General features: G+C 72.5%; 47 protein-coding genes and 1 rRNA gene (1 of these 48 running past the window's edge). 32 read left to right on the forward strand and 16 right to left on the reverse strand.

Translation table 11 applies throughout. The annotated features are described in order from the left end of the window. A 5S ribosomal RNA gene (gene rrf, locus AB0946_RS15425) occupies window positions 1-105 on the forward strand; the annotation flags it as partial. Between the two features lie 30 nt (window positions 106-135). Here rrf and AB0946_RS15430 read toward each other — a convergent pair. Beyond that, a complete protein-coding gene (locus AB0946_RS15430; protein ID WP_366761472.1) occupies window positions 136-1,023 on the reverse strand; it encodes a hypothetical protein in 888 nt (295 codons plus the stop codon). 294 nt (window positions 1,024-1,317) lie between these two features. Between AB0946_RS15430 and AB0946_RS15435 the strand changes: the two genes are divergently transcribed. Next, window positions 1,318-2,079, forward strand: coding sequence for a hypothetical protein (locus AB0946_RS15435; protein WP_366761457.1), 762 nt, complete (start codon window positions 1,318-1,320; stop codon window positions 2,077-2,079). Window positions 2,080-2,167: 88 nt separating this feature from the next. Here AB0946_RS15435 and AB0946_RS15440 read toward each other — a convergent pair whose 3' ends face one another. Further along, window positions 2,168-3,451: a DUF1015 domain-containing protein gene (locus AB0946_RS15440; RefSeq protein ID WP_366761106.1), complete on the reverse strand. Its 1,284-nt coding sequence runs from the start codon at window positions 3,449-3,451 to the stop codon at window positions 2,168-2,170. Window positions 3,452-3,525: 74 nt separating this feature from the next. Between AB0946_RS15440 and AB0946_RS15445 the strand changes: the two genes are divergently transcribed. From AB0946_RS15445 to AB0946_RS15460, 4 genes are all read left to right on the forward strand, one after another. Next, window positions 3,526-4,554, forward strand: a complete 1,029-nt coding sequence (locus AB0946_RS15445) for an HAD hydrolase-like protein (RefSeq protein ID WP_366761107.1) — start codon at window positions 3,526-3,528, stop codon at window positions 4,552-4,554. A gap of 126 nt (window positions 4,555-4,680) precedes the next feature. Continuing rightward, window positions 4,681-5,724 carry an iron chelate uptake ABC transporter family permease subunit gene (locus AB0946_RS15450; RefSeq protein ID WP_366761108.1) on the forward strand — a complete coding sequence of 348 codons (1,044 nt, stop codon included), beginning with the start codon at window positions 4,681-4,683 and terminating at the stop codon, window positions 5,722-5,724. Then, complete coding sequence (locus tag AB0946_RS15455; protein WP_366761109.1) at window positions 5,721-6,767, forward strand: iron chelate uptake ABC transporter family permease subunit; 1,047 nt, start codon at window positions 5,721-5,723, stop codon at window positions 6,765-6,767. The genes AB0946_RS15450 and AB0946_RS15455 overlap by 4 nt, the downstream gene beginning before the upstream one ends. Next, window positions 6,764-7,636: an ABC transporter ATP-binding protein gene (locus tag AB0946_RS15460; protein WP_366761110.1), complete on the forward strand. Its 873-nt coding sequence runs from the start codon at window positions 6,764-6,766 to the stop codon at window positions 7,634-7,636. Before AB0946_RS15455 ends, AB0946_RS15460 begins: the two co-directional genes overlap by 4 nt. A 50-nt stretch (window positions 7,637-7,686) precedes the next feature. Here the strand turns inward: AB0946_RS15460 and AB0946_RS15465 are convergent, their stop codons facing one another. Beyond that, window positions 7,687-8,034 (reverse strand): SCP2 sterol-binding domain-containing protein, encoded by a 348-nt coding sequence (locus tag AB0946_RS15465; protein ID WP_366761112.1) that lies wholly within the window; start codon window positions 8,032-8,034, stop codon window positions 7,687-7,689. Window positions 8,035-8,076: 42 nt separating this feature from the next. Between AB0946_RS15465 and AB0946_RS15470 the strand changes: the two genes are divergently transcribed. The 5 genes from AB0946_RS15470 to AB0946_RS15490 all read left to right on the forward strand — a co-directional run bounded on the left by AB0946_RS15470 (window position 8,077) and on the right by AB0946_RS15490 (window position 13,666). Continuing rightward, on the forward strand, window positions 8,077-8,355 hold the full coding sequence (locus tag AB0946_RS15470; RefSeq protein ID WP_366761113.1) for a hypothetical protein: 279 nt from the start codon (window positions 8,077-8,079) through the stop codon (window positions 8,353-8,355). Between the two features lie 7 nt (window positions 8,356-8,362). Next, window positions 8,363-9,178 carry a TlyA family RNA methyltransferase gene (locus AB0946_RS15475; RefSeq protein ID WP_366761114.1) on the forward strand — a complete coding sequence of 272 codons (816 nt, stop codon included), beginning with the start codon at window positions 8,363-8,365 and terminating at the stop codon, window positions 9,176-9,178. Continuing rightward, on the forward strand, window positions 9,175-10,092 hold the full coding sequence (locus AB0946_RS15480) for an NAD kinase (RefSeq protein ID WP_014671839.1): 918 nt from the start codon (window positions 9,175-9,177) through the stop codon (window positions 10,090-10,092). The genes AB0946_RS15475 and AB0946_RS15480 overlap by 4 nt, the downstream gene beginning before the upstream one ends. Before the next feature lie 39 nt (window positions 10,093-10,131). Next, window positions 10,132-11,874, forward strand: a complete 1,743-nt coding sequence (gene recN, locus AB0946_RS15485; protein ID WP_366761115.1) for a DNA repair protein RecN — start codon at window positions 10,132-10,134, stop codon at window positions 11,872-11,874. Window positions 11,875-12,472: 598 nt separating this feature from the next. Then, entirely contained in the window at window positions 12,473-13,666 is a 1,194-nt protein-coding gene (locus AB0946_RS15490) for a glycosyltransferase family 4 protein (RefSeq protein ID WP_366761116.1), read from the forward strand. Between the two features lie 6 nt (window positions 13,667-13,672). Here the strand turns inward: AB0946_RS15490 and AB0946_RS15495 are convergent, their stop codons facing one another. The 3 genes from AB0946_RS15495 to AB0946_RS15505 form a co-directional block, all read right to left on the reverse strand. Next, window positions 13,673-15,319, reverse strand: a complete 1,647-nt coding sequence (locus AB0946_RS15495; RefSeq protein WP_366761117.1) for a PucR family transcriptional regulator — start codon at window positions 15,317-15,319, stop codon at window positions 13,673-13,675. Between the two features lie 74 nt (window positions 15,320-15,393). Further along, window positions 15,394-16,776 carry an FAD-binding oxidoreductase gene (locus tag AB0946_RS15500; RefSeq protein WP_366761118.1) on the reverse strand — a complete coding sequence of 461 codons (1,383 nt, stop codon included), beginning with the start codon at window positions 16,774-16,776 and terminating at the stop codon, window positions 15,394-15,396. A 144-nt stretch (window positions 16,777-16,920) separates the two neighbouring features. After that, window positions 16,921-18,723, reverse strand: coding sequence for a glycoside hydrolase family 15 protein (locus AB0946_RS15505; RefSeq protein WP_366761458.1), 1,803 nt, complete (start codon window positions 18,721-18,723; stop codon window positions 16,921-16,923). A 541-nt stretch (window positions 18,724-19,264) separates the two neighbouring features. On the opposite strand from AB0946_RS15505, the gene AB0946_RS15510 reads away from it, so the two are divergent. From AB0946_RS15510 to AB0946_RS15560, 11 genes are all read left to right on the forward strand, one after another. Beyond that, window positions 19,265-20,914 carry a CTP synthase gene (locus tag AB0946_RS15510; protein WP_366761119.1) on the forward strand — a complete coding sequence of 550 codons (1,650 nt, stop codon included), beginning with the start codon at window positions 19,265-19,267 and terminating at the stop codon, window positions 20,912-20,914. 101 nt (window positions 20,915-21,015) lie between these two features. Then, the gene (locus AB0946_RS15515; RefSeq protein ID WP_366761120.1) at window positions 21,016-21,642 is read left to right on the forward strand and encodes an NUDIX hydrolase; all 627 of its coding nucleotides are present in this window, start codon (window positions 21,016-21,018) and stop codon (window positions 21,640-21,642) included. A gap of 1,002 nt (window positions 21,643-22,644) precedes the next feature. Continuing rightward, a complete protein-coding gene (locus AB0946_RS15520) occupies window positions 22,645-24,702 on the forward strand; it encodes a tetratricopeptide repeat protein (RefSeq protein ID WP_366761121.1) in 2,058 nt (685 codons plus the stop codon). Between the two features lie 137 nt (window positions 24,703-24,839). Continuing rightward, a complete protein-coding gene (gene ald, locus AB0946_RS15525; RefSeq protein WP_366761122.1) occupies window positions 24,840-25,964 on the forward strand; it encodes an alanine dehydrogenase in 1,125 nt (374 codons plus the stop codon). Between the two features lie 379 nt (window positions 25,965-26,343). After that, window positions 26,344-27,477 carry a ParA family protein gene (locus tag AB0946_RS15530; RefSeq protein WP_366761123.1) on the forward strand — a complete coding sequence of 378 codons (1,134 nt, stop codon included), beginning with the start codon at window positions 26,344-26,346 and terminating at the stop codon, window positions 27,475-27,477. Next, window positions 27,462-27,998 carry a hypothetical protein gene (locus tag AB0946_RS15535; RefSeq protein ID WP_366761124.1) on the forward strand — a complete coding sequence of 179 codons (537 nt, stop codon included), beginning with the start codon at window positions 27,462-27,464 and terminating at the stop codon, window positions 27,996-27,998. The genes AB0946_RS15530 and AB0946_RS15535 overlap by 16 nt, the downstream gene beginning before the upstream one ends. A gap of 18 nt (window positions 27,999-28,016) precedes the next feature. Further along, window positions 28,017-29,351 (forward strand): ScpA family protein, encoded by a 1,335-nt coding sequence (locus tag AB0946_RS15540; RefSeq protein ID WP_366761125.1) that lies wholly within the window; start codon window positions 28,017-28,019, stop codon window positions 29,349-29,351. Next, entirely contained in the window at window positions 29,348-29,998 is a 651-nt protein-coding gene (gene scpB, locus AB0946_RS15545; protein ID WP_366761126.1) for an SMC-Scp complex subunit ScpB, read from the forward strand. Before AB0946_RS15540 ends, scpB begins: the two co-directional genes overlap by 4 nt. Window positions 29,999-30,011: 13 nt before the next feature. Continuing rightward, window positions 30,012-31,073: a pseudouridine synthase gene (locus AB0946_RS15550; protein ID WP_366761127.1), complete on the forward strand. Its 1,062-nt coding sequence runs from the start codon at window positions 30,012-30,014 to the stop codon at window positions 31,071-31,073. A gap of 63 nt (window positions 31,074-31,136) precedes the next feature. After that, complete coding sequence (locus AB0946_RS15555; protein ID WP_366761128.1) at window positions 31,137-32,144, forward strand: ADP-ribosylglycohydrolase family protein; 1,008 nt, start codon at window positions 31,137-31,139, stop codon at window positions 32,142-32,144. Between the two features lie 4 nt (window positions 32,145-32,148). Further along, the gene (locus AB0946_RS15560) at window positions 32,149-32,898 is read left to right on the forward strand and encodes a nucleotidyltransferase domain-containing protein (RefSeq protein WP_366761129.1); all 750 of its coding nucleotides are present in this window, start codon (window positions 32,149-32,151) and stop codon (window positions 32,896-32,898) included. Here the strand turns inward: AB0946_RS15560 and AB0946_RS15565 are convergent. Continuing rightward, the gene (locus AB0946_RS15565; protein ID WP_366761130.1) at window positions 32,824-33,567 is read right to left on the reverse strand and encodes a nucleotidyltransferase domain-containing protein; all 744 of its coding nucleotides are present in this window, start codon (window positions 33,565-33,567) and stop codon (window positions 32,824-32,826) included. The two genes, AB0946_RS15560 and AB0946_RS15565, sit on opposite strands and share 75 nt — an antisense overlap. 23 nt (window positions 33,568-33,590) lie before the next feature. Further along, window positions 33,591-34,049, reverse strand: a complete 459-nt coding sequence (locus AB0946_RS15570) for a Rieske (2Fe-2S) protein (RefSeq protein WP_366761131.1) — start codon at window positions 34,047-34,049, stop codon at window positions 33,591-33,593. Window positions 34,050-34,196: 147 nt separating this feature from the next. Between AB0946_RS15570 and aroH the strand changes: the two genes are divergently transcribed. The 5 genes from aroH to der all read left to right on the forward strand — a co-directional run bounded on the left by aroH (window position 34,197) and on the right by der (window position 38,654). After that, the gene (gene aroH, locus AB0946_RS15575; RefSeq protein WP_366761133.1) at window positions 34,197-34,559 is read left to right on the forward strand and encodes a chorismate mutase; all 363 of its coding nucleotides are present in this window, start codon (window positions 34,197-34,199) and stop codon (window positions 34,557-34,559) included. After that, window positions 34,556-35,641 carry a prephenate dehydrogenase gene (locus tag AB0946_RS15580; protein ID WP_366761134.1) on the forward strand — a complete coding sequence of 362 codons (1,086 nt, stop codon included), beginning with the start codon at window positions 34,556-34,558 and terminating at the stop codon, window positions 35,639-35,641. The genes aroH and AB0946_RS15580 overlap by 4 nt, the downstream gene beginning before the upstream one ends. Window positions 35,642-35,740: 99 nt before the next feature. Beyond that, window positions 35,741-36,436, forward strand: a complete 696-nt coding sequence (gene cmk, locus AB0946_RS15585) for a (d)CMP kinase (protein ID WP_366761135.1) — start codon at window positions 35,741-35,743, stop codon at window positions 36,434-36,436. Continuing rightward, window positions 36,433-37,101 (forward strand): lysophospholipid acyltransferase family protein, encoded by a 669-nt coding sequence (locus tag AB0946_RS15590; protein WP_366761136.1) that lies wholly within the window; start codon window positions 36,433-36,435, stop codon window positions 37,099-37,101. The genes cmk and AB0946_RS15590 overlap by 4 nt, the downstream gene beginning before the upstream one ends. A 59-nt stretch (window positions 37,102-37,160) precedes the next feature. Continuing rightward, window positions 37,161-38,654: a ribosome biogenesis GTPase Der gene (der, locus tag AB0946_RS15595; RefSeq protein ID WP_366761137.1), complete on the forward strand. Its 1,494-nt coding sequence runs from the start codon at window positions 37,161-37,163 to the stop codon at window positions 38,652-38,654. A gap of 63 nt (window positions 38,655-38,717) precedes the next feature. Here der and AB0946_RS15600 read toward each other — a convergent pair whose 3' ends face one another. Both AB0946_RS15600 and AB0946_RS15605 read right to left on the reverse strand, forming a co-directional pair. Continuing rightward, window positions 38,718-39,134, reverse strand: coding sequence for a hypothetical protein (locus AB0946_RS15600; RefSeq protein WP_366761138.1), 417 nt, complete (start codon window positions 39,132-39,134; stop codon window positions 38,718-38,720). Window positions 39,135-39,189: 55 nt separating this feature from the next. After that, window positions 39,190-39,981 (reverse strand): hypothetical protein, encoded by a 792-nt coding sequence (locus AB0946_RS15605; protein ID WP_366761140.1) that lies wholly within the window; start codon window positions 39,979-39,981, stop codon window positions 39,190-39,192. 543 nt (window positions 39,982-40,524) lie between these two features. Between AB0946_RS15605 and AB0946_RS15610 the strand changes: the two genes are divergently transcribed. Further along, window positions 40,525-41,220 (forward strand): transglycosylase family protein, encoded by a 696-nt coding sequence (locus AB0946_RS15610; protein WP_366761141.1) that lies wholly within the window; start codon window positions 40,525-40,527, stop codon window positions 41,218-41,220. 178 nt (window positions 41,221-41,398) lie between these two features. On the opposite strand, the gene ctaD is transcribed toward AB0946_RS15610, so the two are convergent. Then, a complete protein-coding gene (gene ctaD / locus AB0946_RS15615; RefSeq protein ID WP_366761142.1) occupies window positions 41,399-43,090 on the reverse strand; it encodes a cytochrome c oxidase subunit I in 1,692 nt (563 codons plus the stop codon). A gap of 455 nt (window positions 43,091-43,545) precedes the next feature. Between ctaD and AB0946_RS15620 the strand changes: the two genes are divergently transcribed. Continuing rightward, on the forward strand, window positions 43,546-43,761 hold the full coding sequence (locus AB0946_RS15620) for an I78 family peptidase inhibitor (protein ID WP_366750651.1): 216 nt from the start codon (window positions 43,546-43,548) through the stop codon (window positions 43,759-43,761). Between the two features lie 112 nt (window positions 43,762-43,873). On the opposite strand, the gene AB0946_RS15625 is transcribed toward AB0946_RS15620, so the two are convergent. Then, window positions 43,874-44,899: a phosphatase PAP2 family protein gene (locus AB0946_RS15625; protein WP_366761143.1), complete on the reverse strand. Its 1,026-nt coding sequence runs from the start codon at window positions 44,897-44,899 to the stop codon at window positions 43,874-43,876. Between the two features lie 237 nt (window positions 44,900-45,136). Beyond that, window positions 45,137-46,390 (reverse strand): glycosyltransferase family 39 protein, encoded by a 1,254-nt coding sequence (locus tag AB0946_RS15630; protein WP_366761144.1) that lies wholly within the window; start codon window positions 46,388-46,390, stop codon window positions 45,137-45,139. A gap of 260 nt (window positions 46,391-46,650) precedes the next feature. Here AB0946_RS15630 and AB0946_RS15635 point away from each other — a divergent pair, with 260 nt between their 5' ends. Beyond that, window positions 46,651-48,291, forward strand: a complete 1,641-nt coding sequence (locus tag AB0946_RS15635) for an MFS transporter (RefSeq protein WP_366761145.1) — start codon at window positions 46,651-46,653, stop codon at window positions 48,289-48,291. Between the two features lie 112 nt (window positions 48,292-48,403). Next, on the forward strand, window positions 48,404-49,594 hold the full coding sequence (locus AB0946_RS15640) for an acyl-CoA dehydrogenase family protein (RefSeq protein ID WP_366761146.1): 1,191 nt from the start codon (window positions 48,404-48,406) through the stop codon (window positions 49,592-49,594). Between the two features lie 39 nt (window positions 49,595-49,633). Here the strand turns inward: AB0946_RS15640 and AB0946_RS15645 are convergent, their stop codons facing one another. After that, window positions 49,634-50,071 (reverse strand): cell division protein SepF, encoded by a 438-nt coding sequence (locus tag AB0946_RS15645; protein WP_103812297.1) that lies wholly within the window; start codon window positions 50,069-50,071, stop codon window positions 49,634-49,636. Between the two features lie 266 nt (window positions 50,072-50,337). On the opposite strand from AB0946_RS15645, the gene AB0946_RS15650 reads away from it, so the two are divergent. Then, window positions 50,338-51,498 (forward strand): DUF5685 family protein, encoded by a 1,161-nt coding sequence (locus tag AB0946_RS15650; RefSeq protein WP_366761148.1) that lies wholly within the window; start codon window positions 50,338-50,340, stop codon window positions 51,496-51,498. Between the two features lie 138 nt (window positions 51,499-51,636). Here AB0946_RS15650 and AB0946_RS15655 read toward each other — a convergent pair whose 3' ends face one another. Then, on the reverse strand, window positions 51,637-52,050 hold the full coding sequence (locus AB0946_RS15655; RefSeq protein WP_366761149.1) for a hypothetical protein: 414 nt from the start codon (window positions 52,048-52,050) through the stop codon (window positions 51,637-51,639). A gap of 5 nt (window positions 52,051-52,055) precedes the next feature. Beyond that, a protein-coding gene (locus tag AB0946_RS15660) for an RHS repeat-associated core domain-containing protein (RefSeq protein ID WP_366761151.1) crosses the window boundary here: on the reverse strand, window positions 52,056-57,671 show its 3' portion. 1,236 nt of this gene lie beyond the right edge of the window; 5,616 of the gene's 6,852 nt are visible here — the last part of the coding sequence; its start codon lies off the right edge, out of view; it ends in the stop codon at window positions 52,056-52,058.

Raw genomic sequence — 57,671 nt, forward strand, 5'->3', positions numbered from 1 at the left:
AGCGTGAGGGAAACGCCCGGTTACATTCCGAACCCGGAAGCTAAGCCTCACAGCGCCGATGGTACTGCAGGGGGGACCCTGTGGGAGAGTAGGACGCCGCCGAACAATCTTTGGAGGACCCCTGGTCACCAGCGTTCAGCTGGGACCAGGGGTCCTTTTGTTTTTACAATGCTTGTGGTACCGAAGACAGGAGTCACCATGTCCACCAACTCTCCCGACGATCGACCGGAGCGCGACCAGCGGCGACGGGACAGTGGTGACCGGGGTGACCGTGGCGGTTTCCGGCGCGACAATGACCGGCGCGACAACGACCGGCGTGGTGGCGACCGTGGTGGCTACGGCCGCCGTGACGATCGCCGTGATGACCGCCGCGACGACCGGCGTGACGACCGCCGGGGTGGCGGTTTCCGCCGCGAGGGCGAGCGGGGCACGCGTCCGGGATTCCAGCGCGATGACCGAGACCGGGGTGACCGCGGCGGGTTCCGTCGCGACGACCGCCGTGACGACCGCCGTGACGATCGGCGTGACGACCGCAGGGACGACAGCCGTGGCGGCGGTTTCCGCCGTGACGACCGCGGTGACCGGGGGGACCGCCCGTCCTTCCGCCGCGACGACGACCGCGGCGGCTACGGCCGGCGCGACGACAACCGTGGTGGCTACGGCCGCCGTGACGACCGTCGTGATGACCGCCGTGACGACCGCGACCGGGGGGAGCGTGGCGGCTTCCGTCGCGACGACCGCCGTGACGATCGGCGTGACGACCGCAGGGACGACAGCCGTGGCGGCGGTTTCCGCCGTGACGACCGCGGCGACCGGGGTGCGCGCCCGGCCTTCCGGCGTGACGACCGCCGGGACGACCGTCGCGATGACCGCCGGGACGACCGTGGGGACCGCGGCTTCCGCCGTGACGACCGCGGTGACCGGGGGGACCGTCCGTCCTTCCGCCGCGACGACGACCGCGGTGGCTTCCGGCGCGACGACCGGCGTGACGACGACCGCGGCGGCTTCCGGCGTGACGACCACCGAGGTGGCTTCCGGCGTGACGACCGCCGCGACGACCGCGACCGTGGCGACCGCGACCGTGGGGAGCGCGGTGGTTTCCGCCGGGACGACAGCCGGGGTGAGCGTGGCGGCTTCCGTCGCGATGACCGGCGCGACGACCGTGGGGGCCGTGGGCCCCGCAGGGACGACCGTGGTGACCGCGGTGGCCGCCCCGGTGGGTTCCGGGGCCGTGACGGCCGTGACGGCCGGGACGACCGTCGAGGCGGGGGCCGGTTCCGTGACGACCGGGACCGCGACCGGGAGCCGATCAAGCGGCTGCCGATCCCGGAGGACGTCACCGGCGACGAGATCGACAAGGATGTCCGGCAGGAACTGCAGAGCCTGCCCAAGACGCTCGCGGAGGACGTCGCCAAGAACCTGGTGATGGTCGCCCGGCTCATCGACGAGGACCCCGAGGGCGCCTACGGCTACTCCAAGGTGGCACTGCGCCTGGCGTCCCGGGTGGCCGCCGTGCGCGAGGCCGCGGGCTTCGCCGCGTACGCGAACCAGAAGTACGGCGAGGCGCTCGCCGAGTTCCGGGCCGCCCGGCGGATGACCGGCACCGTGGACCTGTGGCCGGTGATGGCCGACTGCGAGCGCGGGCTCGGCCGGCCGGAGAAGGCGCTGGACATGGCCGGCGCCCCGGAGGTGCACAAGCTGGACAAGGCCGGTCAGGTCGAGATGCGGCTCGTCGCCGCCGGCGCCCGGCGCGACATGGGCCAGCTGGACGCGGCCATCGTGACCCTGCAGAGCCCGGAGCTGGCCTCCAACTCGGTGCAGCCGTGGACCGCTCGCCTGCGCTACGCGTACGCGGACGCCCTGCTGGCCGCCGGCCGGGAGCGCGAGGCGCGGGAGTGGTTCGCGAAGGCCGTCGAGGCCGACCGGGACGGCAGCACGGACGCCTCCGACCGGCTCGCCGAGCTGGACGGCGTGGAGTTCGTCGACGCCCTGTCCGAGGCGGACGAGGACGTCGAGGACGGCCAGGACGCCACCGGCGAGTCCGCCGACGCCTCCCCGGAGGACGGCGGCAAGGACTGACGTCGGTCACCGGGAAGAGGGCAGGCTCCTGACGGAGCCTGCCCTCTTCCGTGTTCCGGCGGGCCGTGCTTCGACGGCCGCCGTCGGCTCAGATCTCCAGTGCCCGCAGGACCAGTCCCGAGGCCGGCTTCGGGCCGAACGACGTCGACTTGCGGGGCATGGTGACGCCCTGCCGGGCCAGGTCGCGTACGACCTCCTCGCGCACCGGATGCATCAGGACCGCCGTACTGCCGTCGCGTTCCGCCTTCTCCACGGTCGCGGCCGTGTCGTGGATGTAGGCGATGTGGGCCGGGGAGTCCTCGGGGATGTGCCAGACGTGGTCCAGCAGCGTGGCGTGCAGGACGGTGGCGTCCAGCGCGCGCCAGGCGGGCGGGCGGTCCGCGGGGACGGTCCGGGCCAGCAGGTCGGGGTCCGGGCGGTCGAGCAGGTGGAAGGCGCCGTCGCCGGCGAGCAGGAAGGCGTTGCCGGCGCAGGCCGCGTCCGCCAGCGTCTCCAGGGCCTGGGCGAGGGGCTTGTCCAGGTGCCGTACCCGGAACAGGCCGTCGACCGCGGCCAGCGCGTCCGCGACGGGCAGGCCGTGCAGCAGCCGGTGGATGGCGCGCACGCGCAGCGGGTAGCGCACGGTGTCGACCAGGAGGACCAGACCGTAGTCCCAGGGGCTGGGGGAGGGGTGTTCCAGGCGCAGCCGGCGGTAGGTGGCCCAGCGGTGGTGGCCGTCGGCGATGAGGGCCTGGCGGCCGGCGAGGTCGCTCTGGACGCGGGCCAGTTCGCCCGGGTCGGTGACGGACCACAGGCGGTGCCGGAAGCCGTCCTCGGTGGTCGTGGCCAGCAGGGGCGGGCGGTGGGCCGTGCGGTCGACGACCTCGGCCGCGGTGCCGTCGCCCCGGTAGGTCAGCAGCAGCGGTTCCAGGTTCGCGCGTGTCGCCCGCATCAGGGCCGCGCGGTCGGCGACCACCGGCGGCATGACGTCCTCGTGCGGCAGCACCACGCCCTCCGCGGGTTCGGTGACCCGCAGGGTGCCGATGATGCCGCGCTGGAGCATGCCGTCGTCGTGCCGCTGCTCGTACACGTAGAGGCCCGGCTCGGGGTCGGCGGTGAGGACGCCCTCGTCCAGCCAGCGGCGCAGTGTGTCGGCGGCCTGCTCGGTGCGGGCGCTGGGGGTGCCGGCCTGGGGAAGGATCAGCCGGACGATGTTGTAGGGGTCGGCCGACTGGAGGTGGTGCAGGCCGTCGGGGCGCACGACGACGTCGTAGGGCGGGGAGGTGACGGAGGCGAGGCTGCCGACCCGGTCGGGGTCGTAGCGAAGGCCCCGGAACGGGGTGAGTTCCAGGCCTCGACGCGGTGTCGCCTCCCAGTGACCTGCTGTGTTCATCCCGGCATCGTACGTGTGTCGGCGGCATGCGGGATGATCGGGGGAAAGGCGAGTGAACGAGGAGCGATGTGGACATGAGCCAGGGCGTCAGGACGAGGCCCGAGGGCAGTGGGCAGCCCCTGAGCGAGGCGTACGACACGGCGCTGCTCGATCTGGACGGGGTGGTGTACGCGGGCGGGAGCGCGATCGCGCACGCGGTCGACTCGCTGGCGGTGGCCCGGTCGGGCGGGATGCGTCTCGCGTACGTCACCAACAACGCCCTGCGGACCCCGGACGCGGTGGCCGGGCATCTGACGGAGCTGGGCATACCGACGGGCGCGGACGAGGTCATCACCTCCGCGCAGGCCGTCGCGCGGCTGATCAGCGAGCAGGTTCCGGCCGGGGCGCGGGTGCTGGTGATCGGTGGCGAGGGGCTGCGGGTGGCGCTGCGCGAGCGGGGTCTGACGCCGGTGGAGTCGGCGGACGACGACCCGGCGGCGGTCGTGCAGGGCTACGGCGGGCCGGAGCTGCCCTGGGGGCGGTTCGCGGAGGCCTCGTACGCCGTCCGGCGGGGTGTGCCGTGGTTCGCGTCCAACACGGATCTGACGATTCCGAGCGGACGGGGCATCGCGCCGGGCAACGGGGCGGCCGTGGAGGTCGTGCGGATCGCGACGGGCGCCGAGCCGCAGGTCGCGGGCAAGCCGCTGCCCCCGATGCACCGGGAGACGATCATCCGGACCGGTGCCGAGCGGCCGCTGGTGGTCGGGGACCGGCTGGACACGGACATCGAGGGGGCCATCAACGGCGGGGTGGACTCGCTGCTGGTGCTGACGGGGGTGACCGACGGGGCGCAGTTGCTCGCCGCGCCGCCGCAGCACCGTCCGACGTATGTGGACGCCGATCTGCGCGGGCTGCTCACCGGGCAGCCGGACATCACCCGGGAAGGTGACGGTTTCCGTTGCGGCGGGTGGACGGCGGCGGCCGGGACGGACCGGTTGGAGCTGACGGGCGACGGCGAGCCGCTGGACGGGCTGCGGGCGCTGTGCGCGGCGGCCTGGACGGCGGCGGGGGAGGGGACCTGCGCGCTGGACGGGGAGAAGGCGCTGACCCGGCTGGGTCTCTGACGGTTCTTCAGGAGGAGCCCGGCGGGCCTCGGGGCGACGGGAGGACGCCGGACCTCCGGGGCCTCGGCGGAGCTTCACGGCGACCAGGGATCGAGATCGTATGCGAGGGTAGGCTAACCTAACCTCGTGTTGGTCGACAGTCCTCCGGAACAGCGCGCGGAGACCGCCCCCGCGCCCCCAACCCGCCGGGCGGCGCGGGCCCTTGGGCTCCTGCTCTCGGTCGTGCTCCTGGTGTGCGTCGCGCTGGCGAGCATCGCGATCGGGGCGAAGGCACTGTCGCTGGAACAGGTCTGGCACGGCCTGTTCCACGGCACGGGGACGTACGGCGACGTGGTCGTCGACGAGCGGCTCTCACGTACCGCCCTCGGTCTGCTGGCCGGTGCCGCGCTCGGCCTGTCCGGCGCGGTGCTCCAGGCGCTGACCCGCAACCCGCTGGCCGAGCCCGGGCTGCTCGGCATGAACGCGGGCGCCTCCGCCGCCGTCGTCACGGCCATGACCTACTTCGGCGTCACCAGCCTCAGCGGCTATGTGTGGTTCGCGTTCCTCGGTGCGGCCGCCGTCGGCGCGCTGGTGTGGTTCCTCGGCGGCAGCCGGGGCGCCACCCCGGTACGGCTCGCGCTCGCCGGCACGGCGATCAGCGCGGCCCTGTACGGCTACCTCCAGGCCGTGATGATCACGGACGGCGCGGCCCTGGGCAAGATGCGTTTCTGGACGGTGGGTTCGCTGGTCTCCGCCACGAACGCGACCATCGTGCAGGTCCTGCCGTTCCTCGCGGTCGGCACGGTCCTCGCGCTCGCCCTGGCCCGGCCGCTGAACGCCGTGGAGATGGGCGACGACACCGCGCGCGCCCTCGGCGCGAACCTCAACCGCACCCGGGCGCTGGCCATGCTGGCCGCCGTGGTGCTGTGCGGTGCCGCGACCGCCGCGTGCGGCCCGATCGTCTTCGTCGGCCTGATGGTCCCGCACGTGGTGCGCTCCTTCACCGGTCCCGACCTGCGCTGGATCCTGCCGTACGCCACGGTCCTGGCGCCCGTGCTGCTGCTCGGCGCCGATGTCGTCGGCCGGGTCGTGGCCCGCCCCGCCGAGCTCCAGGTCGGCATCGTCACCGCGATCGTCGGCGGCCCGCTCTTCATCTTTCTCGTACGACGGCGGAGGACGGCCCAGCTGTGAAGACACACTCCAGGAGCCGTGCCGTGCGCACCCCCGGCGGGCTCTCGCTGCGCCTGGACCCGCGTGCGCTGATCGTCGTCGCGCTGCTGCTCGGCGCTGCCTGCGCCGCCGGTGTGGCGTTGATCGGCACCGGCGAGGCGAGGATCCCGGCGGCCGACGTGCTGCGGACGCTCGCCGGCGACGGCACCGCCTACCAGGACTTCATCGTCAACGAGCTGCGGCTGCCGCGGGTCCTGGTCGGCCTGCTGGTCGGCGCCTCGCTCGGCCTGGGCGGAGCACTGTTCCAGTCGGTCTCCCGCAACCCGCTGGGCAGCCCGGACGTGCTCGGCCTGTCGCAGGGCTCGACGGCCGGCGCGCTCGTCGTGATCGTGCTGATGTCCGGCAGCGCCTCCCAGGTGACCCTGGGCGCGCTGGCCGGGGGCCTGGCGACCGGTGTCGCCGTCTACGCGCTCGCCTGGAAGCGGGGCGTGCACGGATACCGGCTGGTGCTCGTGGGCATCGGCGTCAACGCGATCATGACGGCGGTGAACGGCTATCTGCTGACCAAGGCCGACCTGGTCGACGCGACCCGCGCGGTGGTGTGGATGACCGGCTCCCTGAACGGCCGGGACTGGGACCAGGTGTGGCCGCTGCTCGGGCTGTGCGCCGTCCTCGTCCCGCTGGTCCTGGCGAACGCGCGCGGCCTGCGGATGATGGAGATGGGCGACGACGTCTCGAACGCCCTCGGCGTGCGCGTGCAGCGCGTCCGGCTCGTGCTCATGGTCTGCGCCGTCCTGCTCGTCGCCGCCGCCACGGCCGCCGCCGGCCCCGTCAGCTTCGTCGCGCTGACCGCGCCGCAGCTCGCCCGCCGCCTCACCCGCTCGCCGGGACCGAACCTGGTGCCCTCCCTGTGCATGGGGGCGACCCTGCTCGTCGCCGCCGACTGGGCCTCGCAGCGCGCCTTCGGCGCCGACCAGCTGCCCGTCGGCGTGGTCACCGGCGTCCTGGGTGGCGCCTACCTGCTGTGGCTGCTGGTCACCGAGCGCCGGGCGGGCCGGATATGAAGCGCGCGCAGGGCCCGGACACAAGCGCCGCCCACCCGAACACCCCGAGGAGCACCGTGAACCGCCTGTCCGCCGACAACGTCACCCTCGCCTACGACCAGCGGGTCATCGCCGAGCAGCTGTCGGTGGAGATCCCCGACAACTCCTTCACGGTGATCGTCGGGCCGAACGCGTGCGGCAAGTCGACGCTGCTGCGGGCGCTGTCCCGGATGCTCAGGCCCAGCGAGGGCCGGGTGCTGCTGGACGGGCAGGCCATCCAGTCGATGCCCGCCAAGAAGGTCGCGCGGACCCTCGGCCTGCTGCCGCAGTCGTCCGTCGCGCCCGACGGCATCACCGTCGCCGACCTCGTCGGCCGCGGCCGCTACCCGCACCAGGGTCTGCTGCGCCAGTGGTCGGCGCAGGACGAGCGGGTCGTGCGGGAGTCGATGCGGCAGACCGGGGTGGCGGAGCTGGCCGAGCGGTACGTGGACGAGCTGTCCGGCGGGCAGCGGCAGCGGGTGTGGATCGCCATGGCGCTCGCCCAGCAGACCCCGCTGCTGCTCCTGGACGAGCCGACCACCTACCTGGACATCCAGCACCAGATCGACGTCCTCGACCTGTGCGCCGAGCTGCACGAGGAGCAGGGCCGGACGCTGGTGGCGGTGCTGCACGACCTCAACCACGCGGCCCGTTACGCCACCCACCTGATCGCCCTGCGCGGCGGCACGGTGATCGCCGAGGGCGCCCCGAACGACATCGTCACGGCCGAGCTGGTCGAGGAGGTCTTCGGGCTGCGCTGCCAGGTCATCGACGACCCGGAGACGGGCACCCCGCTGGTGGTGCCGGCGGCCCGGAAGGCGCGCGCGGAGAAGGCCGCGGCGGCGTCCTGAGGGCGCGCGTCGGAGACGGCCACGGTGGCCGTGCCGACGACGTGAACGCCTTACAGCAGCTTCCGGAGCCGGAACAGGTCCAGCAGGCTCGCCTCCAGTTTCACCCGGCCCGAGCCCCAGGCGGTCGCGAAGTTCAGCTCGCCGCCCACCAGGGCCACCAGGTCGTCCCCGGCCATGGCGAGCCTGATCTGCGCCTTCTCGCGCGGCGGGCCCGGATGCGTCTCGTCGACCTCGATCCGGCCGTCGGTCATCCGGCCCGCGAAGGTGACGTCGAGATCGGTGATGTGGCAGCTCACCGAGCGGTCGAGCGCGGCGGCCGCGCGGGCGTCGCCCTCGGCCCCCTGCATGTTGTCCGAAAGCTTCCCCAGTGCGGCGCGGCACTCCTCGATCGTGGCCATCGCCCACGACGGTACCGCAGCGGTTCGGGGTAGCGTCTGGGCATGAGCGAGTCCGTGTCCGAGGCCCACATCGACACCGAGGCGGCGCCCGCGTACGACCCCGCGGCGCCCGCCCCCCTGAACGTCCCGCGCACCCCCACCGGCAACGCCGAGGTCGACGCCCGGCTCGACCGGCTGGCCGACGCGGACCACCTCGCCACCGACGGGCATGTCGAGGTGTACGAGGATGTGCACCGGGGGCTGCGCGACGCGCTGACCGCGCTCGACGCCCGTCCGGGACCCGCGGCCCCCGCACCGTCACACCACCAGAGCAGGAGCTGAACCGAACGTGGCAGGAGTCGCACGCCGCCGTCTCGACGCGGAGCTGGTCCGCCGGAAGCTCGCCCGTTCACGCGAGCACGCCAGCCAGCTGATCGCCGCCGGGCGGGTCACCGTCGGCAAGACCGTGGCGACCAAGCCGGCCACCCAGGTGGAGACCGCGGCGGCGATCGTGGTCCAGGCCGACGACAGCGATCCCGACTACGTCTCCCGGGGCGGGCACAAGCTCGCCGGCGCGCTGGCGGCCTTCGTGCCGCAGGGGCTCGTCGTCGAGGGCCGGCGGGCGCTGGACGCCGGCGCGTCCACCGGCGGCTTCACCGACGTCCTGCTGCGCGCGGGCGCCGCCCACGTCGTCGCGGTGGACGTCGGCTACGGCCAACTCGCCTGGTCGCTCCAGAAGGATGAACGCGTCACCGTCAAGGACCGTACGAACGTACGCGAGTTGACGCTTGAGGCGATCGATGGGAAACCTGTGGATCTTGTCGTGGGCGATCTGTCCTTCATCCCGCTCGGGCTGGTGCTGCCCGCCCTGAAGCGGTGCGTGACGCCGGACGCCGACCTGGTGATGATGGTCAAGCCGCAGTTCGAGGTGGGGAAGGAGCGGCTCGGCAGCGGGGGTGTCGTACGGAGTCCGCAGCTGCGGACGGAGGCCGTGCGCGCCGTGGCCGAGAAGGCGTGGGAGCTGGGGCTCGGGGTGCGCGGGGTCATCGCGAGCCCGCTGCCCGGGCCCTCGGGGAACGTGGAGTACTTTCTCTGGCTGCGGGCGGGCGCACCTCAGGTGGACCCGGCCGACGTCGACCGTGCAGTGGCGGAGGGGCCGCGGTGACACAGAACCTGGCGCGTACTGTTTTCCTGCTCGCCCACACCGGGCGGCCCGCGGCGATCCGCAGCGCGGAACTCGTCGTCAAGGGCCTGCTGCGGCATGGCATCGGGGTGCGGGTGCTGGAGGAGGAGGCGCGCGACCTGCCGCTCCCGGACGAGGTGGCCCTCGTCAAGGAGGCCACCCCGCAGTGCCTGGACGGCTGCGAGCTGCTGATCGTTCTGGGCGGCGACGGCACGCTGCTGCGCGGCGCCGAGTTCGCGCGGGCCTCCGGGGTGCCGATGCTCGGCGTCAACCTCGGACGCGTCGGATTCCTCGCGGAGGCCGAGCGGGACGACCTGGACCGGGTCGTGGACCGGGTGGTGGCGCGGTCGTACGAGGTCGAGGAGCGGATGACCGTCGACGTCGTGGTGCACCGCAACGGTGACATCGTGCACACCGACTGGGCGCTGAACGAGGCCGCCGTGCAGAAGGCCGGCGCCGAGAAGCTGCTGGAAGTCGTCCTGGAGATCGACGGGCGGCCGGTGACGGGCTTCGGGTGCGACGGCGTCGTGCTGTCCACGCCGACCGGGTCCACGGCGTACGCCTTCTCCGCCGGGGGGCCGGTGGTGTGGCCGGAGGTGGAGGCCCTGCTGATGGTGCCGATCAGCGCGCACGCGCTGTTCGCCAAGCCGCTGGTCACCTCGCCGGACTCCGTGCTGGCGGTGGAGGTGCTGCCGCACATCCCGCCGGGGGTCCTGTGGTGTGACGGCCGGCGGACCGTGGAGCTGCCGCCGGGGGCGCGGGTCGAGGTGCGGCGGGGCGCCGTGCCGGTACGGCTGGCCCGGCTGCACCACTCGTCCTTCACCGACCGGCTCGTGGCGAAGTTCGCGCTGCCCACCACGGGATGGCGGGGCGCGCCCCACCACCCCTCGGAGTGACACGGGCGGGCCATGTGCGTTCCCGGCCCCGGACCTCGTATGGTCTGTTCCGTGTTGGAGGAGATGCGGATACGGTCGCTCGGGGTCATCGACGATGCCGTCGTCGAGCTGTCGCCGGGGTTCACCGCCGTCACCGGTGAGACGGGTGCGGGCAAGACCATGGTGGTCACGAGCCTGGGGCTGCTGCTCGGCGGACGGGCTGACCCGGCGCTCGTGCGGATCGGGGCCGAGAAGGCGGTGGTGGAGGGGCGGGTCGCCGTGCCACCCGGCGCCGCCGCCGTCGTGCGTGCCGAGGAGGCCGGGGCCGAGCTGGACGACGGTGCCCTGCTGATCAGCCGTACCGTTTCCGCCGAGGGCCGCTCCCGGGCGCACCTGGGCGGGCGCAGCGTGCCCGTCGGGCTGCTCGCCGAGCTGGCCGACGACCTGGTGGCCGTGCACGGGCAGACCGACCAGCAGGGGCTGCTGAAGCTGTCCCGGCAGCGGCAGGCGCTCGACCGGTACGCGGGCGACGCCGTGGCCGTGCCGCTCGCCAAGTACGGCGAGGCGTACAAGCGGCTGCGGGCCGTCTCCGCCGAGCTGGAGGAGATCACCACGCGCGCGCGTGAGCGGGCGCAGGAAGCCGACATGCTGCGGTACGGGCTCGACGAGATCGCCGCCGTGGAACCCCGGCCCGGCGAGGACGTGGAGCTGGCCGAGGAGGCCGAGCGGCTGGGGCACGCCGAGGCGCTGTCGTCCGCCGCGACGGCCGCCCACGCCGCTCTCGCGGGCAATCCGGAGGACCCCGAGGGGATCGACGCCTCGACCCTCGTCGCGGGCGCGCACCGGGCGCTGGAGGCCGTGCGGTCGCACGATCCGGCACTGTCCGCGCTCGCCGACCGGATCGGGGAGATCGGCATCCTGCTGGCTGACGTGGCGGGCGAGCTGGCGGGGTACGCCGACGACCTCGACGCCGACCCGCTGCGGCTGGCGGCGGTGGAGGAGCGCCGGGCCGCCCTGAACGCCCTGACCCGCAAGTACGGTGACGACGTCGCCGGCGTCCTGGCCTGGGCCGAGCGGAGCGCCGCGCGGCTCACCGAGCTGGACGGCGACGACGAGCGGATCGAGGAGCTGACGGCCGAGCGGGACGCGCTGCGCACCGAGCTGGGCGGGCTCGCGCAGGCCCTGACGGACGCGCGGACGGAGGCCGCCGAGCGGTTCGCCGCCGCCGTGACCGCCGAGCTGGCCTCGCTGGCGATGCCCCACGCGCGCGTGTCCTTCGACATCCGCCAGAACGAGGACGCGGACGGCGTCGAGGTCGGCGGGCGGACGGTCGCCTACGGCCCCTCGGGCGTGGACGAGGTCGAACTGCTGCTCGCCCCGCACCCGGGCGCCCCGCCGCGGCCCATCGCCAAGGGCGCGTCCGGCGGTGAGCTGTCCCGCGTGATGCTCGCGGTGGAGGTGGTGTTCGCGGGCACCGACCCGGTGCCGACGTACCTCTTCGACGAGGTCGACGCCGGTGTCGGCGGCAAGGCGGCGGTCGAGATCGGGCGGCGCCTGGCCAAGCTCGCCAGGACCGCGCAGGTCGTCGTGGTCACCCACCTGCCCCAGGTCGCCGCGTTCGCCGACCGCCAGCTGCTGGTGGAGAAGACCAACGACGGCTCCGTGACCCGCTCCGGTGTGAAGGTGCTGGAGGGCGAGGAGCGCGTCCGCGAGCTGTCCCGCATGCTGGCGGGCCAGGAGGACTCCGAAACGGCCCGCGCCCACGCGGAGGAGCTCCTGGCGACGGCCAGGGCGGACCTTTAGGGCCGGCACCGCCCGGGTGTCCCCCTGCGGGGTGCCGGGGCTCGTGGGGAGGGGCCCCCGGGCCCGGCCGGTCGCCGGGGCGACAGGTGCCGTCGTGGCCGTGCCGCCCGACGGCCTCGGTGAGTGCGCGACGCCCGGGGACACGGGGCGCTCGCCCCCGAGGCCGCACCGGGGGGCGGCCGTGGTGGTGGGAAACCGGCGCGCGGAGGTGCTCGCGCGCGCCGTCGCTCCGGTGGCCGCCGCCCGGCACGGGGACCCGGTCGATGTCCGGGAGCGGGTCTGTGCGGGGCTGACCTCGCCGTATGCCCTCGTGCACCGTTCGGACGCGGCAGGCGTCCCCTCACCCGTGTGGGTGATGTGCTCCGGCGCATTGCCCCGGCCCGCCGCACGGTGCGCCCTCCCGGCTGTCCCTGAACGGCCGTACGTCCTGGCATGCTTGACGGGGAACGCGGGGCGGGCAGCGGGTACGGACGGTCCGCCGGGGAGGCGCGCGGGGTGCGTCCTTCCGCCCCCCTGGGCCCGCTACCTTCTGTACGTTTCCTCGTGACCACCCCACGCCGACCCCGTGCCCGTCCCCGTGAACCAGGAGCCCGGCCCCGTGAGCCCCCTGAGCAGCAACGCACCGCACGGCCAGTCGCCGCTGCGCACCGTGCAGGTGCTCGGCGGAGGGAACGCCGGCAGCAGCGCGCACGTGCGCTCCCTGGCCGAGGGACTGGTGGCGAGGGGCGTGCGGGTCACCGTGTGCGCCCCCGCCGAGGCCGATCACGCCTACGACTTCGCCGGGGTCGGCGCCGACCACGTGCACGTGCCGCGCAGCAGCGACCCCGTCGCCGTGGCCGCGCTCCGCACGGCCTGCGCGAACGCGGACCTGGTGCACGCGCACGGCCTGCACGCCTCCTTCCGTACCGTGCTCGCGCTCAGCGGGCGCACCACCCCGCTCGTGGTCACCTGGCACAACCGGGCCCACGCGGAGGGCCCGCGGGCCCATCTGCTGCGGCTGCTGGAGCGGCGCGTGATGCGGACCGCGGCCGTGGTCCTCGGCACCAGCCCCGACCTGGTCGACCGGGCCCGGCGCACCGGCGCGCGCGACGCCCGGCTCGCGGCCGTCGGCCTGCCGGGCCGGCACCGCACCGGCGGCCTCCTCGACGCCGACGCCCTCGGCCCCGAAGGCTCCGACCCCTTCGACGGCCACGACCGCGACGACCCCGACCGGCTGCGGCCCAAGACGCGGGCCGAACTCGGCGCCACCGGACGCCCGTTGCTTATCGCAGTCGGCTCCCTGGAGCGGCACCGCGGCTACGACGTCCTGCTCGACGCCGCCCGCGCCTGGCGCGACCTCGAACCGGCGCCGCTGGTGGTCGTCGCGGGGGAGGGGCCCCTGCGGCCGGTGCTGCAACGGCGGATCGAGGACGAGGAACTGCCGGTGCGCCTCATCGGGCACCGCGAAGACGTGCCCGAGCTGCTCGCCGCCGCCGACCTGGCCCTGCTGACCAGCAGTCGGGAGTCGCGGTCCGTCCTCGCCCAGGAGGCGCTGCACGCCCGCGTGCCGCTCGTCGCCACCCGCGTCGGCGGCATCCCGGACCTCGTCGGCGACGCCGCCGAACTCGTCCCGTACGGCGACCCGGGAGCCCTCGCCGGCACCGTCGTACGGCTCCTCGCGGACCCGGAACGCCGCGCGGTGCTGCGCGAGCGCGGGACGCGGCAGGCCGCCACCTGGCCGACCGAGGACGAGACCGTCGCCCAAGTGCTCAGCGTGTACGACGAGTTGACGCAGCCGCGGCCGCTGCCCTGAGCGGTCTCAGGGCACGTGCCGGCGCGCCCGCAGGGCCAGGCTCAACGCCAGTACCGTCTGCGGGTCGTCCAGGTCGGTGCCCAGCAACTCCCCGATCCGGGCGAGCCGGTTGTACAGCGTCTGCCGGTTGAGGTGCAGTTCGCGGGCCGTCTCCGCCTTGCGGCCGGCGTGCGCCAGATAGGTCTCCAGGGTCGGCAGCAGCGGCGGCCTGGAGCGCTGGTCGTGGTCGCGCAGCGGGCCGATCGCCCGGTCCACGAAGGACGCCAGGTCCGGGTGGTCGCGCAGCCGCCACAGCAGCAGGTCGATGTCCAGGCGCCGGGCGTCGTACCAGGGCCGGTCGGTCAGGCCCTGGGCCGCCGTCGCGGTCTCCGCCGCGTGCCGCAGCCCCGCCGAGGCAGCCGCCCAGCCGCCCGCCACCCCGACCACCACCACCGGCGGCGGCGAGCCCGGCCGGCGCATCCCGGCCCGCTCCACCCCCGCCCGCAGCGCCGCCGCCACCCGGTCCGCGACCGTGACCCGCTCCGACTCCGGGCGCAGCCCCAGCAGCACCAGCACCCGGCCCTCCACCGGCCGCACCCCCAGCAGCACCGGCACCCCCACCGCGGCCAGCTCCTCGGAGACCGCGCGGGCCAGCACCGCCCAGCCGCCGCCGGGGGAGAGGCTGTCGCCGATCCGCATCACCACGGGCAGCAGCGGGCTGTCGCCGGGCTTGAAGCCGAGCACCCGGGCCTGCGCGGGAGCGTCCTCCGCCGCGATCCGGCCCTCGGCGAGATCGGTGAGGAAGTCACCACGCCCGCGCGCCGCCAGCTCCTCCTCCTGCCGCGCCTGCATCAGCACCACGGCCAGGATTCCCGCGGCCCGCTCGGCGGCGATCCGGTGCACCGGGTCCAGCGGTGAGCGGACCGGCAGCAGCACCAGCCGGGCGCGCACGGCACCGGCCGTCCCGGGCCCGCCGCCGGGCACGTCCACCAGCACCGACCCGGCGGGCGGCGGGGCCTGCTTGTGCGGGCCGCGCAGCCCCTCCCACACCTGGAGCGGGTCCGCGCCCGCCGGCCCGGCGCCGGCGGCGTACAGCAGCCGGCCGTCGGCGGTCTCCAGGAACACCGGGTTGCCGCCGAAGCCGGCCAGGATGTCCAGCACCTGCGGCACCCCGCCCCCGCCCAGCAGGGCCTCGGTGCAGCGCCGGTGCACCTCCTCCGCGCGCTGGAGCAGCGCGTAGTGGCCGTTGACGATCTCCGTGTGGATCTCCTCGGTCACCGCCACGAACGGCACCTCGCGGTGCAGCTGGACCAGCGGCAGCCCGGCCGCCCGCGCCGTGTCCACCAAGGCGGCGGGCAGCCGGGTGAAGCGCGGGCCCAGCTCCACCACGAGGGCGGCGATCCCGCGCTCGGCGAGGGTGCGCACGAACGCCCGCTGCTCGGCCGGCCGGGTGCCCAGGCCGTAGCCGGTGGTCAGCAGCAGCTCGCCGCCCTTGAGCAGCGAGGCGATGTTCGGGACCTCGCCCGCGTGCACCCAGCGCACCGTGCGGCCGAGCCGGTCGGCGCCCGCCAGCACCTCCGGCAGCCCGCTGCGCAGTCCGGGCAGCTCCAGCGCCCGCTGCACGGTGATCCCGGCGCCCTGGTTGTCGGATCGGTGGTCCGTACGGCTGTGCATGCGGCGACGCTACCTGCGACAACGCCCTCAGGACAGCTCCCGCCCGGAGCGAACGCCCTCAGGACAGCTCCCGCCTAGACCGGACGGATGTTGTGGTTGAAGCGGAAGACGTTGTCGGGGTCGTAGCGCCGCTTCACCTTCGCCAGACGCAGGGTGTTCCCGGCGCCCAGGCCCGCGCGGACCCGCTCGGGGCCCTCGTCGCCGATGAAGTTGAGGTGCACCGCCCCCGTGCTCCACCGCCGCAGGCCGGCGCGCACGTCCCGCACCCAGCTGATCGCCCGCTCGTCGTCGGCCGGGTCCGGCCAGATCGCGAGCGGGTGCGCCGCCCAGGGCGCGTCCCGGTAAGGCACCGGGTACTCGTGCGGACCGGCGGCGACGGCCCCGCCCTGCGGGAAGAGCAGGTGCTGGGTGGGGGTCGGCGCCGGCATGCCGTCCGCGCGGGCGCAGAAGGCGTCCACGGCCTCGTCCGGCAGCCCGGCCAGACACTCCGCCGACCAGTGGTTGCGCAACCCCGCCGGCCGGTCGAGCAGGGACTGCGCGTCGGCGTACGGCATGTCACCGGCCAGCTCCACCTCGTGCGGCAGCGCGAGCAGCGGCTCGGCGAGCTTGCGCAGCTCGTCCTCACCGCCGGCGTAGGTCAGCAGGGCCGCGCACAGCGGCACGCCCACCAGCTCCGGCGGTGTGAACCGCGCGGGCGGGCCGGTGAGGTACAGCGCCGCGCCGCCCACCTCGTCCGGCCCGGTGCGGAAGATCTCGCGGAAGGTGCGGAGCACGTCCGGTCCGGCGTCCGGCAGGAACATCAGCAGGACGACCGAGAACTCCGGCAGCTCGTGCAGCCGCAGGGTGAGCGCGGTGGCGACGCCGAAGTTGCCGCCCCCGCCGTGCAGCGCCCAGAACAGCTCGGGGTTCTCGTCGGCGCTCGCGTGCACCCGCTCGGCGTCGGCGGTCACCAGCTCCACGGCGATGAGGTTGTCCACGGCGAGGCCGAAGGCGCGGTCGAGCCAGCCGGTGCCCCCGCCGAGGACGTAACCGCCGACGCCGGTGGTGGAGTCCCGCCCGCCGGTGGTCGCGAGGCCGTACGGCTGGGTGGCGCGGTCCAGCCGGCCCGTCGTGGCGCCGCCCTCGACCCGGACCGCCTCGGCCGCCGGGTCGACGGTCACCCGGTGCATCCGGCGCAGGTCCACCACGAGCGCGCCGTCGCCCAGCGCCGTACCGGCCACGCCGTGGCCGCCGCCGTGCACCGCGATGTGCAGGTCGAGGTCCCTGCCGAAGCGCACGGCCCGCACCACGTCGGTCGCGTCCGCGCACTGTGCGATCACCGCGGGCCGCCGGTCGACCATCGCGTTGAAGACCGCACGGGCCTCCTCGTAGCCCGGGTCCGCGGGGACGAGCACATCGCCGACCAGATCCTCGCGGAGCGCGGCGAGCGCCGCGCCCGCCTTCGAGAGGGAAGCCATGGCCGCCCCCTTCCGGAAGGGGCATCTGTCCGGTTCCAGCGTAGGCGGAGCGCACCCCGGAGCGGGCGCGGGGAACCGCGCGACCAGCCACGACGGGACCGCGGACGCGGGCGGGGAGCCCGCGCCGCGTCCCCCGAGGAACGGCTAGCCCCCGTAGGCGCCCGACGCCGTCAGCCGCAGGGCCGTGTCGATCAGCGGGACGTGGCTGAACGCCTGCGGGAAGTTGCCCACCTGGCGCTTCAGACGCGGGTCCCACTCCTCGGCGAGCAGACCGAGGTCGTTGCGCAGCGCGAGGAGCTTCTCGAAGAGCTTGCGGGCCTCGTCCACCCGGCCGATCATCGCCAGGTCGTCCGCCATCCAGAACGAGCAGGCCAGGAACGCGCCCTCGTCACCCGGCAGGCCGTCGACGCCCTCGCGGTCGCCCTCCGTCGGATAGCGCAGGATGAACCCGTCCGTGGTGGACAGCTCGCGCTGGATCGCCTCGATGGTGCCGATCACCCGCTTGTCGTCCGGCGGCAGGAAACCCATCTGCGGGATGAGCAGCAGCGAGGCGTCCAGCTCCTGGGAGCCGTAGGACTGGGTGAAGGTGTTGCGCTCCTTGTCGTAGCCCTTCTCGCACACGTCCCGGTGGATGTCGTCGCGCAGTTCCTTCCAGCGCTCCAGCGGGCCGTCCGCGTCACCGGACTCGATCAGCTTGATCGTGCGGTCGACGGCGACCCAGGCCATCACCTTGGAGTGCACGAAGTGCCGGCGCGGGCCGCGCACCTCCCAGATGCCCTCGTCCGGCTCCTGCCAGTGGTCCTCCAGGTAGCGGATGAGCTTCAGCTGGAGCAGGGACGCGTAGTCGTTGCGGGCGAGCCCGGTCATGTGACCCAGGTGCAGGGCCTCGGTGACCTCGCCGTACACGTCCAGCTGGAGCTGGTGCGCGGCGCCGTTGCCGACCCGGACCGGGGCGGACTTCTCGTAGCCCGGCAGCCAGTCCAGCTCCGCCTCGCCCAGCTCGCGCTCACCGGCGATGCCGTACATGATCTGCAGGTTCTCCGGGTCGCCGGCGACCGCGCGCAGCAGCCACTCGCGCCAGGCGCGGGCCTCCTCGCGGTAGCCGGTGCGCAGCAGCGAGGACAGGGTGATCGCCGCGTCCCGCAGCCAGGTGTAGCGGTAGTCCCAGTTGCGCACACCGCCGATGTCCTCGGGCAGGGAGGTCGTCGGGGCGGCGACGATGCCGCCCGTGGGGGCGTAGGTCAGCGCCTTGAGGGTGATCAGCGAGCGGATCACCGCCTCGCGGTACGGCCCGTGGTACGTACAGTGCTCGACCCACTCGCGCCAGAAGTCCTCCGTCGCCGACAGCGAGGCCTCCGGCTCCGGCAGCGGCGGCGGCTGCTTGTGCGAGGGCTGCCAGGAGATGGTGAACGCGATCCGGTCACCGGGGGCGACCGTGAAGTCGGCGTACGTCGTGAGCGCCTTGCCGTAGGTCTCGGTCTCGGTGTCGAACCACACCGAGTCCGGTCCGGCGACGGCCACCGTGCGCCCCTCGTGCTTGTGCACCCACGGCACCACCCGGCCGTAGGAGAACCGCATCCGCAGGGCCGAGCGCATCGGGACCCGGCCGGTGACGCCCTCCACGATCCGGATCAGCTGCGGGGCGCCGTCACGCGGAGGCATGAAATCGGTCACACGGACCGTGCCGCGCGGGGTGTCCCACTCGGATTCCAGGATCAGCGAGTCGCCGCGGTAGCTGCGCCGGGCGGCCGTGGGCGGCTTGGCGTCGGCGGCGTGCGCCGGTCCGAGCCGCCAGAAACCGTGCTCCTCGGTGCCCAGCAGGCCGGCGAAGATGGCATGCGAGTCGAAGCGGGGCAGGCACAGCCAGTCCACCGTGCCATCCCGGCAGACCAGCGCCGCTGTCTGCATGTCTCCGATGAGTGCGTAGTCTTCGATGCGCCCGGCCACGTGCAACTCCAGTCGAACGGCCACGTCACACCCCCGCGCAGGGGGCTGTCGCTAGTGCGGTCAAGGGATCGTTGTTAAGCGTCGTTGAGCGGTGAAGCAAAGCAGCCCGCCGAGCCCTGAGGCAACACGACAGTCTTTGCTCAACGAACTGCCGCGCTCTCGTTGTTCCGGGTGATGTTGGCGGGGGTGTGCCGTCGTTCCGGCCGGGCTCGGCAGCCAATGTCCGAGCAGGATACGACGCACGTAGATGATCTGCGTGCCGCTCCGGGCAACCTGTGTGGGCCGAACGAGTGAGCACCGGGTGAGGACGGTGTGTCCGCAGTCCGTCCAGAGTGACACAGGTGACCTGTGCTGCGGCCCCTTGTGCCCGGGCGGGTGCGAAGAGTGGTCGGGAGCCATCCCGCCCAGGCGCTGATACGCTGGTAGCCCGTGGACCGGTGGGAGAAAACCCCCGAACCGCAGCGACGGCACCCCCGGAGACACCCGGGAGGGTCGCCGTATCGCACCCCCAGACCGCGACCACGGGAGCCCCCTCTTGGCCATGCCGCCCAACACCACGACGACCAAGCACATCTTCGTGACCGGGGGTGTCGCCTCCTCGCTCGGCAAGGGTCTGACCGCCTCCAGCCTGGGCATGCTGCTCAAGGCGCGGGGTCTGCGTGTCGTGATGCAGAAGCTCGACCCGTACCTGAACGTCGACCCGGGCACGATGAACCCGTTCCAGCACGGTGAGGTGTTCGTCACCAACGACGGCGCCGAGACCGACCTGGACATCGGCCACTACGAGCGGTTCCTCGACCGGGACCTGGACGGCAGCGCCAACGTCACCACCGGCCAGGTCTACTCCACGGTGATCGCCAAGGAGCGCCGCGGCGAGTACCTGGGCGACACGGTGCAGGTCATCCCGCACATCACCAACGAGATCAAGCACCGCATCCGGCGCATGGCCACTGACCAGGTCGACGTCGTGATCACCGAGGTCGGCGGCACGGTCGGCGACATCGAGTCGCTGCCGTTCCTGGAGACCGTCCGCCAGGTCCGCCACGAGGTCGGCCGGGACAACGTCTTCGTGGTGCACATCTCGCTGCTGCCCTACATCGGCCCGTCCGGTGAGCTGAAGACCAAGCCGACCCAGCACTCGGTGGCCGCGCTCAGGAACATCGGCCTCCAGCCGGACGCGATCGTGCTGCGCTGCGACCGGGAGGTGCCGACCGCGATCAAGCGGAAGATCTCCCTCATGTGCGACGTCGACGAGGCCGCCGTCGTCGCCTGCCCCGACGCCCGCTCGATCTACGACATCCCGAAGGTCGTGCACTCCGAGGGCCTGGACGCCTACGTCGTCCGCAAGCTCGACCTGCCCTTCCGGGACGTGGACTGGACGACCTGGGACGACCTGCTCGACCGTGTCCACAACCCCGACCACGAGGTCACGCTGGCGCTGGTCGGCAAGTACATCGACCTGCCGGACGCCTACCTGTCGGTCACCGAGGCGCTGCGCGCGGGCGGCTTCGCCAACAAGGCCCGCGTGAAGATCAAGTGGGTCACCTCGGACGACTGCAAGACCCCGGCCGGCGCCAAGGCCCAGCTGGAGGACGTGGACGGCGTCTGCATCCCCGGCGGCTTCGGCGACCGCGGTGTGCTCGGCAAGGTCGGCGCGATCCGCTACGCCCGGGAGAACAAGATCCCGCTGCTCGGCCTCTGCCTGGGTCTGCAGTGCATCGTGATCGAGGCCGCCCGCAACCTGGCCGACATCCCGGACGCCAACTCCACCGAGTTCGACCCGGCCACCGCCCACCCGGTCATCTCCACCATGGCCGAGCAGCTCGACATCGTCGCCGGTGAGGGCGACATGGGCGGCACGATGCGGCTGGGCATGTACCCCGCCAAGCTGGCCGAGGGCTCGATCGTGCGTGAGGTCTACGACGGCAAGGAGTACGTCGAGGAGCGCCACCGGCACCGCTACGAGGTCAACAACGCCTACCGCGCGGAACTGGAGAAGAAGGCCGGACTCGTCTTCTCCGGCACCTCCCCCGACGGCAAGCTCGTGGAGTACGTGGAGTACCCGCGTGACGTCCACCCGTACCTGGTCGCCACGCAGGCGCACCCCGAGCTGCGCTCGCGGCCGACCCGCGCGAACCCGCTCTTCGCCGGCCTGGTGAAGGCCGCGGTCGAGCGGAAGAATTCGAAGTAACACACCAGTTGTACGGTGGCCGGGGTGCGAACCTTCAAAGGTGAGCGCCCCGGCTTTCTTTGTCGGCCGGTCGTCTCGCACAGCACGTGGAAGGACAGGGCATGACGATCAAGGACACCCCCGAGGAATGGGAGATCCGGGCCACGGACACCCCCTTCGTGGGCAACAAGACCTCCGTCCGCACGGACGACGTGGTCATGCCCGACGGGTCGGTGGCCCGCCGTGACTACCAGGTCCACCCCGGCTCCGTGGCCGTCCTCGCCCTGGACGAGGACGACCGGGTGCTGCTGATCAACCAGTACCGGCACCCGGTGCGGCACAAGCTGTGGGAAATCCCGGCGGGGCTGCTGGACGTGCCCGGCGAGAACCCGCTGCACGCCGCGCAGCGGGAGCTGTACGAGGAGGCGCACGTCAAGGCCGAGGACTGGCGGGTGCTGACCGACGTGTACACCACCCCGGGCGGCTGCGACGAGGCCGTACGGATCTTCCTGGCCCGCGGCCTGTCCGACGCCGAGGGCGAGCGCTTCGCGGCGGAGCACGAGGAGACCGACATGCAGCACGCGCGCGTGCCGGTCGAGGAACTGGTGCGCCGCGTCCTGGCCGGGGACCTGCACAACAACTGCCTCGTGGTCGGCGTGCTCGCCCTGGTCGCCGCCCGCGGCGGGGACGGCCTGGACGCGCTGCGCCCCGCCGACGCGCCCTGGCCGGCACGCCCCTTCGAGAACTGACCCGCCGGGGGCCTGGCCGGCCTGTCCGGGGTGCGGCTCGGCCCGGTCGTGCGGGGCCCGGCCCGGCCTGTTCGGTACGGCGAGCGGCCGTCTCCTCTGGGGCCTGGCCCGGCCTGTCCGGGATGCGGCTCGGCTCGGCTCGGCTGGGGCCTGGCCTGGCACAGGCACGCGAGCGCCGTCTCGTGGGGGGCTCGGCTTGGCCCGCCTTGGGAGGCTCCCCGGCCCGCCTGGGACGTGACCGGCGCGACTGGGACCCGACCCGCCCCGCCGCGAGCCTGGCCGGCCTGTCCGGGGCCGGACCCGTCCGGACCCGACCGGGCTCGTCTGGAAGGTGACCGGCGCGTCTGGGACGAACCGATCCCGCGCGGGGTCTGGCCCGGCCTGTCTGGGACGTGGTCGGCGCGCCGGGGACGCGACCTGACTCCGTCCGGGGCTTGGCCCGGCCCGTCTGGGATGCGAACCGGCGCCTCCGGGACCCGGCCTGACCCCGTTCGGGACCTGACCCGGCCCCTTTGGGAGCCGACCCTGCCTGGGTGGGCCCGGCCCGCCCGAGACCTGGTCCTGCCTGTTTGGGGCTCGGTCCGGCCTGTCGGGGACGCGACCTGGCCCGTTCGGGACCTGACCCGTCCGCTTCGGGACCTGACCCGTCCCGTCCGGGAACTGACCCGTCGCCTGCCGGACCTGACCCGGCCCGTCCAGGGCCCCCCTCCCGCCCCCTCCGGGGTCCAGGACGTGACCCGCTCCTCCGGGATCCGGCCCGCCCCCTCCCGGATCCGGCCGGGCTCGTTCGGGGGCGGGACCCGTCCCTGCCCCGCCCCGGGGACCCGGGCCGCCCCCGGCCGGGCCCGTTCGGGCTGTCGGTGTGACGATCGCCTGATCCGATCGGGCGATCCCGCCGCCGCGCTCTTCCGGGAACGTCGCAGAGCGTGAACTAGGCTCTTCAACGCCCGCATCGGAAGACACCGGCGGGCTTGCGCGTGCGGTGGGACGGGAGTGTGGCCCGTGACGGATCAGGCGGTGGACCCAGACGGTGCGGAGCGGACCGCGCACCCGGCCAGGGAGGACCGATTCCTGGGCCGGACGCGGGAGTTGAAGGAGCTGCGCGCCGACATCGAGCGCGCCGGACTGGACACCCTCTCCGGCCGCAAGGCCCCCCGCGCGCGCGTGCTCCTGATCGCCGGACGCCCCGGTTCCGGCCGGACCAGCCTCGCCGAGCAGCTCGTCCGGCAGGTCGCCGGCCGCTACCCCGACGGGGTGCTGCGGGCCCGGCTCAGCGAGCCCGGCGGCACCCCGGTACCCGTCGAGCAGGCCGCCCGCGACCTGCTCGCCGCACTGGAGCTGCCCGCCCCCGCCGGAGCCGCCGAGGACGACCTGACCGCGGCCCTGCGCACCGCCCTGGCCGGCCGGCGGATGCTGCTCCTGCTGGACGACGCGGCCGGCGCCGAGCAGGTCGACGCGCTGCTCCCGGACGCCCCGGACTGCCTGGTGGTGGCGGTCTCCGGGGGCCCGCTCACCGGCATCGCGGACGTCCGCCCCTGCACGATCGGCGGCCTGGACACCAAATCCGCGGTGGAACTGCTCACCGGCTACGCCGGCTCCGTCCGCGTCACCGTCGACCCGCGCTCGGCGGAGAGCCTGGTCGAGGCCTGCCAGGGCCACCCGGCCGCGCTGGTGCTGGCCGGCGGCTGGCTCGCCGCCCGCCCCCAGACCGCCGTCTCCGACCTCACCAAACGGCTGCACACCGACGCCGGCGACGGCACCCCGCTGTCCCGGGTCTTCCGGCTCGTGTACGACCAGTTGCCCGGACCGGCCGCCCGCATACTGCGACTGCTCTGCCTCGCCCCGGCCGGCCTGGCCGACCCGCACACCGCCTCCGCGCTCGCCGGCTGCTCGGTCGACGCCGCCCGCACCACCCTGGACGACCTCGTCGCCCTCGGCCTGCTGCGCGCGCTGGACACTCCGCTGCCCCAGTACGAGGTCCCCGGCTGTCTGCATCCGCTGCTGCGCGCCCTGGCCGAGACCCAGGAGCGGCCCGCCGAGTTGCAGCTGGCCCGGGCCCGGATGCTGGAGCGGACGGTACGGCTGCTGCAGTCCTGCCGGGCGATCACCGAGACCGACAGCCCGCAGGCGCGGGAGAAGCTGAGCGGCCTGCCCCCCGCGCTGCGCTTCCCGACCCCGCGGGCCGCCGCCGACTGGCTGCGCACCCGGCGGTCCGCCCTGCTGGCGTCCGCGCGCCTGGCGGTGGCCGACGGCGAGCTGGACACCCTCGCCAGGCGACTGATGTCCCAGCTGGTCAGGGCCCTGGCCGCGCACGTCGGCACGCAGGCCGCCGCCCCCGACCTGTACGGCCTGCACGGCCTCGTCCTGGACGTCGCCGAGCGGCGCGGGCTGCCCCGGGAGAAGGCCGCGGCCCTGCTGAACCTGGGGGACCTGGACGCGCAGACCGGCCGGACCCGGGAGGCGCTGGTCCGCTACCGGGCCGCCCTGGACGCCGGACGCGAGGCGAACGACCCGTACGCGACCGGCCGCGCGATGGAATCCGTAGGCGGCGCGTACCAGGAGCTGGGGGACCACGACCGGGCCGCCGACTGGTTCGGCCGGGCGCTGGCCGAACGGCTGGCCCGGGGGGAGCACCCGGAGGCGGCCCGGCTGTACGGCCGCATCGGCACCGCCCACACCTACGCCGGCCGGTACGGGGAGGCGCTGCGGAACTGGCGGGCCGCCCTCGCCGGCTACCGCAGGAGCGGCGATGTCGCCGCCAGCGCGCGGGCGTTGAGCGAGATCGCCCGGGTGCAGGAGTACGCGGGGCGGCCCGAGGAGTCGCTGCGCACCTGCCAGGAGGCCGTGGAGTGGGCGCGGCGCGCCGAGGACGCCCGGTTGCAGGCCGCACTCCAGCTGCGGCTCGCCGACACCCTGGACCGGCTGGGCGACCCCGCGTCCGCCCGCCTGCACCGCGCAGCGGCCGAGCGCATGCTGGGTGAGGAGGCACCGGAAGAGGACGCAGGGCCGGAACACGGCGCTAACGCCTGCGAAATCCGTAGTGTGTCCAGCGAAGATTGATGCAATGGAAGGCTAGACAGCCGGAACACCTTCATTAAACTGGCTCTGCCGCTCGTTCTCCTGCGGTGTCTCCCGGTATGCCCCCGCATGTCTGGGTACGTCTGTAATGCACCCCCCTACCCTCTGAGCCAAGGACCGTGATCGACGTGAAGGTCGGCATCCCCCGCGAGGTCAAGAACAACGAGTTCCGGGTGGCCATCACCCCCGCCGGTGTGCACGAGCTGGTGCGCAACGGCCACCAGGTCGTCGTCGAGCGGGGCGCCGGCCTCGGCTCCTCCATCACGGACGAGGAGTACGCCTCCGCCGGTGCCGCCATCCTCGACACGGCCGACGAGGTGTGGGCCGCCGCCGACCTGCTGCTGAAGGTCAAGGAGCCCATCGCCGAGGAGTACCACCGGCTGCGCAAGGACCAGATCCTCTTCACCTACCTGCACCTGGCCGCCTCCAAGGAGTGCACGGACGCGCTGATCGAGTCCGGCACCACCGCCATCGCCTACGAGACCGTCGAGCTGCCGAACCGCGCCCTGCCGCTGCTCGCCCCGATGTCCGAGGTCGCGGGCCGGCTGGCCCCGCAGGTCGGCGCCTACCACCTGATGCGCGCGGCCGGCGGCCGCGGCGTGCTGCCGGGCGGCGTCCCGGGCGTGACCCCGGCCAAGGCCGTGGTCATCGGCGGCGGTGTCTCCGGCTGGAACGCCACCCAGGTGGCCATCGGCATGGGCTTCGAGGTGACCCTGCTCGACCGCGACATCAACAAGCTGCGCGAGGCCGACCGGATCTTCGGCACGAAGGTCAAGGCGATCATGTCCAACGCCTTCGAGCTGGAGAAGGCCGTCCTCGACGCCGACCTCGTCATCGGCGCGGTCCTCATCCCGGGCGCCAAGGCCCCGAAGCTGGTGACCAACGAGATGGTGTCCCGGATGAAGCCGGGAAGTGTCCTTGTCGACATCGCGATCGACCAGGGCGGCTGCTTCGAGGACTCCCGCCCCACCACGCACGCCGAGCCGACCTTCCGGGTCCACAACTCGGTCTTCTACTGCGTCGCCAACATGCCGGGCGCGGTGCCCAACACCTCCACCAACGCCCTCACCAACGCGACGCTGCCGTACATCGTCTCCGTGGCCAACAACGGCTGGGTGGAGGCGCTGCGCCGCGACCCCGCGCTCGCCAAGGGCCTCAACACCCATGACGGCAAGGTGGTTTACAAGGAGGTCGCCGAGGCTCACGGCCTGGACCACGTCGAGCTGGAGAGCCTTCTCGGCTGAGCCAAAAGGCGATTCGTCAACACGGCTCGTCAACAGCGCGCACCCGGCCGGACCTTGCCCGACAAGGTCCGGCCGGGTGTGTGTATGGTCACTTTGCGGCTCTCGGTCAACTCGCCTCGAACGTAACCCTTCGACCGATTCGCACACCGGTGAAACCTGCTGTGCGACGGCCGTACGCCCTTGACAGAGGGATGTTTCATTGCCGACACATCCTGCCGGGTCCGGCGGATTGTGTTGCTGCGGACGCCCGACACGCCATAGAGTCGCCAACCGTCGGCATGGTGCCACGCTGACCTTGTCTAGAAGTTTCCTGGTCACCAAGGAGGTAAGACGACTTGTGAATGAGTCGACATTTTCTCCCGGGGGTGGTCGACCAGGAATGCCCGCAGGGGGCCAGGGCCCCGCGGGATTCGAGGCTGTCGGCTCCGTAGCTGTGCGCACCTTCGCAGCCCACCAGAGTTCCGGTCCGCAGGCGGCCGGGACAGCACACCAGAGCATGGATGGCCATCACGTGAACGCCATGGCCGGCGACGGAAGTGGCGCGCCCCACAACCACTTCGCCGACTACGACGAACTGCCCGAGGGGCACTTCTACGACCCCGACGCCGAGTACGAGCCCGATCCCGAGTACGCGGCCACGCTCGCGCCCGACGCGGCCCGCCAGCGCCGTGAGCGCATCGGCCCGACCGGACGCCCGCTGCCGTACTTCCCGATCCCGGGCCCGCTGACCGACCACGGCCCCGCGACGATCATCGCGATGTGCAACCAGAAGGGCGGCGTCGGCAAGACGACGTCGACCATCAACCTGGGTGCCGCGCTCGCGGAGTACGGCCGGCGCGTGCTGCTCGTGGACTTCGACCCGCAGGGCGCGCTGTCGGTCGGTCTCGGCGTCAACCCGATGGAGCTGGACCTCACCGTCTACAACCTGCTCATGGAGCGGGGCATGTCCGCGGACGAGGTCCTGCTGAAGACGGCGGTCCCCAACATGGACCTGCTGCCGTCCAACATCGACCTGTCGGCCGCCGAGGTCCAGCTGGTCTCCGAGGTCGCGCGCGAGTCGACGCTCCAGCGCGCCCTGAAGCCGCTGCTGCCCGACTACGACTACATCGTCATCGACTGCCAGCCCTCGCTCGGCCTGCTCACCGTCAACGCGCTGACAGCCGCGCACAAGGTGATCGTGCCGCTGGAGTGCGAGTTCTTCGCCCTGCGCGGTGTGGCCCTGCTGACCGAGACCATCGAGAAGGTCCAGGAGCGGCTCAACCCGGAGCTGGAGCTCGACGGCATCCTCGCCACGATGTACGACTCGCGCACCGTGCACAGCCGTGAGGTGCTCGCGCGTGTCGTCGAGGCGTTCGACGACCACGTCTACCACACGGTCATCGGCCGCACGGTCCGCTTCCCGGAGACCACGGTCGCCGGTGAGCCGATCACCACGTACGCCTCCAACTCCGTCGGTGCCGCCGCCTACCGCCAGCTCGCCAGGGAGGTGCTCGCCCGGTGTCACGCCGAGTGAGTCTGCCCGGGGCCGACGAACTGTTCCGCACGACCGGGGGGATGGCGCTCCAGCCGTCCACGCCCCGCCGCGCGGCCAACGGCGAGGCCCGGGTGCCGGCTCCCGCGGGGGAGAGCGACGAGGCGGCCGCCGCCGAGGACGTACCGCAGTCGGTACCCGTCCAGAGCGGTGACGGAGAGGGCGCGGAGCACGTGGCGGCGGAGGCCGAGTCCGGCGAGTCCCGCACCCGCCCGGCACGCCGGCAGGCGGCGCAGGAAGGTTCTGCCGCGCAACCGCGCAAGCGCGGACGGGCGGCGGCCCGGCGGCCCAGCGGGCGCGAGCGGCACGACGAGAAGATCACCGTCTACGTCTCCGCCGAGGAGCTGATGGACCTGGAGCACGCGCGGCTGGTGCTCCGCGGCGAGCACGGGCTCGCGGTGGACCGCGGCCGGATCGTCCGCGAGGCGGTGGCCGTGGTCCTGGCTGACCTGGAGTCCCGTGGGGACGCGAGCATCCTCGTGCGCCGGCTGCGCGGGCGGTAGCGGTAGCCTGCGGGGGCTATGACCTCGTATGGAGCCCCTGCCCCCGGCGCATCCGCCGGTCGTCGGCGTGCGCTGGGGCGAGGGCCGGGAACCGTGCCGGACGAGGCTCCCGGACGGGGGCTGCCCGAGCCGGAGCCGAAGCCCGCACCGGAACCCGCCGAGCCGGAGCTGCCCGAGCCGGAGTCGCCGGAGCCCGCACCGGAGCTGCCGGAGCCGAAGCCGAAGCCCGCACCGGAGCTGCCGGAGCCGGAGCCGGAGCCCGCACCGGAACCCGCCGAGCCGGAGTCGCCGGAGCCCGCACCGGAGCTGCCGGAGCCGAAGCCGAAGCCCGCATCGGAACCCGCCGAGCCGGAGCTGCCCGAGCCGGAGTCGCCGGAGCCGGAGCCGGAGCCCGTACCGGAACCCGCCGAGCCGGAGCTGCCCGAGCCGGAGTCGCCGGAGCCCGCACCGGAGCTGCCGGAGCCGGAGCCGAAGCCCGCACCGGAACCCGCCGAGCCCGAGCCGGAGCCCGTACCCGAGTCCGCCGAGTCCGAGCCCGTTTCCGACGGCGTCTTCACCGTCCGCCTCGCGAACTTCGAGGGCCCCTTCGACCTGCTCCTCCAGCTGATCTCCAAGCACAAGCTGGACGTCACCGAGGTCGCCCTGTCCAAGGTCACCGACGAGTTCATGGCGCACATCCGGGCCATGGGGGCCGACTGGGACCTGGACCAGACCACGGAGTTCCTGGTCGTCGCGGCCACGCTGCTCGACCTGAAGGCCGCCCGGCTGCTGCCCGCCGCGGAGGTGGAGGACGAGGCCGACCTGGCCCTGCTGGAGGCCCGGGACCTGCTGTTCGCCCGGCTGCTGCAGTACCGCGCCTACAAGCAGATCGCCGACATCTTCGACCGGCGGCTCGACGACGAGGCCCGGCGCCGGCCCCGTACCGTCGGCCTCGAACCGCAGCACGCCGAACTGCTGCCCGAGGTCGTCATCAGCATCGGCCCCGAGGGCTTCGCCAGGCTCGCCGTCAAGGCCATGCAGCCGAGGCCCAGACCGCAGGTCTACGTCGACCACATCCACGCCCCGCTGGTCAGCGTGCAGGAGCAGGCGGGGATCGTGGTCGCCCGGCTGCGCGAGCTGGGCGAGGCCAGCTTCCGGGCGCTGATCGAGGACACCGACGACACGCTCACCGTCGTGGCGCGGTTCCTCGCCCTGCTGGAGCTGTACCGGGAGAAGGCCGTGGCCCTGGAGCAGGAGGCCGCGCTGGGGGAGCTGACCGTGCGCTGGACCGGCGGGGACACGGACGCGACGCCCAGGGTCACCGACGAGTTCGACCGGCCGCCCGAGCCGCCCAAGGAGGAGGAGAAGCCGTGAGTGAGCAGACCGCCGAGGTCCCGGCCGGGCTGCGGACCGTCGCCGACCTCGACCTCAAGCCCGCCCTGGAGGCGATGCTCATGGTCGTGGACGAGCCCGCGACCGAGGAGCACCTGGCGAAGATCCTGGAGCGTCCCAAGCGGCAGATCGCGGACGCCCTGCGCGAGCTGGCCGACGAGTACACCGTGCAGGGCCGCGGCTTCGAGCTGCGGTTCGTCGCCGGCGGCTGGCGCTTCTACACCCGTGCCGCCTACGCGCCCGCCGTCGAGCGGCTGGTCCTGGACGGCCAGACCGCCCGGCTCACCCAGGCCGCCCTGGAGACCCTGGCGGTCGTCGCCTACCGCCAGCCGGTCAGCCGCAGCCGGGTCTCCGCCGTGCGCGGGGTGAACTGTGACGGCGTGATGCGCACCCTCCTCCAGCGCGGTCTGGTCGAGGAGGCGGGCACGGAACCCGAAACAGGTGCGATCCTGTACAGGACGACGAACTACTTCCTGGAGCGGATGGGCCTGCGCGGCCTGGACGAACTCCCGGAGCTCGCGCCCTTCCTCCCGGAGGCGGAGGCGATCGAGGCCGAGACCCAGGAGGGGGTGCCGTCGTTCGACCCGGACGCGCCCGACGCGCCCGGCGGTCAGGACGCAGACGACTAAGACGGAAACCTTGATGCGAAGCAGCGGCAGCGGCAAGAGCGGCGGGCGCGGTAACTACCGCGGCGCAGGCAACGACAGGGACCAGAAGCAGGGGCAGGGCCGGCCCCGCAAGCCCCGCCCCGAGGAGCGCCGCTACGACGTGGGCCCGGGGGCCACCAAGGACGGCCCCAAGGCCGGGCGCGGCGGTGCCGCGCGGGGAGGGGCCAAGGGCGGCCCGAAGCGGTCCCAGCAGGACGGCCGTACGGCCCCGTCGCGCTCCCGCGAGTACGAGACGCGGGTCGAGGAGCGCAACCGGGAGCGGTACGCCGGCAAGAAGGACATCAAGCTGCCCAAGACCTTCCCGGGCGCCGAGCAGGAGGGCGAGCGGCTGCAGAAGGTCCTCGCCCGCGCGGGCTACGGGTCGCGGCGCGCCTGCGAGGAGCTGATCGAGCAGGCCCGGGTCGAGGTGAACGGCGAGATCGTCACCGAGCAGGGCAAGCGGGTCGACCCGGAGAAGGACGAGGTCAAGGTCGACGGCCTGACGGTCGCGACCCAGTCGTACCAGTTCTTCTCGCTGAACAAGCCCGCGGGCGTGGTCTCCACCATGGAGGACCCGGAGGGCCGGCAGTGCCTCGGTGACTACGTCACCAACCGCGAGACCCGGCTCTTCCACGTCGGCCGGCTGGACACCGAGACCGAGGGCGTCATCCTGCTCACCAACCACGGCGAGCTGGCCCACCGCCTCACGCACCCCAAGTACGGCGTGAAGAAGACCTACCTCGCGCACATCGTCGGCCCGATCCCGCGCGACCTGGGCAAGCGGCTGAAGGACGGCATCCAGCTGGAGGACGGCTACGCGCGCGCGGACCACTTCCGCGTGGTCGAGCAGACCGGCAAGAACTACCTGGTCGAGGTGACCCTGCACGAGGGCCGCAAGCACATCGTGCGCCGCATGCTGGCCGAGGCGGGCTTCCCGGTCGACAAGCTGGTGCGCACCGCCTTCGGCCCGATCACCCTGGGCGACCAGAAGTCGGGCTGGCTGCGCCGTCTGTCCAACACCGAGGTCGGCATGCTGATGAAGGAAGTCGACCTCTAAGCGCCTTGCCGTGATCACCGTCCCCCTTTATTGTCATGATGACGATAAAGGGGGACGACGCATATGCCCAGACAGCCGGCGACCGGGGCACTCCTCGGTCTCGCCCTCGGGGACGCCCTCGGCTACCCGGCCGAGTTCAAGACCGTGCCGCTGATCCTCTCGATGTCCGGGCCGTGGCGGGAGATGCGGCTGCCGGAGCGCGCCCGGGTCTCCGACGACACCCAGATGACCCTCGCCGTCGGCCGCGCGCTCGCCACCGCCCTCGAACGCGGCCCCCTCGCGCCGAAGCGTCTGGAACGGCCCCTGCGCGAGGAGTTCGTGGACTGGTACCAGTCGCCCGAGAACAACCGGGCCCCGGGCAACACCTGCCTGACCGCCTGCCATCTGCTCAAGGCGGAGGGCCGCGCCTGGCAGGACGCCAGCCAGACCGGCTCCAAGGGCTGCGGCGCCAACATGCGGGTCGCCCCGATCGGGCTCGCGCCGGGCCTGAGTGGCGAACAGCGCGCCGGCGCCGCCCAGTTCCAGGCCGCGCTCACCCACGGCCACCCCACCGCACTGGCCGCCTCCGACCTCACCGCCCACGCCGTCCACCTGCTCGCCCGGGGCACCGACCCGGCCGGACTGGTCGGGCAGCTGCGCTCCTACGCCCTCGAGAACCGCACCCGCTACCACCACGCCTGGCTCGGCGACCTGTGGACCCGCGCGCAGGACCCGGGCCCCGAGCAGTTCATCGCGCGCGGCTGGGACGAGTGCCTGGAGATCCTCGGCCGGCTCCAGGCGGCCGTACGGACCGTCTCCCCGGAGACCGATCCGTGCCTGGCCACCGGCGAGGGCTGGATCGCCGAGGAGGCCCTCGCGACCGGGCTGCTGTGCTTCCTGCTCTTCCCCGACGAGCCCGTCACCGCCCTGCGCCGGGCCGCCTGCACGGCCGGCGACTCCGACTCCATCGCCTGCCTCACCGGCGCCTTCGCGGGCGCCTGGCTGGGCGCCGGGGCCTGGCCCGCCGACTGGGCGGAGCGGATCGAGTACCGGGGGGACCTGTTGGCCCTGGGAGCGCTCTGGGACGCTTGAGCCCATGATCGACGATCTCGACCTGGACCTGACCCCGGTGGTCGCGGAACAGCCCGACCCCCTGCTGTTCGCCACCGTCTCCGGGGCCCACCTGTACGGGTTCCCCTCGCAGGACTCCGACGTGGACCTGCGGGGCGTCCACCTGCTGCCCGCCGCCGACCTCGTCGGGCTGCGCGAGCCGGAGGAGACCCGCTCGCGGACCTGGGTCCACTACGGCGTCGAACTGGACCTGGTCACCCACGACCTGCGCAAGTTCGTACGGCTGATGCTCCGCCGCAACGGCTACGTACTGGAGCAGCTGCTCTCGCCCCTGGTCGTGCACACCTCGGAGGCGCACCGGGAGCTGGCCGCCCTGGCCCCCGGTGTCCTCACCGCCCACCACGCCCACCACTACCGGGGGTTCGCGGTGACCCAGTGGCGGCTTTTCGAGAAGACCGGCGAACTCAAGCCGCTGCTCTACACCTTCCGCGTGCTGCTCACCGGCATCCACCTCATGCGCAGCGGCGAGGTCCAGGCCCATCTGCCCACGCTGCTGGACGACATGGGCGGCCCCGGCTACCTGCCCGAGCTGATCGCCGCCAAGCGGGAGCGGGAGCACGGCAAGGCCGACGTCGACCACGCGCGCGTGGAGGCCGACGTGGAGCGGCTGCACACCGTGCTGGACGAGGCGCAGGCCGGTTCAGTCCTGCCCGACGCGGGCGGTGCCCAGGACGCCCTGCACGACCTGGTGGTCCGGCTCCGCCTCAAGGGCTGAGGCCCGGCGCACCCGGTGGAGGAACGCGGCCACGCGCGCGTGGTCCGGCTCCGGCGGCAGCGGGCTGCCCGGCAGGGCCTCCTCGGCCTCGTCGGCCAGCCGGACCATCCACGCCTCCACCCGCGCCCACGGCACCTCGCCGTGCTTCACCGCCAGCAGGCGCCCGCGCTGCTCACCGACGTCGATCCGCAGCTCGCCGGTGCGCAGCAGGTCCCGTGCGCTCATCAGCAGGCGCAGCAGGTGCATCGCGTGCTTCCAGCGCGGGGCGCCCGTCGTGCGGACGTCGGCGTCGAGCTTCCTGCGCTGGCCGAGGGCGTACCGCGTGAAGGTGCCGTACGCCTGCCGGGACAGGAAGGCGCCGCGCAGGGACAGCAGCTCGCGGCCGGTGCCGTCCACGTACTCCACCAGCGGGGAGTGCAGGCACTCCAGGATGTTCGGGTTGCCGCGCAGCGCCAGCTCGCAGAACCGCTCCAGCTCCCAGGAGAACCGCTCCTCGCCCGGCCCCTCCACATGCGTCGGCGGCTTGTCGAACCGCCAGAACAGCGGGGTCGGGGCGAGGAACACCCCGCGCCGGTCGGTGTCGCTGGCGTCCGTCGCCAGACCGAAGGCGCGGGAGCCCATGACACAGGCGTAGACCGTGTGGTCGCGTACGAGATCCTCGGGCCGCATCCCCGGAGCGTACGCGGCGACCCTCAGGTCAGGCGGATGGATTTCCCCTCCACCTCGATCGACCGCCTGGGCAGCGGCCTGGTCGCGGGGCCGTGGGCCACCGAGCCGTCGGCGATGCGGAACCTGCTGCCGTGACAGGGGCAGTCGATGGTGCCGTCCGCCACCGTGTTCACCGTGCAGCCCTGGTGCGTGCAGATCGCCGAGAAGGCCTTGAAGTCACCCTTCTTCGGCTGGGTGACCACCACCTTCTCCTCCTTGAACACCTTGCCGCCGCCCTCCGGGATGTCGCTCGTCCTCGCCAGCGCCTTCCCGCCCGCGCCGGCCCCCTCCGGGGACGACGCCGGCGCCGAAGCCGGGGCCGACGCCGACCGCGAGGCCGACGTGGCCCCACCGCCCTCCTTGCCGCCGCACCCCACACAACCCAGGGCGAGCGCACCGGCGCCCGTGGCGATGACCGTCCGCCGTGTCGCTGGCTGGGGCATGTCAGACCTCCGTACAGACGTGCGTATCGGTGGATACCGGAACTCTCGCATCGTCTCAGCGAGCGAGCGGCGCGCGCCCGTCCCGCGCGGGCTGACTACGCTGGACGGACCAAGAACGGAACACGCACGTCAGCGAGGAGCAGCGCCGTGGCGGTACGAGCGGTCCGGGGGGCCGTCCAACTGGAGCGGGACGAGGCCGGTCACATGGAGGAGCGGGTAGGGGCCCTGCTCACCGCCGTCCTGGAGCGGAACGGGCTGACCGCCGCCGACCTGATCAGCATCTGGTTCACGGCCACCCCCGACCTGCACAGCGACTTCCCGGCCGCCGCCGCCCGCAAGCTCGGCATCGTGGACGTCCCCCTCATCTGCGCGCAGGAACTGGACGTCGAGGGCGCCATGCCCCGCGTCGTGCGGCTCCTCGCGCACATCGAGTCGGACAAGCCCCGCGCCGACATCGCCCACGTCTACCTCGGCGCCGCCGCGGCCCTGCGCAAGGACATCGCCCAGTGAGAACCGCACTCGTCATCGGAACCGGCCTCATCGGCACCTCCGCCGCCCTGGCCCTCACCCAGCGCGGTGTCACCGTCCACCTCGCCGACCACGACCCCGAGCAGGCCCGCACGGCCGCCGCGCTGGGCGCCGGCACCGACCAGGCCCCCGAGCGCCCGGTCGACCTGGCGATCGTGGCGGCCCCGCCTGCCCACGTGGCCCGCGTCCTCGCCGACGCCATGCGCCGGGGCGTGGCCCGCGGCTACGTGGACGTCGCCAGCGTCAAGGGCGGCCCCCGCCGCGAACTGGAGGCGCTCGGCCTGGACCTCGCCGCGTACATCGGCACGCACCCCATGTCCGGCCGCGAGAAGTCCGGCCCGCTGGCCGCCACCGGCGACCTCTTCGAGGGCCGCCCCTGGGTGCTCACCCCGACCCGGGACACCGACACCGAGGTGCTCAACCTCGCCCTGGAACTGGTCTCGCACTGCCGGGCCGTCCCGGTCGTCATGGATGCCGACGCCCACGACCGCGCCGTCGCCCTCGTCTCCCACATGCCCCACCTGGTGTCCAACATGGTCGCCGCGCGTCTGGAGCACGCCGAGGAGGCCGCCGTACGGCTGTGCGGGCAGGGCATCCGGGACGTGACCCGGATCGCCGCCTCCGACCCGGGCATGTGGATCGACATCCTGTCCGCGAACCCGGGACCGGTCGCCGACCTGCTCTCCGACGTCGCCGCCGACCTGGACGAGACGGTCCGGGCACTGCGCGCCCTGCAGTCCGCCGACGAGGCCAAGCGCGGCGAGGGCACCGCCGGGATCGAGGACGTGCTGCGCCGTGGGAACGCGGGCCAGGTGCGGGTACCCGGCAAGCACGGCAGCGCCCCGCGCGCGTACGAGACCGTCGTCGTCCTCATCGACGACCAGCCCGGCCAGCTGGCCCGCATCTTCGCCGACGCGGGCAGGGCGGGGGTCAACATCGAGGACGTCCGGATCGAGCACGCGACGGGGCAGCAGGCCGGTCTGGTCCAGCTGAGCGTCGAACCGAAGGCGGTGCCCGTGCTGGAGGAGGCACTGCGCGAGCGGGGCTGGGCGCTGCGCCGGTAACACCCGGTGAGGGCGCCTCCCGCGAGCCAGTAACCTTGTGCGGGGCGCCCTCGCGCCCCGGACCCCGCTCCCCACCCTTCACCAGGAAGGTGCCCTCCCGTGGAAAACGGCGCCGCCCCGACCGCCAAGCCCGTGATCGTCGCGATCGACGGTCCCTCCGGCACGGGCAAGTCGAGCACGTCGAAGGCCGTGGCCGCACAGCTCGGCCTCAGCTACCTGGACACCGGTGCCCAGTACCGGGCGATCACCTGGTGGATGGTGACCAACGGCATCGACCTGGAGGACCCGACCGCCATCGCGGCCGTCGCCGGCAAGCCGGAGATCGTCTCCGGCACCGACCCGGCCGCCCCGACCATCACGGTCGACGGCGTCGACGTGGCCGGCCCGATCCGCACCCAGGAGGTCACCTCCAAGGTCAGCGCGGTCAGCGCGGTGCCCGAGGTGCGCGCCCGCATCACCGAGCTGCAGCGCTCCCTGGCCGCCGGCGCGGCGAACGGCATCGTGGTCGAGGGCCGGGACATCGGCACGACCGTCCTGCCGGACGCCGACCTGAAGATCTTCCTCACCGCCTCCCCGGAGGCCCGCGCGGCCCGCCGCAGCGGCGAGCTGAAGGGCGCCGACGTCAACGCCACCCGCGAGGCCCTGATCAAGCGGGACGCCGCCGACTCCAGCCGCAAGACCTCGCCGCTCGCCAAGGCCGGCGACGCCGTCGAGGTGGACACCACCGAGCTCACCCTCGCCCAGGTCATCGAGTGCGTCGTCACCCTGGTCGAGGAGAAGCGGGCCGGGAAGTGAGCCGTCCGCCGGTCGCGTCGGAGCGGGGCGCCGAGATCGGGCGGCGCATCGGCGTCGGCCTGATGTACGGGCTGTGGCGGCCGCGCGTGCTCGGCGCCTGGAAGGTGCCGGCCACCGGACCGGTGATCCTCGCGGTGAACCACTCCCACAACATCGACGGCCCGATGGTCATGGGCGTGGCACCCCGGCCGACGCACTTCCTGATCAAGAAGGAAGCCTTCACCGGCCCGCTGGACCCCTTCCTGACCGGCATCGGCCAGCTGAAGGTGGACCGTGCCGCCGCCGACCGCACCGCGATCGGCCAGGCCCTCGACGTGCTGGCGGCCGGGGGAGTGCTGGGCATCTTCCCGGAGGGCACCCGGGGCGAGGGCGACTTCGCCGCGCTGCGGGCCGGGCTGGCCTACTTCGCGGTCCGCAGCGGGGCGCCGATCGTCCCCGTGGCCGTCCTGGGAAGCGCGGAGCGTCCCGGCCGGCTGGTGAAGGCGCTGCCGCCGCTGCGCTCCCGCGTCGACGTCGTCTTCGGCGACCCGTTCCCGGCGGGCGACGGCAGCGGGCGGCGTACGCGCAAGGCGCTGGACGAGGCGACCGAGCGCATCCGCAAGCAGCTCACCAGCCACCTGGAAAACGCCAGGCGCCTGACCGGGCGCCGGGCGACACTTGAGTAGTGGATCAGCCGCTGGACAGCGGTCCACCGATCACCACGAACGAACGAGGTACGGACTTCATGAACGACGACATCCAGCCCGACGGCTCGGACGTGTACGACAACGCGCACGAGTACGAGCACGGGGCTCTCGGCGACGCCGAGTACGCGCAGTTCATGGAGCTCGCCGCGGATGAGGGCTTCGACATCGAGGACGTCGAGGGCGCCATCGAGGCGGCGGGCCACGGTCCGCTGCCCGTGCTCGCCGTCGTCGGCCGTCCCAATGTCGGCAAGTCGACACTGGTGAACCGGATGATCGGCCGCCGTGAGGCGGTCGTGGAGGACCGGCCGGGTGTCACCCGCGACCGCGTCACCTACGAGGCCGAGTGGGCCGGCCGCCGCTTCAAGGTCGTCGACACCGGCGGCTGGGAGCAGGACGTCCTCGGCATCGACGCCTCCGTGGCCGCCCAGGCCGAGTACGCGATCGAGGCGGCCGACGCGGTCGTCTTCGTGGTCGACGCCAAGGTCGGCGCGACCGACACCGACGAGGCGGTCGTCCGGCTGCTGCGCAAGGCCGGCAAGCCGGTCGTGCTGTGCGCCAACAAGGTCGACGGCCCGAGCGGCGAGGCCGACGCGGCCTACCTGTGGAACCTGGGCCTCGGCGAGCCGCACCCGGTCTCGGCCCTGCACGGCCGCGGCACGGGCGACATGCTCGACGCCGTCCTCGAGGTGCTGCCGGACGCGCCCGAGCAGTCCTTCGGCACCGCGATCGGCGGCCCCCGGCGCGTGGCCCTGATCGGCCGCCCCAACGTCGGCAAGTCCTCGCTGCTGAACAAGGTGGCCGGCGAGGAACGCGTCGTCGTCAACGAGCTGGCGGGCACCACCCGCGACCCGGTGGACGAGATCATCGAACTCGGCGGCAAGACCTGGAAGTTCGTGGACACCGCCGGTATCCGCAAGCGGGTCCACCTCCAGCAGGGCGCCGACTACTACGCCTCGCTGCGCACGGCCGCCGCCGTGGAGAAGGCCGAGGTCGCCGTCGTGCTGATCGACGCCTCCGAGTCCATCTCCGTGCAGGACCAGCGGATCATCAGCATGGCGGTCGAGGCGGGCCGCGCGATGGTCATCGCCCTCAACAAGTGGGACACGCTGGACGAGGAGCGCCGCTACTACCTGGAGCGGGAGATCGAGACCGAGCTGGGCCAGGTCGCCTGGGCGCCCCGGGTCAACGTCTCGGCGCGCACCGGCCGGCACATGGAGAAGCTGGTCCCGGCGATCGAGACGGCGCTGGCCGGCTGGGAGACGCGCGTGCCCACGGGCCGGCTGAACGCATTCCTCGGCGAGCTGGTCGCGGCCCACCCGCACCCCGTCCGGGGCGGCAAGCAGCCGCGCATCCTGTTCGGCACCCAGGCCGGCACCAAGCCGCCGCGGTTCGTGCTCTTCGCCTCCGGCTTCATCGAGGCGGGCTACCGGCGCTTCATCGAGCGCCGCCTGCGCGAGGAGTTCGGCTTCGAGGGCACCCCGATCCACATCTCGGTACGGGTGCGCGAGAAGCGCGGCGCGAAGAAGAAGTAACGGCGGTACGGCGAGGAGGGCGGCCCTGGTGTTCCAGGGCCGCCCTCCTCGTCCGTGTGCCCGTCACGCACCCCGGCGCGGCCCCGGCGGCAGGGCGGCCGCGGCCGGCACGTGGTGCATCCCCGTCTCGTGCTGCCGGCCCAGCGTGCCGACCCGCTGCCACTGCGACTGCTGCCGGGCGCTGTAGGCCCCCGCGCTGTAGGCGCTGTAGGAGCTGCTGAACGACCCCGCCCGGTGCCCGCCGTGCCCGCCGTGCCCGCCGTACGTGCCCGAACCGTCCGGGAGGTCCCCGAAGGCGCTGAACCCGAGCTCCTCCTCACCGCTGCGGTCCCCCGGCAGCGTGCGGAAGGTCCTGACCCACTCCGCGTAGAGCGAGTCGTAGATCGGCGTGGCCGAGGACCCGCCGGACGGCTCGTGCGCCGACCGGGCGGACGGCACGGAGGAGAAGGACCGGCGGGGAGGAGTGTCGTATGCGTGCACGTATGTCCAAACGACCGTAACCGGAAAGAGATGCGGCCGGCCGGCCCACCGGGGCTCAGGTGCCCGCGAGGGGAAGCGCGGCGGCGACCAGCCGGCCGCCCGCGGCGGCCCTGTCCAGCGCGTCCCGCAGCAGGTCCTCCCGCGGCTGGCGCCCGATGGACCCGACCGGCGCGGCGAACATCAGCACCTGCTGGTGCTTGTTCGCGGCGGCCCGCCAGCTGTCGGTCACCTGGAGCGGCTGGTGCGCCTGCCACCAGGCCACCGGCTGCCCGCCGGCCGCCGACGGCTGGAGCACCGCGTGCAGCTGGCCCACGGCCAGCAGGACGGACCAGCCGTGCAGCACCGGCGGGACGGACGCCAGCTCGGTCACCGGCATGAAGCCCTGCTCGATGAGCAGCGGCAGGAAGTCGTCGCCCGTGCCGGTGGTGCCCGGACGGACGATCGGCGAGGTCGGCTCGACGACGAGCGCGGGGTGCAGTTCGCCGTCGACCAGGACGAGTCCGCTGGTCACGCCGAGCACCGCCTGCTCGGGCACGGAGGTGCGCGGCTCACCGACGGCCGGGTCGCCGCCGACGGCGCCGATGGAGCGGACGGCGCCCTGGAGCTGCTCCTCCGTCACCTGGACGACCTGCGAGGGCAGACAGCTGGCGTGGGCGAAGGCGAGGACGGCGGTCTCGTCGCCGACGAACAGAACGGTGCTGGTGCGCTCCTGCTCGGAGTCGCCCGGGGTGCGACAGGACGTGCAGTCGTAACTGCCCGGGGCGTTCTCTCCGGCGAGCAGCCGGTCGGCTTCTTCGTCGCCGATCTCGGCGCGTACGGCGTCGCTGACGTCGAGCATGCGCGGCACGGGTGGCTCCCTCGGGATGCGGTGCAGGGTCGGCCGGGTGGCTCCCGGCCGATGAGCCCCGGGGTTCCGGGCTCATGAAGAAGACAACGGGCGTCCTGTGGTGGTGGTCACGCCCCGGGCGCGACCGGTTCGCACCGTCCACCGCGTACGGTCACCAGCGGTGCGGAATCGAACACTCACGGTCAAGTCCGTCCGCCGTCAAGGAACTTGAAGGAGTGAAGTGGGTCACAGGTCGCGTCGGCCGGTGGTCGACAAATCAGGAAATCAACGGATGTAGTGGGTGGCCGAAAATCGCCGATACCCGAGGTAACAGGCAAGTGGCCTGGAACGACGGCGAGTTGGTTGATTCCCCCCGCTCGTCCTCCTTACATTCCTCCGCCGTGTGCAACGAGCACCGCTCGGGTACGTCCGCCGGCCGGCACCAGGCAGCGCAGGATCGCCGACACCGGTCACGGCGGGCGGGGCGGGCGCGAGGAACCGCGGTCCTACGCGGTGAGCCGCGCTCCGCCTTGGGGGAGCCCGGGTTCGTGGAGAGGGAACTACATGTCCGAGTGTGCCGATACCACCCGTAGCACCGCCCGTCCCGACGGCGCCCGTTCCGACGGCGCCCGCAGGGGCCGTACGACGGCCGCGCTCGCCGGAGCCGCCCTGCTGGCCCCGCTGGGACTGCTGGCAGCGACCGGCAACGCCACCGCGGCGGACAACGGGGTGTGGGACCGCATCGCCCAGTGCGAGAGCGGCGGCAACTGGCACATCAACACCGGCAACGGCTACTACGGCGGGCTCCAGTTCTCCGCCGGCACCTGGCGCGCGTACGGCGGGACCGCCTACGCCCCGACGGCCGACCAGGCCTCCAGGAGCGCGCAGATCGCCGTCGCCACCAGGGTCCAGCAGGCCCAGGGCTGGGGCGCCTGGCCGGTCTGCTCGGGCCGGGCCGGAGCCTCCGGCGCCGCCCCGGCGGCGGCCCGCACCGGCTCCTCCGGCACGGCGGCCCGCACCAGCGGCGCGACGACGAAGTCCGCCCCCGCCCGGTCCACCCCGGCACAGGCGCCACAACGCCCCGCGGCCACCACCCACCGTGGTGCCCCGCACGGTGACTACACCGTCCGCCAGGGCGACACCCTGAGCACCATCGCGACCCGGCACGGCACCACCTGGCAGCGGATCTACGCCGCCAACAGGGCCGTCATCGGCGACGACCCGAACCTGATCGTGCCCGGGCAGCGCCTCGCGCTCTGAGCCCGGCCCGCGAGGCGGACGGCCGCTGCTTCCCTCGGGGACAGCGGCTGTCCGCGTCCCCTGGCAGACCCGGGCCCGTGCCTGCCGCGCTGCGGCGAGCCTCGGCGTGATGGTTGCTCACCTGCTGATGCCGGGCCTGCCGTTCGAGGGAACGAGCCGGCCGGGCTAACCGGCGCCGTCAGGAGGCTTCGGGACGGGCTTGATGGCGCTTTGGCTCGGGCTGCGGGGCCTGGGCCGCGTACTCCGGGTGGTGCAGGTCGAACGCCGGGGACTCCGAGCGGATCCGGGGCAGGGTGACGAAGTTGTGCCGGGGCGGCGGGCAGGACGTGGCCCACTCCAGCGACCGGCCGTAGCCCCAGGGGTCGTCGGTGTCCACCCTCTCCCCGTACACGGCGGTCTTCCAGACGTTGTAGAGGAACGGCAGCGTCGACAGGCCCAGCAGGAAGGAACCGATGGTCGACACCGTGTTGAGCGTGGTGAACCCGTCGGCGGCCAGGTAGTCGGCGTACCGGCGGGGCATCCCCCCGGCGCCCAGCCAGTGCTGCACCAGGAACGTGGCGTGGAAGCCCACGAACAAGGTCCAGAACTGGATCTTCCCCAGCCGCTCGTCCAGCATCTTGCCGGTGAACTTCGGCCACCAGAAGTAGAAGCCGCCGAAGACCGCGAAGACGACCGTGCCGAAGACCACGTAGTGGAAGTGGGCGACGACGAAGTACGAGTCCGTCACGTGGAAGTCCATCGGCGGGGACGCCAGGATCACCCCGGTCAGCCCGCCGAGCAGGAACGTGGCCAGGAAGCCCATCGCCCACAGCATCGGCGTCTCGAAGGACAGCGAACCCTTGATCATCGTGCCGGTCCAGTTGAAGAACTTCACCCCCGTCGGCACCGCGATCAGGAACGACATGAAGGAGAAGAACGGCAGCAGCACCGCGCCCGTGGCGAACATGTGGTGCGCCCACACCACCATGGACAGCCCGGTGATCGCCATCGTCGCGCCGACCAGTGTCAGATAGCCGAAGATCGGCTTCCGGCTGAACACCGGGATGATCTCCGTGATGATCCCGAAGAACGGCAGCGCGATGATGTACACCTCGGGGTGCCCGAAGAACCAGAACAGGTGCTGCCACAGCAGCGCCCCGCCGTTCGGCGCCTGGAACACCTGCGAGCCGAACCGCCGGTCCGACTCCAGCACAAGCAGCGCCGCCGCCAGCACCGGGAACGCCATCAGGATCATGATCGACGTGAAGAGCGTGTTCCAGGTGAAGATCGGCAGCCGGAACATCGTCATGCCCGGCGCGCGCATCCCGATGATGGTGGCGAGGAAGTTGACCGCGCCGAGGATCGTCCCGAAGCCGGCCAGCGCCAGGCCCATGATCCACAGGTCCGGTCCGACGCCGGGGGAGTGCCGGGCGTCGTTGAGCGGCGCGTAGGCGAACCAGCCGAAGGCGGCCGGCCCGGTGGGCACCAGCAGCGAGCCGAGCACGATGAGCCCGCCGAACGCGAAGAGCCAGTACGACAGCATGTTCAGCCGGGGGAAGGCCACGTCCGGGGAGCCGATCTGCAACGGCATCAGCTCGTTGGCGAAGCCCGCGAAGCTGGGGGTCGCGAACAGCAGCAGCATGATGGTGCCGTGCAGCGTGAACAACTGGTTGTACTGGTTGTTGCCCATGAGCTGAAGCCCCGGCCGGGCGAGTTCCGCGCGCATCAGCAGCGCCATGACCCCGCCCGCCAGGAAGAACCCGAAGCCCGTGATCAGGTACAGGTGGCCGATCTTCTTGTGGTCGGTGGTCGTGAGCCAGTCCACCACCAGCCGGCCGGCCCTGGCCCGGCGCACCGGCCGCGCCGGCGCCCCTGCCGTCTCGGTCCGCATCGCTCGCTCGCCCCTTCGCATCGTCGCGCCCGCGCCCGCGGCTCCCGCGGCGCGCACCCGCCAGCTGCCGCCCTGGGGCTCGCCGGGCGCGCGCTCCGACAGGGCGCGTCCGGCGGTTGTGTGCTGAATCCGTGAATTTCCCATGTGGCGTCAGCTGCCGTGGCGCCACCGCGGATTGCGGGGAATCGCGGTCCCGGGCCCGCCCCGATCCCCACTGCGGCACTTTCCGCCGGGTAATTCGGAGCGGCCCTCCGACACGCGTGAATTCTGTTCGAATACCCCGATGGGCCCAACGGAAACCCTCGTTCGTGTGACCCGCCGTCGCAGCCGATGATGTGACCGTGGCCGAAACGGGGTCGCAGTGGCTGTGACAGAAGTGTGACGGGAGCCGGATACGGCTCTTACCCGTCCGTGCCCCGCTTCCGTCACCGCCGGTCGCGGCCTAGCGTGGCCGCATGGCACCGATTCCCACTCCGTCAGCGGAGCCCCAGGACAGCCCGGACGGGTACGTCGGCCTCGAAGCGGCGCACGCCGAACGGCTCGCGCGGCAGCGCGGCTGGTCGACGGTGCGGTCGCTGCCGCCGGGCGCGATCATCACCATGGAGTACCGGGCCGGACGGCTGAACTTCGAGGTGCGGGACGGCCGGGTGGCCCGCGCCTGGAAGGGCTGACGACCCGTTCCCGGCCTCCGACGCCCGAAGGCCCCGCTCCACGGCAGGAGCGGGGCCTTCGGCATGGCGTGGGGCGGTGGTGCGTACCGGGCCCCGTGCCGGTGGCGGCCCGTCAGCCGCCCGTCAGCGGCCGGGCCGGCTGGGACGTGCCGCGCGGGAGGCGGTCGGCGTGCGGCGGGCGGCGGCTGCCCGCCGGGGTGACCGGGGTGCGTTCCGAACGGGCCGTGTGCGGCCCCGGCGCGAGGTGCGCCAGGCCCCGCGAGGACCGGGTGGAGGCCACCGGCTCGCGGGCCGGCACCGGCTGTTCGGCCGGCAGGTCGCGCGGCCTGAACGGCACCGGCGTGACCGGCACGGCCGGTCCGGGCGCGGGCAGGCCGCGGCGGGCACGCCAGCGGTCGCGCAGGTCGAAGAGCCCCAGCTCGGCCCTGGCGATCAGCGGCTCGAACCAGGGCAGGGCGAGCAGGATCAGCAGACCGGCGGCCCAGCCCAGCAGCACGTCGCTCAGCCAGTGCGTACCGAGGTAGACGGTGGTGAGGCCGACGCCGAGCGAGGTGACCGCGGAGAGGGCCGACAGCCAGCGGCGCGCCGTCGGGGTGGAGGCCAGATACGCCAGGATTCCCCAGGTCACCACCGCGTTGGCGGTGTGGCCGCTGGGGAATATATCGCCGCCCAGGCCCATCTCGTTCGAGCCGATCACGGTCGCGTAGTGCGGACCGAGCCGCCCCATGCCGAGCTTGGCGGCGCCGACCGTGATGTTCAGCAGGAGCAGCGAGGTGGCCAGGGTGAGCAGCGGGCGGAGGGTGTGCTGCCGCCAGGAGCGCCAGCCGAGCCAGGCCGCGACCATCACGGCGGTCGGGCCGCGCTGGCCCAGCACCACGTAGTAGTCGAGGAACGCGTGGATCTCGGGCCACTGCTGGTACGGCCGGAAGAACATGACCTGCCAGTCCAGCCGGACCAGCCAGGAGGTCGTCACGACGGCCCACACGATCGCCAGGTAGAAAGCCAGGGTCGCGGAGAACAGAACGACCCGGTGCCGGCTCATCCTCGGCACATCGATGTGGGCCGGTCGTTCCGGCTCACGGTCCAGTCTGGCGAACACCCGGTCCAGACGCCGGGTGAGGTTTCGTTCGGTACGCACCCAATCGACGTTACAGCGAGTGAGCGGTGTTCCCGGTCGAAACAGCGTCTTTGTGATGACGATGTGATGTGGGAAACCTCTCAAGGGCGGCCCCAATTCTCGGGATTCCGCAATCCTGTGAGTCCGATCGGGCCAATTCCTTTGATCATGCCGGGTGTTGTTTATATGGCGCTTATGAATGTGTTAACCCGGTCCTGGTGCGCAATTCTCCGGGGCGTCATCGGACGGCCCGGCCGGTCACGGCGGCCCGGAGCCGTTCAGCCAGAAGGCCCCGTAGACCGCCGCCGCGACCGCCAACCCCGCCGTGAGCAGGGCCGATCGGGACGTACGCGGCCGGGCCAGGGCACGGGCGAGCGGCAGCAGCAGCGGGAAGGCGGGCATCAGCAGCCGCGGCTTGGAGCCGAAGTAGCTCGAAGCGCACAGGGCGAGGGCGAGCACGACGCCCGTGTAGACCAGCAGTTCGACGGGCTGGCGCGCGCGGACCCCGGTGACGTACAGCCAGATCAGCAGGGCCACCCCGGCGATCAGGCCGAGACCGGCGAGAGCGGACGGAACGGACGTGAACTTGTCGGCCACGAAGCGGGCGAAGGCGTAGCCGCCGTCGAAGCCGTTGCGCCATCCGGCTTGCACGTCCAGATAGCCGAGGGGGCCCTTGCCGGTGCGGTGGCCGACCCAGAGGACGTAGCCGGCGGCCCCGAGCGGAGCGAGCAGCATGCCGAGCGCGCGCCGCCGGCCGGGGGCGTACGGGGTGACGAGTGCGCCGGGTCCGGGCGCGGGCGCGTGTCCGCCCTCGTGCACGCCCGGCGCGTGCCGCGTGCCGCGCTCTCGCCCGAACGAGACCAACGCGTCGCGCTCCCGCCTGAACGAGAGCGCGCCCGCCACCCACACGGCGGCGACGACCGCCGCCCCCACCGGCCGGGTCAGCCCGGCCAGGGCCGCCAGCGTGCCCGCGGCCACCCAGCGCCCGGTCAGCACCGCGTACAGCGACCAGGCCGCCAGCGCCGTGAACAGCGACTCGCTGTACGCCATCGACTGCACGATCCCGACCGGCAGCACCGCCCACAGCAGCACCGCGCACACCCCGACCCGGGGGCCGTACACGCGGTCCGCGACCGCGAAGATCCCGGCCGCCGCGGCGAGCGAGGCCACCAGACTCACCGCGAACCCGGCCCCCGCGTACGACAGCGGGGTGACCGTGTGCAGCAGCCGTTCCAGCCAGGGCAGCAGCGGGAAGAACGCGAGGTTGGAGTGGACGTCCCCGTTCGGCAGCCGGACCTCGTAGCCGTACCCCAGCTCGGCGACCCGCGTGTACCAGAGCGAGTCCCAGCGCGCGGTCAGCAAGGTGAACGCGTTCTTGCCGCGCGCGGCGCTCCACACCGCCAGCACCACAAGACCCAGGGCGCGGACCGCCGCATAGCCCAGGAGGGCCCGAACGGCCCGGCGCGGGAGAGGGGCGCGGGTCGGGGCCACGCGCGTCGCGAGATCGGTCACGGGCTCGATTATCGACCGCGCGCTCCACCGGACCTCCCGCCGGGTCGGGGTCAAGAGGGTCCGACGTGGCGTACGCCACACGGGTTCCCTCCGGTGGGTGAGAGGTCCGCCACGTGACCGCGCGGCGGACTCGCGTACTGTGACGAGTCACCCGCGTGGGTAAGCGCGGGCCGGAGACACCGCTCCTCTCCGGCCGTACGACAGGGGGTCCCCACCCCGTCGGTCCGCCCCGCACGAGGGAGCATCTGGGAGGTACGTACATGTCCGGGACGACCACGGCCGCCGTACGGCCGCGCCGTCGGGTGCCCGGGGCAGGTGCCAACCGCTGGGTCGTCCTCGTCGTGCTCTGCGTCAGCCTGCTGCTCGTCGCGCTCGACGCGACCGTGCTGCACGTGGCGGTCCCCGCCGTCACCGAGGACCTCAAGCCCGGCGCCATCGAACTGCTCTGGATCGTCGACGTCTATCCGCTGGTCTGCGCCTCGCTGCTGATCCTCTTCGGCACCCTCGGCGACCGGGTCGGCCGCAGACGCGTCCTGCTGCTCGGCTACGCCCTCTTCGGGGTCGCCTCCGCCGTGGCCGCGTTCGCGCCGACCGCCGAGATGCTCATCGTGGCCCGCGCGCTGCTCGGCGTCGGCGGCGCCATGATCATGCCGGCCACCCTGTCGATCCTGCGCCAGGTCTTCCCCGACCGGCGCGAGCGTGCCCTCGCCATCGGGGTCTGGAGCGCGGTCGCGGCGGTCGGCGCGGCGGTCGGGCCGCTGCTCGGCGGCTTCCTGCTGGAGCACTTCTGGTGGGGCGCGGTCTTCCTGGTCAACATCCCGCTGATGCTGGTGAGCCTGCCGGTGGGCCGGGTGCTGCTGCCCGAATCCCGGGGCGACGGCGAGGGCCCCTGGGACGTGACCGGCGCGCTGATGGCGGCGGCCGGGCTGTTCGGCGTGGTCTTCGGCGTGAAGCGGCTCGGCGGCGCCGAGGCGGTCGCGAGCCCCCTCACCGTGCTGCCGCTGCTGACCGGCGCCGCTCTCCTCGTCCTCTTCGTACGGCGCCAGCGGCGGCTCGCGCATCCGCTGGTGGACCTGCGCATGTTCCGCCGGCCGGCGTTCAGCACCTCGGTGGGCTGCATCGTGCTGGCCATGCTCGCGCTGGTCGGCCTGGAGCTGATCGCCGCCCAGTACCTGCAACTGGTGCTCGGCCTGTCCCCGCTGCAGACCGGCCTGCGACTGCTGCCCCTCACGCTCGCCGCGATGGCGGCCGGCCTCGCGGGCGCGCGCATGCTGCGCCGCTTCGGTCCGCGCCGCATGGTGTGCTTCGGCTTCTGCCTGACGGCCGCGGCGGTGCTGACGCTGACGGGCATGGGCGGCACCGACGACCCGACCCTGCTGCTGGCCGGTTTCGTGCTGCTGGGCTTCGGCCTGGAGACCACGCTCTTCGGGGCCTACGAGTCGATGCTCAGCGAGGCCCCGGCCGACCAGGCCGGCGGCGCGGCGGCCATCGGCGAGACGTCGTACCAGCTCGGGGCCGGTATCGGCATCGCGCTGCTGGGCAGCGTGATGAACGCGGCCTACGCGCCGGGGCTGCGGTCGGTGCCGGGCGTGCCCCGGCCCGCCTCGGACGCGGCGGGTCACTCGCTCGGCGAGGCGTACGAGGTCTCCGGACGGCTCGGCGGTACGGCCGGGGCCGCGCTGCGCCGCGCCGCGCGCGAGTCCTTCGTGCACGGGCTGCATGTGACGCTGCTGGTGAGCGCCGGTCTGTTGCTGCTGGGAGCCGTGATGGCCCTGCGGCTGCCGTGGCTCATGCAGTGCGGTGAGGAGCCGGCGGGCGGTGAACCGGCGGGCGGCGAGCGCGCGCTGCCGTCGCCGCGCGAGGCCGAGGCCGCGGCCGGGAAGCCGCGGGTCACCGCCTGACCTCCTCTGGACGTGCGGGACACCGCGCCGTAACGTCGGCCGGAGAGCCGTAACTAGCGTTGCTAGTTTTGCCGACGTCCCGTGTGGCGTCCCGTGTTCCGGAGGGTGTTCCATGTCCGCGTCCGCGAAGCTGCCCCCGTTCGATGCCGCCGACCCGCTCGGGATCGACGACCTGCTGGAGCCGGAGGACCTGGCCGTCCGGGACACCGTCCGCACCTGGGCGGCCGACCGTGTGCTGCCGTACGTCGCCGACTGGTACGAGAAGGGTGAACTGCCCGGCATCCGGGACCTCGCCCGGGAACTCGGCTCGATCGGCGCCCTCGGCATGTCCCTCAGCGGCTACGGCTGCGCGGGCGCGAGCGCTGTCCAGTACGGCCTGGCCTGCCTCGAACTGGAGGCGGCCGACTCGGGCATCCGGTCGCTGGTCTCCGTGCAGGGCTCCCTCGCGATGTACGCCATCCACCGGTTCGGCAGCGAGGAGCAGAAGCTCCAGTGGCTGCCGCGCATGGCGGCCGGCGAGGTGATCGGCTGCTTCGGGCTGACCGAGCCCGACCACGGCTCCGACCCCGCCTCGATGCGCACCCGCGCCAAGCGGGACGGCGAGGACTGGGTGCTCGACGGCCGCAAGATGTGGATCACCAACGGCTCGGTCGCCGGGGTGGCCGTCGTCTGGGCGCAGACGGAGGAGGGCATCCGCGGTTTCGTCGTCCCCACCGACAGCCCCGGCTTCTCGGCACCGGAGATCAAGCACAAGTGGTCCCTGCGCGCCTCCGTCACCAGCGAACTCGTCCTGGACGGCGTACGGCTGCCCGCCACGGCCGTGCTGCCGGAGGTCACCGGGCTGCGCGGACCGCTCAGCTGTCTGTCCCACGCCCGCTACGGCATCGTCTGGGGCGCGATGGGCGCCGCCCGCAGCAGTTTCGAGGCGGCCCTCGACTACGCGCGGTCACGGGAGCAGTTCGGGCGGCCCATCGGCGGCTTCCAGCTCACCCAGGCCAAGCTCGCCGACATGGCCGTGGAACTGCACAAGGGGATTCTGCTCGCCCACCATCTGGGGCGGCGGATGGACGCCGGCCGCCTGCGTCCCGAGCAGGTCAGCTTCGGCAAGCTCAACAACGTCCGCGAGGCCATCGAGATCTGCCGCACGGCGCGGACGATCCTCGGGGCCAACGGGATCTCCCTGGAGTACCCGGTGATGCGGCACGCGACCAACCTGGAGTCGGTGCTCACCTACGAGGGCACCGTCGAGATGCACCAGCTCGTACTGGGCAAGGCGCTCACCGGGCTCGACGCCTTCCGGTGAGCACCGGGGCGGGGGCGGGGCCGGTGCGGCGGCCCCGCCTCAGCTCTGGTTGAAGAAGCCGTCCGAGCGGTGGGCGGACGCCTCGCCGCTGATGATCTCGGTGTCGGCCGGGGTGAGCAGGAACACCCGGTTCGAGACGCGGTCGATCGAGCCGCGCAGACCGAAGATGAGCCCCGCCGCGAAGTCCACGACCCGCTTGGCGTCGCCGGGCTCCATGTTGGTGAGGTTCATGATGACCGGGACGCCGTCCCGGAACAGCTCGCCGATGGCGCGGGCGTCCCGGAAGCTGTCCGGGGTCACCGTGCCGATCCGGCGGCCCTTGTCCTCGGCCGTGTCCGTGGCCACCTTCACCCGGGGGTCGGTGACCCAGGCGTCCCCGGACTCGGTGCCCTCGGAGTAGTCGTCGTCGTAGTAGCGCTCGTCATCGTTGTCGTCGACGAGGCCGAGCCACGCACTCGCCTTGCGTACCGATCCCATGGACGCCTCCTCTCACAGCGGTCTCTCTTGCTTTCCGCATCCCTATGGTCATCCATGATGCGGACGCCTCGCCAAGTGGATAGACGCCGCGCGGGGGGTTTGTGACGGTACTGGTGCACAGCGGATCCGTCGAGAGTCCTTGTGCCCCAAGGGGCGAGACTCATACGGCTGCTGACTGAGAGTGAAATATGATTGTCTGCGACGGACGGGTGATGCACGGTGCGTACGGGTGAACGCCAACGTCGTATCACAGTACGGGGGATGTTGTGTTCGGAATCGTCAGGCCCTGCGCCCACCGGCTCGGTGAGCGGTTCAGGGCCGACTGGACGGCGCACCTGTGCGGGCTGTGCCTGGCCCTGCGCCGCGACCACGGTCAGTTCGCGCGGATCGTGACGAATTACGACGGGCTTCTCCTATCGGTCCTGACGGAGGCTCAGACCGGCCCGCTGAGCGGTACCCGCCGCACGGCCGGACCGTGCGCGCTGCGTGGCATGCGGACCGCGTCCGTCACACAGGGTGACGGCGCCCGGCTCGCCGCCGCCGTCTCCCTCGTGCTCGCCTCCGCGAAGGTGCGCGACCACGTCACCGACCGGGACGGGCTGCTGGCCCGCGCGCCGGTCGCCGCCGCCGCGCGCCGGATCGCGGCGAACTGGGGCCGGGCCGGGGAGCGCGGCGGGGCGGCGGTCGGCTTCGACGCCGGCGTCCTCGTCGACGCCGTCGACCGGCAGCCCGGCGTCGAGGCCCTCGCCGGTCCCGGCACCCCGATCCTCACGGTCACCGAGCCGACCGAGACCGCGACCGCCGCGGCCTTCGCGCACACCGCGCTGCTGGCCGGGCGGCCGGACAACGCCGGCCCCCTGGCCGAGGCCGGGCGCCTCTTCGGCCGGCTCGCCCACCTGCTGGACGCCGTGGAGGACCGGCGGACCGACGCCCTGTCGGGTGCCTGGAACCCGCTCACCGCCACCGGCACGCCCCTCACCGAGGCGCGCCGGCTCGCCGACGACGCCCTGCACGGCATCCGGCTCGCCCTGCGGGACGCCGAGTTCCACGACGGCCGGCTCGTCCACCTCCTCCTCGTCCACGAACTGCGCCGCTCGGTGGACCGCGCCTTCGGGGCGGCACCGGGGTGCGCGGCCGGTCGGCACGAGGGGCCGCGGGGGTCCTACGACCCCGCCGCTCCCCTCCCGGGCAATCCGTACGCCGGCGGCGGCTTCGGTCCGCCGCCCGATCCGGTCAAGGGACGGCGCGGTTTCTGGGCGGGCTGCGGGATGTTCTTCGCGCTGTGCTGCACGTGCAGGATGTGCTGCGCGGAGGAGTACGAGGGGCCGTGGTCCCGGAAGAAGCGGGAGGGCTGCTGCCGGGGCTGCGACTGTCCCTGCGACGGCTGTGACGGCTGCGACTGCTGCTGCCCTTGCGACGGTTGCTGAGAGGCCGGCCAGGACCGGACCGGCGCTGGCATTGAGCCGCCGACGAGCTGCCGTAACACGGCGAAGGCCCCGCCAGGACGTGCCTGGCGGGGCCTTCGCGGTGCACTCGTCGAGCTTGTGGCGCTCGTCGACGGGCTGTTACCGGCTTTGCAGACGACGGACGTCCATTTGCTCAGCCCAGCCCCGCTCCAGGCACGCGCGGACCAGCTTTTCCCGGACCGCCGCCAATGATCGGGCCATGTCCTGAGCGCTGACAGTTGCCTCTTCGCCTGCGCCGTGGGCATTGGCTGAAACGCTCACGGAATCATCGCCGCGACCGACCAGATCGATCCAGAAAGGACCGTCGAAGAACCGCACTCTTGTGCTTCTGCCCGCGGCCTGGCGCGCAAAGGAAAGCGCGTCGATCAGTTCTGCGAGGAACGCGACCGGCATGTCGTTCCAGTTCGCCTCCGGGAAGGGCGAACCGGAGATCTCGATCCAGACGTCACCCCAGATGGAGCCCGACCTGGCGAGGTCGAGTGACTCCAGGTCACAGAACAGTTCGAACTCCATCAACGTCACCTCCAAACCGGGTAGGCGGTCTCGATCGTGCGGGTTGCCTTGTTCACCCACATCTCGATCTCGAGTCCGTTCGCCGATCCCCGCAGGAAGACCCGGTCTCCTTGCGAACGCCCGGCGACCGAGGACGACCTGTATGCCTGGCGAATCGTGGACTCGATTTCCCCCCGGGACATGTAGTCCGGGAATTTCGTCTTGATCCCGCTCTGCTTGTAGGTCTTGCCTGCGGCGGTGTGTCGGTCAAGGACATGGTCCATATCGATGTCCACCTTCCGCCACCCGGGAAGGTTGAGCGCCTTCGTGCACGTGCTGTTGTGCACCAGGACCGGCGTCCCGCCGGCCAGCACATAGTACGTGTGGACGTTCTCCACCGTGAGGTTGTACGTGCGGGCGTGCGTCGTGAACGGGCGGTTGGCGGTGATGACGACCGTGTGGCCGTCGTCGGTGCGCAGGGTCATGCCCGGCTTGAGGTCGCCGGCCTGGACCCAGTCGTGCTGCGAGGGCGACCAGAAGGGGTGTTCGTGGGTCGCGGTGAGTTTCTCGATGCCGTCCTCGGTCGCGACGGACAGCTCGTTGAAGTGCTTGTCGGTGTCGGTGACGATGCGGCGGGTCACCCGTTGTGCGGTCGTCCTACCGGTCTGCGGATCGGTGGTGAGGACCTTGTCGCCGACCTTGACGTCCTCGATGTCCTTGGTCGTCTTGCCGTCGCCCATCAGGACGTCCGTGCCGGCGAGGAAGCAGTTGCACCCCTTGGTGAGTTTGGCGACCCATTCCTCGGCGGCCTTGGCGCCCTTCTTCAGCACGGAGTCGGGCACCAGCTTCAGTGCCTTGCCCAGGGGCAGGTCGGTGCCGGCGATGAGGCAGCTGGAGACGCCCGAACCCGACAGGCAGTCCTTCCACGCCTTGGGGTCGGGCAGGAAGGTCGAGGCGAGCGCCTTGATGACCGTCACCTGGGCACTGATGTCCAGGGGCTTGTACACGATCTTCTTGCCGAGCGGGGGCAGGTCGCTGCCCGTCTTGACGACGCTGTGCAGCTCTCCCTGTCCGTTGTAGACGTAGTTGGAGTACTCGTAGTGGTACGACCAGGTGCCGTCACCATTGGGGGTCATCCAGTCCCGGTAGGACTGGTCACCGTGGTCGCAGCCGTACTCGCACGGCGTGATGGGCCTCAGCCCGTCGGGGTCGCTGTAGGTGACGGGGTTGTTGAGGGAGTACGAGTAGGCGTTGAGGTACTGCGGGTCGTACGGCGAGTTCAGCGGGTCGGGGCTGAGGAACCGGCCCAGTTTCGGGTCGTACATGCGGGCGCCCAGGATGGACAGGCCCGTCGCGTCGTCCTCGGTCTTGCCGAGGAAGCCCCGGTCCGAGCCGGACGGCAGGGCGGTGCCGCCGTTCTGGGCGCCGAAGGGCAGGTAGCGCCGGCGCTGCGCGGTGCCCGTGCCCGCGTCGATGGTCAGCTGCGTCGACGCCTGGGTGTCGGACATGATCCAGCTGAGCTTGCTGCTGGTCTTGTCCACCGCGGTGCGCATCGCCACGGTCGTCGTGCCGTCGCCGTAGTAGCGGGTGGCCTTCGGAGTGGCGCCGGGTGCCTTGTGGACCTCCTGGCCCGTGAGGTACAGGACGGTCTCGTCGGTGGACTTCCGCTCCAGGAGGTCACCGGAGGCCGCGTAGACGTAGCCGGTGGTGGCGGCGCCGGAGGCGGACGTCACCTGGTGCAGCTCGTTCCAGACGAGGGTCGTCTGTTTTCCGCCGACGGTGCGGCTCTTCATCTGGCCGTCGTCGTCGTAGTCGTAGAGGTCGGTGCCCGTCGGGGTCTTCACCGAGGTCACGGCGTGCGGGTGGGCGGCGCCGGCGGTGTACGTCGACTGGTCGGCGGAGTAGCCGGGGTAGACGTAGTCGTTGACCTGGGCGCCCGTGGCGGTGGTGTTGGTGACCTTCTGGAGGTTGCCGATGCCGTCGTAGGTGTAGTCGAGCTGGTAGGGGTCCTTGCCGGTGGCCAGGTCGGGGGAGAAGGGACCGGCGCAGCCGGTGCTCGCCCCGGTGGTCCAGGCGCGGCTGAGGCGGTTCAGCTCGTCATACGTGTAGCACTGGTGCTGTCCGGTGTTCCTGTCGGCCAGGTCGGTGGTCTGGCCGGCGTTGTCGTAGAGGTAGTCGTCGTTCTGGACGGTCCCCTTCGTGCTGCTGGTGGTGGTGATGTTCGTCAGCCAGCCGGTGCCGTCGGCGTCGTCGTAGCTGTACGAGCGGCGGGCCGTGGTCGTGGTGGTGGCCGTGGTGCCGTAGGTGCGGTCAGCCAGCCGGCCCACGCGGTCGAAGCCGGTGGAGTCGACGTAGACCGTGTTGTTCAGGTCGCTGGTGACCTTCTCCGGGTTGCCGAAGCCGTCGTACTGCGTGGTGACGGTCTCCTGCGGCAGGTCGCCGACGGCCGGGTAGGTGATGCCGGTCTGCTGGCCCAGCGCGTTGTAGGCGGTCTTCGTGACGTAGGTGTTCTCGAAGCCCGTGCCGTCCGCCGGGACGGTCGTCTGCGACTCGGTGGCGTTGCCGTCGGCGTCGTAGGTGTTGATCTTGTCGGTGTAGGCGTAACCACCCGCGTACGACGTCACGGTGGCCGGCTTGCCGATGCCGCCGGTGGCCGTGTCGTAGGTGGTGCGGGTCAGCACCTTGGTGCCGTTCTGCACGGTCAGCGGACGGCCGAGGTGGTCGTAGGTGTAGGTGAGGACCGTGCCGCCGGCGTCCTTGACGGTTTCGACGTTGCCGTTGCCGTCGTAGGTGATGGCACCCGTGCCGTTGAGGTCCGCGTCGGGGTCCTTGCCGCCGGTGCGTTCGCCGAGCCAGTTGTAGGTGTAGGTGGTGAGGTTCCCCTTGGAGTCGGTGATCTTGGAGAGCTGACCGCTGCGGTTGTACTCGTAATAGGTCGTGTACGTGGACGGACCGAACTCGACGACCTTGCTCACCTGCCCGAACACGTCGGTGTAGGTGTTGGTGCGCTCTCCGGCGGGAGGCATCGTGGTGGTGTAGTCACCGTGGTAGTTGGTGATCGTCTGGCCCTGGGCCTGCGGATCGCCGTTCACCATGATCCGGGACTCGGTGGTGCGGCCGGCGTAGTCGATGACCACGTCGGTGTAGGACGGCAGGCTGTCCACGGTGGGCAGGACCATGCCCGAGCCGGCGGCACCGGAGTTGTAGAACGCCGCACTGGTGCCGGTGACGTTGCCCGAGGTGTCGTACCGGGTCGAGATCACGGTGCGTCCTGTGCCGGTGGCCGCCGGGACCTGGGTCTCGCGGGCACGGCCGAGGCCGTCCAGGTAGTCGTAGCTGGTCAGGACCTTCCCGGCCGACTGGAGCGTGGTCGTGGTGACCTTGGGCGGGACGGTGGAGACCAGGTCCGGGACGCCGTCGCTGTTGTCCGACGTCGTGATGTCGTACTGGTACTTCAGGCTGGGCGTGCCGTCGGGGTAGGCGGAGATCTGCGAGGGCTTGAACATTTTCGAGACGCGGCCCACGGAGTCCAGGACGATACGCGTGGTCTGGTTGTTCGGGTCCTGGATGCGGTAGGGCACCCCCCACAGGCGGGAGTACCAGGTGGTGGTGGTCTGCGGTGCGGCCGGGCCGTCGCTGCCGTCCGGGTCGGGCGTGGTCACCTTGACGCCGTCGACCGGCCACGAGGTGTTCGGCTGGTACGTCGTCGTGGTGGTGTTCTGCTCGCCGTCGGTCGTGGAGGTCTGCCGGCCGGCCTGGTCGAACTTCGCCTTGGTCTCGCGGTAATGCGTGGCGTCCGTGTAGGCGCGCACGGTGGTGGGATGCCCGTCGGCCGGCTTGTCGGTGTCGACCGAGGTCGCGTCGTCGTACAGGGTGACGGCGTAGGCGTCCTGGTTGGCCGAGGACCTGGCCGCGCAGTCGGCGGCGTAGTGCCGGGTCTCGTCGGGCAGCACCATCCAGCGCTGGACCTGCGAGCCGGGGAAGTAGTCGGTGTTGTAGGCACGGCCGAACGTGGTGCACCGGTTGTCGTCCGTGTCCGACAGGCCCCAGTCGTTGGTGCGCATCGGCAGGCCGTACTTGGTGCTGGCCGGCTCGGTGTCGTCGTACTCGTTCTTGACGGTGTGCTCGCGCCAGCCGCTGGAGGTCAGCTCGTCCGTGGTCGTCTTGGAGTCGCGGACGAAGCGGGCGTCGGGCAGGCCGTCGTACTGCGCGGTGTCGTGGACCCAGTACTCGTGCCAGACCCGCTTGTGGGACTGGCCGGAACCGTCACGCTGACTGGTCTCCAGCACCTTGCCGTTGAGCCAGGGGGAGTCGGTCACCGCCGGCCGGCCGCTGTCACCGTCGTCGACGGTCACGCTGCGCGTCTTGGACGGGTCGTCCTTGTCGGTGCGGTCGCCGTCCATGCCGCGGTACAGCCAGTAGTAGGTGGAGGCCGCGTTGGACTTGGTGCCCGTGTGGACCTCGACCTGCTGGTAGCCGCGCCAGTCGGTCCAGGACTCGTCCTTGTCCTTGGTCAGCGGGTCGTTGGGGAATGCCCAGGCGGGCTTGCCGACGTAGTCGTACGTCGTCGTCATCACCGGGTCGCCGTCGTTGCCCGAACCCGATCCCGGGCCGGGATCGACGCTGACCTTGGAGACGACGTACTTCTTGAACCAGCCCGTCTTCTCGTCCGTGGCGCCCTCGGGCACCCAGCGCTGCTTGAAGCAGGCCTGGGTGTTGTTCGACTCGCTGGGCGGGTTGTCGATGTCGCAGGCGTCCTGCGCGTCGTAGTTGCGGTAGGTGACGTTGACGAACGAGCCGAGGTCCTGGTGGATCTGGGTGACCCGGCGGAAGTTGAGCACGCCGCCGCCGAGCTGGTTGTCCCGCCACTCACCGTTGATGTTGATGGTGGGCAGGGTGATGTCGGTGCCGTCGCCGTAGCCCTTGCGCTGGATGTAGTCCAGCCACAGGGTGTTGTCGATGGTGCCTTCGGGGTTGGGCAGCCCGTACTTCATCTGGTACTGCATCGCCGGGTCCCACGCGGAGCTGTCGTTGTCCCGCACGTAGGTCTTGACGTCCCACAGCATCTTCGTGGCGAAGAACGTCGGCGAGTACGTCTCGCCCTTGATCGTCCTGCATCCGTCGTCCGCGCTCGTGCCGTCGCACATCAGGTCCGTGGGCACGTCCGGGTAGGAGTCCGGGTGGTCGGAGATGCCCGGGCAGTCCGCCGGCTCACTGGCCAGCGGGTCCTTGTCCGACATCCGCTCCACACAGCGGCCCACGTAGCGCAGGTCCACCTTCGCGGGCAGCTGTGCGCCCGGAATCTGGGAGGCCCAGCCGTACTCGATACGCACCGGGTAGGCGGCGGAGTCGTACACGCGCGCCTGGTCGCTGAGCAGCACCGAGCGGTAGTGGTTCTGCTCCTTGTCGTAGAAGTAGGCCGTCTCCACCTCGTCGGCGTCCACGACCCGGTCCAGACCCCAGCGGTAGGCCTGGGTGGTGACGCCGACACCGCCGTTGTAGCCGGGCTCTCCCGGGTTGTTGCCGAAGACGGGCACGGTCAGCACCGAGTCCGTGGCCGCGTCGGTGCGCTCGGAGCGGCCCCAGCCGAAGTAGTAGCGCATGCCGTCCTGGGTGGAGACCACCCAGTACTCGTCGTCCGA

Source organism: Streptomyces sp. NPDC046870 (assembly GCF_040704595.1).
Lineage (GTDB): Bacteria > Actinomycetota > Actinomycetes > Streptomycetales > Streptomycetaceae > Streptomyces > Streptomyces argyrophylli.

What these genes read in the sequence shown, in the direction of transcription:
- AB0946_RS15530 (WP_366761123.1), top strand. Translation starts at nt 26,344, where the DNA reads ATGCCCGCAGGGGGCCAGGGCCCCGCGGGATTCGAGGCTGTCGGCTCC.
- AB0946_RS15555 (WP_366761128.1), top strand. Translation starts at nt 31,137, where the DNA reads ATGCCCAGACAGCCGGCGACCGGGGCACTCCTCGGTCTCGCCCTCGGG.
- AB0946_RS15495 (WP_366761117.1), bottom strand. Translation starts at nt 15,319, where the DNA reads ATGCACAGCCGTACGGACCACCGATCCGACAACCAGGGCGCCGGGATC.
- AB0946_RS15655 (WP_366761149.1), bottom strand. Translation starts at nt 52,050, where the DNA reads ATGGAGTTCGAACTGTTCTGTGACCTGGAGTCACTCGACCTCGCCAGG.
- AB0946_RS15440 (WP_366761106.1), bottom strand. Translation starts at nt 3,451, where the DNA reads ATGAACACAGCAGGTCACTGGGAGGCGACACCGCGTCGAGGCCTGGAA.
- AB0946_RS15565 (WP_366761130.1), bottom strand. Translation starts at nt 33,567, where the DNA reads ATGCGGCCCGAGGATCTCGTACGCGACCACACGGTCTACGCCTGTGTC.
- AB0946_RS15460 (WP_366761110.1), top strand. Translation starts at nt 6,764, where the DNA reads ATGAAGCGCGCGCAGGGCCCGGACACAAGCGCCGCCCACCCGAACACC.
- AB0946_RS15515 (WP_366761120.1), top strand. Translation starts at nt 21,016, where the DNA reads ATGACGATCAAGGACACCCCCGAGGAATGGGAGATCCGGGCCACGGAC.
- ctaD (WP_366761142.1), bottom strand. Translation starts at nt 43,090, where the DNA reads ATGCGGACCGAGACGGCAGGGGCGCCGGCGCGGCCGGTGCGCCGGGCC.
- AB0946_RS15510 (WP_366761119.1), top strand. Translation starts at nt 19,265, where the DNA reads ATGCCGCCCAACACCACGACGACCAAGCACATCTTCGTGACCGGGGGT.
- AB0946_RS15465 (WP_366761112.1), bottom strand. Translation starts at nt 8,034, where the DNA reads ATGGCCACGATCGAGGAGTGCCGCGCCGCACTGGGGAAGCTTTCGGAC.
- AB0946_RS15445 (WP_366761107.1), top strand. Translation starts at nt 3,526, where the DNA reads ATGAGCCAGGGCGTCAGGACGAGGCCCGAGGGCAGTGGGCAGCCCCTG.
- AB0946_RS15470 (WP_366761113.1), top strand. Translation starts at nt 8,077, where the DNA reads ATGAGCGAGTCCGTGTCCGAGGCCCACATCGACACCGAGGCGGCGCCC.
- der (WP_366761137.1), top strand. Translation starts at nt 37,161, where the DNA reads ATGAACGACGACATCCAGCCCGACGGCTCGGACGTGTACGACAACGCG.
- AB0946_RS15635 (WP_366761145.1), top strand. Translation starts at nt 46,651, where the DNA reads ATGTCCGGGACGACCACGGCCGCCGTACGGCCGCGCCGTCGGGTGCCC.
- recN (WP_366761115.1), top strand. Translation starts at nt 10,132, where the DNA reads ATGGTCTGTTCCGTGTTGGAGGAGATGCGGATACGGTCGCTCGGGGTC.
- AB0946_RS15620 (WP_366750651.1), top strand. Translation starts at nt 43,546, where the DNA reads ATGGCACCGATTCCCACTCCGTCAGCGGAGCCCCAGGACAGCCCGGAC.
- AB0946_RS15560 (WP_366761129.1), top strand. Translation starts at nt 32,149, where the DNA reads ATGATCGACGATCTCGACCTGGACCTGACCCCGGTGGTCGCGGAACAG.
- AB0946_RS15570 (WP_366761131.1), bottom strand. Translation starts at nt 34,049, where the DNA reads ATGCCCCAGCCAGCGACACGGCGGACGGTCATCGCCACGGGCGCCGGT.
- AB0946_RS15500 (WP_366761118.1), bottom strand. Translation starts at nt 16,776, where the DNA reads ATGGCTTCCCTCTCGAAGGCGGGCGCGGCGCTCGCCGCGCTCCGCGAG.
- AB0946_RS15610 (WP_366761141.1), top strand. Translation starts at nt 40,525, where the DNA reads ATGTCCGAGTGTGCCGATACCACCCGTAGCACCGCCCGTCCCGACGGC.
- AB0946_RS15645 (WP_103812297.1), bottom strand. Translation starts at nt 50,071, where the DNA reads ATGGGATCGGTACGCAAGGCGAGTGCGTGGCTCGGCCTCGTCGACGAC.
- AB0946_RS15550 (WP_366761127.1), top strand. Translation starts at nt 30,012, where the DNA reads ATGCGAAGCAGCGGCAGCGGCAAGAGCGGCGGGCGCGGTAACTACCGC.
- AB0946_RS15540 (WP_366761125.1), top strand. Translation starts at nt 28,017, where the DNA reads ATGACCTCGTATGGAGCCCCTGCCCCCGGCGCATCCGCCGGTCGTCGG.
- AB0946_RS15640 (WP_366761146.1), top strand. Translation starts at nt 48,404, where the DNA reads ATGTCCGCGTCCGCGAAGCTGCCCCCGTTCGATGCCGCCGACCCGCTC.